Below are 57,671 nucleotides of genomic sequence, written 5' to 3'. Positions count from 1 at the left end.
CGTCGCCCGCGGCGGTGGGCAGGTCCGCGGGGAGGCGGTCGATCCCCACGCCGTCGGCCTGGACGTCGCGCACGGCGGCGAGGTCGGCGACGGCGAGGTCCAGCCGCTCCCCCGACACGCTGACGGTGCCGGCGTCGCCGATCGTCGCCACCTCGGCGACCCCCTGCACGCCGGCGATCGCGGCGGCCTGGTCCTCGTCGATGATCGGGCCGGACAGGCGCAGGTCGGCGCCCACCGACTGCCACGCCGTCGCCTGCACACCGGTGCCGATCGTCGAGCCGAGGACGGCGGAGAACATCGCGACGGAGACGCCGATGACGAGCGCGACGGCAGGGACGAGGCCGCCGGAGGGGTCACGGACCGCGCGCGCCGAGCCGAGGAAGGACGTGAGCCCGCGACGGCGGCGCAGCACCCCCGCCAGCGCCCGGACCGGCAGCGGGTACACGCGCAGGACGACGACGCAGGTGGCCGCGGACAGCAGCAGCGGCACCCCGGTGAGGAGGACGTCGGTCTCCCCGGTCCCGGGCACGACGCCGCGCTGGACGAGGAGGACGACGGCGACGGCGGTGAGGGCGAGCAGCACCACCTCGGCGACCCACCGCCAGCGTCCGGACCGGCCGCCGAGGTCCGCGCGCCCCTCCCGCAGACCGCGGGGGGAGGTGCTCGCGGCGAGCATGACGGCGGGCACGACGGCGACGGCGCCGGTGACGGCGAGGTCGGCGGGTGCCGTGCGGCCCGGCAGGACGAGGACGGCGAGCAGCGCGCCGGCCGCGGCCGCCGGCACACCGAGGACGAACCCCTCGAGCGCAAGCATCGCGCGCAGCTGCCACCCCGAGCCGCCGCGCGCGGACAGGAGAGCCAGTCCGGGCCGGCGGCGTGCGACGAGCAGCCGCGCGGCCAGGAGGAGCACGGCGAGGGTCACCCCGAGCGGGCCGGCCGCGATGACCGTGAGCACGGTGGACGTCACCGCCTGCTGCTGCTGGACCCGGTCGAGCACCTCGCCCAGCCCGCTGGCGAAGCGGACCTCCGGCGCCGGGCCGAGCTCGCCGGCCTCGCCCAGCGGCTGGGGCGTCGTGAACCGGACGAGCTGGGCCGCCGCGGCGTCGACGTCGTCGGCCGTCAGCGCCCCGACGGCGACGGGGAACCACATCTGGGTGCGGAAGCTGGCGACGTGGACGGGGAAGCCCGGCGGGAGCCGCCCGTCCCAGGCGGGGTCGAGGTAGGCGGCGGCGGTCGCCGAGGTGCCGATGTTGAGGTCGTCGACGACGTGCGGCTCGACCGAGTACAGGTTGTGGTCCCAGTAGTCCGCGCCGGGGTCGTCGACCTCGTAGGTGCCGGTGAGCAGCGCCGGGACGGTGTTGCCGGCGAAGCGCCGCTCGGTGCCGACCTCCCACTCGAGCACCTCGGCCGCGGGCGCGGACAGGACGAGCTCCAGCGGCCCGCTGGCCGCGATGGCGGCGTCGACGAGCGCGGCCTCCTCGTCCAGGGAGAGGGTCATGCGCTCGGCGTCGGTGAGCCCGGCGAAGGGGTCGACGGGGGCGGGCACCTCGGGCCAGCGACCGTCGGTGAGCGTCACCCGGTCGGCGAGCTGCGGGTCGACGCTGAGGTGGAGCCACTGCCGGCCGATGACCGGGTCGGGCGGGGGCGCGATCTCCGCGGGCTGGCTCTGCAGCGAGAAGCTCGGCTCGCCGAGCAGCGTGCGCAGCGGCTCCGGCTGGGCGGCGCGCAGCTCCTCGAGCGCGACGTGGACGCCCCCGACGTTCTCCTCGACCTCCGGCGGGTAGGGCGTGGAGCCGGGGGGCGGCGGGTCCAGCCGGGGCCACTCCGTGGGCAGGACGCCGACGACGTCGCGGGACAGCGGGCTCGTCGCGGCGATCTCGTGGGTGACCTGGCGGTCGTCGACGCCGGCGAGCAGGCGCGGCCACGCGGTGACGACCCCGGCGACGAGAAGGACGAGGAGCGCGAGCGCGACCGGCACCGCGCGGTGGGCGGTGGCCTGGCGGCGCGCGAGACCGAGGAGACCCCTCACCGCACCTCCTCCCGGTACTCGGCGTCCAGCGCCTGCGCCCGCACCCGGGCACCGAGCACGGCGGCGACGACGCCCAGGCCGCCGACGAGGACGACGAGCACCGCGAGCCCCGGCAGGACGTCGAGCCGCCCGCCGAGGGGCAGCGGGGAGGGCTGGGTCGCGGCGGCCCGGGCGAGGGTGGGCACGAGCAGCACCGAGGCCGCCCAGCCGGCAAGGACGCCGAGGACGACGCCGAGCCCGCCCACGCCGAGCAGCTCGGCCACCCGGGTGCGGGCCTGCACCGCGGGCGGCACGCCGAGCGCGCGCAGCACGACGACCTCGCTGCGACGTTCCCGGGCGAGGGCGAGGACGACGGCGGCCACCCCGGTGAGGGCGAGGAGCGCGGCGCCCGCGGCGACGATCCAGAAGGTGTGGCGCACGGAGCCGGCGGAGTCGGTGAGGTTCTCCCCGGCCACCTCGACGGTGGCCTCCCTGCCGGCGAGCGCGCCGGCCTCCGCGGCCACCTGGGTGGGGTCGGCATCCTCCTCGAGGGTGAGCCAGACCTGGCCGGGGAGCACCGGACGCTCCGCGCGGCCGAGGACGTGGGCGCCGAGCGCGGCGAGGTCGACGAGGACGGCGTCCTCCTCCAGGCCGCCGGGCACTGCGCCGACGACGGTGCGCACCTCGAGGTCGACGGCGGTCCCGCCCAGCACGACGGTGGCCGCGTCCCCCACCTCGAGGTCGGCAGCCGAGGCGAGGGGGGAGGTGACGGCCGCGGGGACCGGCCCCGCACCGCCGTCGGGCAGGAGGCGGACCTCGACGTCGCCCTCGAACGCGCCCCGCGCGCCCACCGTGCCCAGCGGCTCGAGGCCGGGGGTGGCCGGGGCCTGCGCCCAGGGCGCGGTCCCGAGGTCGACGTCGGTGCCGTCGGCGGTGAGGCCGATGACCTCCACGGACAGCTCGTAGCCGAGGGCCGGGCCGGTGGCGGCGAGGTCGAGCGCGGCGAGCCGGTACTCCCCCGCGTCGGGCAGCTCCAGCCGCAGCGTGTGCTCGGTGGGCCCGGGTCCGAGCAGCCCGTCGTCGCCGAAGGGGTCGGCCGGCAGCCGTCCGGCGTCGAGCGCGCTCAGGCCACCGTCCGCGTCGGCCACCCACAGCGTGAGCCCGAGGCCGTGGTCGCCCTCCCGCCGCCGTGCCCGATCCGCGGCGAGCAGCGCGTCGACCTCCTCCTCGGGGACCCCCAGGACCTCGAGGTAGTACTCGCGGTCCGAGGCGACGAGCTCCTCCTCCGCCTCCAGCGCCCCCGGCGGCAGCCCCAGCTGGGCCCGGACGGTGAGGTCGAGCGTCCGCGCCCCGGCCGGCAGCACCACTCCCGACGGCGCGGGCGCGAGGCCGGCGACGGCGCCCCCGGGGACGCGCGCGACCTCCTCGAGCCGCGTGGTGTCCAGGGCCGTGACGACGAGGGGCAGCTCGCCGAAGGTGCCCGTGCCCCGCAGCACGGTCCCCGCGCCCCGGACGCCGGCGATCTCCCGGTAGGGCTGCGCGGAGAGGGCCGCCTGCGGGGCCGGGCCGCCGGCCCCGGCGGGGACGGTGACGCGCACGTCGGTGCCGGTGGCGAGGGCCGCGACGTGGTCGCGCTGCACGGCGGTGGCCCCGGCGAAGGAGGCGGCGACGGTCGTCGTGCCGACGGCCAGGACGACGAGCACGAGCGGCACGGCGTAGGCGCGCACGCGGCGGGAGACCTGGCGGGCGGCGAGGACGCCGGGCAGGCCGCGTCCCCGCTCCCCCGCCCGGGCCGAGGCGCGGGTGAGCGGGCCGAGCAGGGCGAGCGCGAGCACCGCGAGGAAGGCGAGCACCGCCCCGAGGGACACGACGGCGAGGACGTCCGCGCCGCCGTCGTCGATGAGCGGGGTGCCGTGCCGCAGCAGCTGCCAGGCGGAGAGGGCGGCCGCGGCGCCGGTGAGCACGACCGTGCCGGCGGCCGCCGCGCCGCGCAGCCGGCCGGAGCGGTCGGCGACCATCCGGCGGGCGATGCCGCGCGCGTGCAGGCCCGCCACGACCGTCCCGGTGACGACGGTGAGAACGGCGACGACGGCGCCCGTCGCGACGACGACCCCGCGCTGCGCCTCCCCGCCGTCGAGCCGTTCGACGACGACGGCGGCCACGACCGTGCCGACAGCACCACCGACGAGCGCGACAACCGCGAGCTCGGCGGCCGCCCACACCGTGACCTGCCGGGCCGCCGCCCCGCGGGCGACGAGGATCTCGGTCTCCCGGGCGCGGGTCTGCCCGAGGAGCCGCACGACCTGCACGAGGGCGACGACGGAGACGACGCCCAGGAGCGCCACGGGCACGAGGCCCACGGCCGCCGCGGTGGCGGTCGCGTCCGCGAGGCCGTCGACGGTGGCGGCGAGGCCCCCGGTGACGGACAGGCCACGGACGGCGACGGCGTCGTCGTCACCGAGGGCGTACTCGAGCCCCGCGAGGCCGTCGGCGAGGGCGGGGAGGTCCGCCACGGTGAGCGCGTCGGCGCGCGGGTGGACGGTCCAGCGCACGAAGGGCGCGCCGACGGCGTCACGGATCGTCGCGGCGTCGGTGAGGAGCGGGCCGACCGCGCCCTCGGTGTGCGGGTCGGTGAACCACGCGCGCTCGTCCCCGGTGCGCCACGTGCCGGACACGGTGAGCGTCGTGCCGTCGACGACGAGCTCGGTGCCTGCCGTGAGGCCCTCCTCGGCGGCGGCCTCCTCGGGCACGAGGACCTCGCCGGGACCGGGCGCCTCGCCGGCGGTGACGACGACGCCGTCCCCCGCCGGCGGCTCGGCGAGGACGACGCGCAGCTCCTGCCCGCCGGTCCCGGCGCCGACCGGCTCCGTCCACAGAGTCCGCGAGACGTCGGTCGCGGGGCCGAGGCGGGCGGTGACCGTCTCGCGCACGGCGGCGTCCTGCGCCTCCGGGTCGTCCGCGAGCCGGGTCTGCACCTGGACGCCGGCGTCGTGGGGCGCGGCCTCGGTGAGGGTCGCGCGGATCGTGGCGACCCCCGCGGCCCGGGTGTAGCCGGTGCTGCCGGCGAGGATCGCGGCGACGGTGGCGGTGAGGACGAGCAGCGTGAGGAGGGCGCCCCGCTGTGCGCGGCCACGCCGCAGCAGGAGTCGGGGCGCCCTCACGGCCTACTCGCGGGTGGACTCGTCCAGCGGCCCGGCCCCGATCGTGCCCTCGTCGAGCTGGAGCTCGGCGACGCTCTCCCCGAAGGAGGCGAGCAGCGCGTGACGCTCCTCGCGGCGGCGACGCTGCTCCCCGGGCTCGGGCACCGGAGCGGCTGCGAGCAGGCGCTGCGTGTACTCCTGCTGCGGGTTCTGCAGGACGTCCTCGCGGCTGCCCTTCTCGACGATCTTGCCGTTCTGCAGGACGACCACCCGGTGGGCGAGCAGGTCGACGACGGCGAGGTCGTGGGAGACGAAGAGGCAGGCGAAGCGGTAGCGCTGCTGGAGCTCGGTGAACATCGCGAGCACGCTGGCCTGGACGGACACGTCCAGGGCCGAGGTCGGCTCGTCCGCGACGAGCAGCTCGGGCTCGAGGACGAGCGCACGGGCCACCGAGACGCGCTGCCGCTGGCCGCCGGAGAGCTCGTGCGGGTAGCGGTTGTACACGCTGCGGGGCAGCTCGACGGCCTCGAGGAGCTCGTGGACCTTGCGCTCCCGGGACTTCTTGTCGCCGATCTTGTGGACCACCATCGGCTCGGCGATGATGTCGCCGATCGGCAGGCGGGGGTTGAGCGAGGCTGCCGGGTCCTGGAAGATCACGCCGATCCGGCGGCGCAGGGCCTTGGCGTCCTTGCGGCGCAGCGCCCCGAAGTCCTCCCCGAAGAGGCGGATCGTGCCGGAGGCCGCGGGGATGAGCCCGAGCGCGCAGCGGCCGATCGTCGACTTGCCCGAGCCGGACTCGCCCACCAGGCCGACGACCTCGCCCTGGCGCACGGAGAAGGAGACGTCGTCGACGGCGCGGAACGGCGGCTTGCCGGCGCGCTGGTACTCGATGACGAGGTTCTCCATGCGCAGGGCGTGGACCTCGTTCTCCTCCACCGGCGGGGCCTCGACGTGGGCGATGCCCAGCTGGTCCCGGCCGCGGCCCAGGTGGGGCACGGCGTCGAGCAGGCGCTTGGTGTAGGCGTGCTGCGGGTGGTTGAGGACCTGGTCGACGCTGCCCGTCTCGACGAGGTTGCCCTTGAACATCACCGCGACGCGGTCGGCCATGTCGGCGACGACGCCCATGTTGTGGGTGATGAGGAGGATGCCGGTGTTGAGCTTGTCCTTGAGGGAGCGCAGCAGGTCGAGGATGTCGGCCTGGACCGTGACGTCCAGGGCCGTCGTCGGCTCGTCGGCGATGATGACGCGCGGGTCGCAGCTGATCGCGATGGCGATGACCACGCGCTGGCGCTGGCCGCCCGAGAGCTCGTGCGGGTACTGCTTGAGACGCCGCTCGGGCTCGGGGATGCCGACCATCCGCAGCAGCTCGGCCGCGCGCTCGTCCGCGGCCCGCCCGAAGGCGATGCCGTGCAGCTCGAGGGCCTCGGTGAGCTGGGTGCCGATGGTGAGCACCGGGTTGAGGGCCGTCATGGGCTCCTGGAAGACCATGGCGACGTCGTTGCCGCGCATCCGGCGCAGCTCGCGCTCGTCGAGCTCGCCGACGGCACGCTCGCCGACGACGATGCCGCCACCGGTGCGGGCGTTCTTCGGCAGGAGGCCGAGCGCCGTCATCGAGGTGACGGACTTGCCGGAGCCGGACTCGCCCACGAGGGCGACGACCTCACCGGGGTGGACCTCGAGGGAGATGCCCTTGACGGCGTGGACGGAGCCGAACTCGGTCTTGAAGCGGACGTCGAGGTCGGTGAAGGAGAGGACCGGCCCGCTGGACTGCTCGGAGGTGGTGGTCATCAGTCCTTGTTCCTGTTCTGCCGGGGGTCGAACGCGTCGCGCAGACCGTCACCGATGAAGTTCACGCTCAGCGCGATGCCGAGGATGAAGATGCCGGGCCACCAGAACAGCCAGGGCCGCGACGTGAAGGACGCCTGGTAGGTGTTGATGAGGACGCCCAAGGAGGTGTCCGGCGCGTCGACACCGAAGCCGAGGAAGGACAGCGAGGTCTCGAGGAGGATCGCCGCCGCGATCGACAGCGTGGCCGACACGATGATCGTGCCGAGCGTGTTCGGCAGGATGTGCTTGACGATGATGCGCAGCGGCGACGTGCCGACGGCGCGGGCCGCGGCCACGAACTCCCGCTCGCGCAGGGACAGGACCTCACCACGCACGAGGCGGGCCAGGCCCGTCCACGTGACGATGCCGAGCATGAAGGCGAGGGCCCAGATCGACCCGCCGCTGATCTGGCCGAGGACGGCCGCGAGGACGAGCAGCGGGATGACGATGAGGAGGTCGGTGAGGCGCATGAGCACGGCCTCGACCCACCCGCGGAAGTAGCCCGCCGCCGCACCGACCGCCGTGCCGATCACCGTCGAGACGATGCCGACGACGAAGGCGATGATGAGCGACCGCTGCGTGCCGCGCATGACGAGCGCGAAGTAGTCCTTGCCGACGTTGTCCTGCCCGAAGGGCTGGTCACCGATCTGGAAGGGCCACAGGCTCAGCGAGGGGCGGCCGCCGTCGGTGACGGTGCCGGCCATCGTGTAGTCGTGCTTCCACCAGCCCGGGATCGGCCCGAAGCCGATCGAGGTGTAGGCCAGCACGGTGATGAACACGAGCACGGCCAGGGAGACCATCGCACCGCGGTGGCGGAGGAAACGGCGCAGGACGAGCTGCCCCTGGGAGTAGGACTTGTCCGTCTTCCCCTCGAGGTCCTCCTCGACGGAGAGCTGGTCGATGTTCTGCAGCGTGCCGGGGTCGGCGCCCTGCATGCCCGGCTGCGGAACGATGTGCTCCGGCCGGTTGCTCTTCCTGAACCTTCTCATCGCTGCCTCCGGGTCGCGGGGCTGGTACGGGTGCCTGCGTCACTCACTGCGCTCACCGTCGGATCCGGGGGTCGAGGAAGGCGTAGGCGATGTCGGCCAGCATGTTCATCACGACGGCGGCGGTGCCGGTGACGAGGAAGAAGGCCATGACGGGTGCGGGGTCCACCTGGACGAGGCCGGTGCGGAACAGCTCGCCCATGCCCTTCCAGCCGAAGACCGTCTCCGTGAGCACCGCGCCGCCGATGAGGCCGGCGAAGTCGAAGGCGACGATCGTCGTGATCGGGATGAGGGCGTTGCGGAACGCGTGCTTGGTGATGACCACGCGCTCGGACAGACCCTTGGACCGCGCGGTGCGCACGTAGTCCTGCTCGAGGACCTCGAGCATGGACGAGCGCGTGTAGCGGCTGTAGCTGGCGACCGACACGAGGGTGAGGAGGATCGTCGGCAGGAGCAGCTGGGTGCCCTTGTCGAGGAACTCCTGCCAGAAGGTGCCGTCGTAGTTCGGGGTCTCGGCCCCGATCGTCGAGATCGGGCGGCCGTTGCGGACCGAGCCGAGGTAGCCCGCCCAGGCCGACAGCGCCTGGTCGGCGACGATGACGAGGCTCATGACGGTCGCGGTCGCGACCGACACCCAGATCGCCATGGTCCGGGAGTAGCCGCCCCACAGGGCGCCGCTGAGGACGGCGATGACGATCGCGAGGGCGAAGAGCCCGAAGAGCACGCCCCAGGTCGGGTCGGCGAGCTGGGCCGAGAAGACGAAGTAGGAGACGATCCCGGCGCCCACGGTGGTGAGGGCGGCGTACAGGACGTTCTTGTTCCCCAGCCCCGAGCTCAGCATGACGATGAGGAGGGCCGCGCCGATGGAGGCGACGGCGACGACGGCGATGCCGAGTGCCGGCTGGCGGTACCAGTTGACGGCGTCGAAGTAGAACATTGCCGCGAAGACGAAGAGGAAGGTGCCGCCGCCGGTGAGGAGCCGCCGTCGGGCGTCACCACCCAGGGCGCCGGCGATGATGACGGCGAGCACGACGGCCACGACGGCGATCTGCCACAGCGCCATGTCCGGCTCGATGATCCAGTCGTTGAAGCGGATCGCGCCGTACTCCTTGAGGAGCACCGCCGCCCAGAAGACGGGCAGGGAGTACATCATGAACGCGAAGAACGTCACGATGTAGTCGAAGCCGGAGTACTGGCGGATCGCGGTGAGGATGCCGATCGCGATACCGATGACGATGGCGAGCAGCGTCGAGAGGATGACGAGGCGCAGGGTCGCTGCGGCAGCGTTGCCGAGGAGGTCGATGACCGGGATGCCCGCGCGGTTGAGGCCGAGGTCGCAGGAACCGACGACGCACTTGCTCACGCCGGCCAGCCAGGCGCCGTAGCGCTCGTACCAGGGATCGTCCAGGCGCATGTTCGCGGTGCGCATGGCGATGAGGTTGTCGCGGTTGGGGTCGTTCGACTCCCGGAGGTCCGACAGAGGGTCGCCCGAGTTGATGGTGAGGACGAACATCAGGAGGGACCCACCGAGCAGGACGAGGGAGGATATTCCCAGCCTGCGCAGGATGAACTTGATCACGAGCTTTGCCCTTCGGGTCTTCCGGGTGAAGCCCGGACAGCCTAGTCCTTGTCCTTGTGGGACCCGGACCGCCGCCGAGAAATCACGTCAAGGCACCGTACACGCAAGCCGGTGGGGCAGAAGGAGGACCTCCCCCTGCCCCACCGGCAATTCGGCGCGTATCAGGTGATCGGAGTGAGAATCACCTCAGCCGAGGTCACTCAGCGAGCTTCCACTGCTCCGCGTTCCAGGCCACGCCGTTCTGCGTCGCGGTCTGGCGCACGTTCTCCATGCCGGCCGTGTGCGCGATGACACCCGGGTGGGCGAAGATCGGGATGCCGAAGAGCGTGTCCCACAGCTCCTTCTCGATGATCTTGGTCTGCTCGAGGTGGACCGTCTCGTCGAGCGAGGCGGACAGCTCGACCCAGGCCTGGTCGACGGTCTCGTTGGAGTAGCCGCCGTAGTTCTGCGGGTAGTTCGTCGAGTAGATGTTCTGACCCGAGGAGATCTGGCCGGAACCGGCCCACGCGAAGAGCGCGACCTCGTAGTCACCGTTCACGAGCGCGTTGGAGAAGAAGTCCTGCGAGCCGATGTCGGTGACGTTGAAGCCGGCCTGGTCGCAGCTCGACTTGATGAGCTCGATCTCGGAGGTACGGCGCGGGTTGGGCGCCGAGTAGCCGATGCGGACGTCGATCGGCGTCGCGATGCCGGACTCCTCGATGAGGCGGGTGGCCTCCTCGAGGTTGACCTCGTCGTAGCGGCCGTCGTACGAGGCCTCGACGACCTCGTCGTAGGCGGGCTGGAACGGGAAGACCTCGCGGGCGTTCATGACGACCGCCTCGGGGTCGACCGGCTTGATGAGGTTGTCGACGATCTGCTGACGCGGCACGCAGTAGGCGAAGGCCTCGCGCAGCGCCTGGCCGCCCTCGTCGTCCGAGAACACGCCGTTGTTGAAGTTGAAGTCGAGGTGCTCCCAGGTGAGGGTCGAGCCCGTCTGGACCTCGACGGCGTCGCCGAGGCCCTCGAGCTGCGGCAGCGTGTCGACGGTGGCCTGCGGCTCGATGACGTTGAGGTCACCGTTCTGCAGGGCCTGGTTGTGGCCCGAGGCGTCCAGGAAGCGGAAGGTGATCCGCTCGGTCGCCGCGGGGGTGCCCCAGTAGTTGGGGTTCGCCTCGAGGGTGATCGACTGACCAGCGGTCCAGCCACCCTCCATGAACTGGTAGCGGCTGCCGGACGGCGCGATCTCCGGGGCGGGGACCTCACCGGGGCTGGAGAGCCAGCCCTCGTTCCAGAACTGCGCGGCCTCGGTCAGCGTCTCGACGTCCTCGTCGAGGATCGCCTGGACGAGCTCCTCCTCGGTGATCCCGATCTGCTCGGCCACGACGTGGGCCGGGAGCAGGTAGGAGCCGGTGACGAGGCGCCAGTCCGGGTACTTCTCGGCGTACTCGACGGTGAAGGACTTGGCGTCCCAGCTGTCGGCCTGCGGGCCGGTGGGGACGTTCGTCTGGGTGTAGTCCGTGCCCGAGACGTGGTTGAACACCGGGTTCTCCGGGTCCGGGGAGAGCCACGCCGGGTTCTGCGAGACCCACTCGAAGAGGAAGTCCGCGAAGTCGATGGCGTTGCCGTCGGACCACACGGCGTCGTCGACGACCGTGTACTCGATGACGAGCGGGTCGTCGCCCTCGAGGCCGGAGACGGCCTCGGCGGTGCCGAACTCCTCGTTCTCGTAGATGGTGCCGTCGGTGCCGAAGTAGAAGAAGCCCTCCGGACGGATGCGGTCCATGATGACGTTGTTGTACGTGCTGTACGTGTCCGCCGTCAGGGAGTTGTAGCCGGTGAACTCGTCCTGGCCGGTCGAGTAGAAGATGTCGCCCTCGACGGTCTGGACGTCGCCCAGGTCCTCCTTGGCCGTGGAGCTGGCCTCGCCGGAGTCGGTGGTCTCCTCGGTGGCGTTGTCGCCGCCGTCGCCCGTGGTCTCGTCGTCACTGGGGCTGGTGCACGCCGCGAGGACGAGCGAGCCTGCCACCAGCACGGCGGCCGCCTGGGCCGTACGCCTGATCTTCAATGTTCCTCCTGGATGCTGGGACGTGCCCGAGGGCTGCGCCGGGGGTACCCGGTTGTGTGCCGCGGTGCACGCCGAGGTGCCGTCACGGTACACACGGGTCAGTGGTCCATACGACAGACGAAACAACCCGGCAACCGTTTCGTTATGGACTTGAGACAGCCTGTGGGGAAGATCTCACCATGTGGACTCCCTCACGGGGCCCAGGCTCGCCGACGGCGCGGGAGGGACTCGGTCAGGCGCCCGCGGGGAGGTGGCCGAAGCGGTGCCGCGTGCGCGAAACGGCCTGCTCGCGGGTCACCGCGAGCAGCTCGCGGCGGCCGGTGGCCAGGACCGGGCCGGCGAGGACCGTCACCTGCGGCAACCACAGCGCGTCGAGGAGCGCCCCGGCACCGGGGCCGACGACGCGCACCCGCTCGACGCCCTCCTCCAGCACCCGCGCGAGGAACTGCGCCTCCGTCTCGGCCCGCGTGACGTGCCGGCCCAGACGGCGGAGCCCGGCACGGGTCTGCGGACCGCGCAGCGCCCGGAGGGCCGCGCTCGTCACCGGGTCCAGGCTCACGCGCACGTCCGCCCCCACCGCCTCACCGGCGAGGAGGACGCGCAGCAGCTCGACCGGCGCGGCCCCGGGCGCCGTGCGCACCGTCAGCGGCACCGGCCGGTAGCGGAAGGCGTTCGACTCCGCGCGCAGGCCGGTGTGGTCCTGCGCGTGGCGGATCTCGGCCTCCCACGCGGCGGCGTCGGACCCGGCGGCGCTCTCCAGCCAGGTCCGCTCGGCGGCGTCGGGGACGAGGGCGGCGTAGTCGGCGAGCGCCGCGCGCACGGCCGCGGACGGCTCCGCGGTGTGGGCCGGAAGCCCGTCCATCGCCCACTCCCCCAGCTGGGCGACGTAGTTCGGACCGCCGGCCTTCGCGCCGGGGCCGACGGCGGAGGACTTCCACCCGCCGAAGGACTGCCGCTGGACGATGGCGCCGGTGATGTGCCGGTTGACGTAGGCGTTGCCCACCTCGACGCGCTCGAGCCAGTGGTCGATCTCCTCCTCGTCCAGCGAGTGCAGGCCGCCGGTGAGGCCGTAGGCGGTGGCGTTCTGCAGCTCGATGGCCTCGTCGAGGGTCTCGGCGCGCATGATGCCGAGCACCGGCCCGAAGACCTCGGTGAGGTGGAGGAAGGACCCGGGCGCGACACCGTCCTTGAGGCCCGGGGACCACAGCCGCCCGGTGCCGTCGAGCTGTCGGGGTTCCACGAGCCACCGCTCCCCCGGCTCCAGGGTGGTGAGCGCGCGGCGCAGCTTGCCGGTGGGCGGCTCGATGACCGGGCCCATCGTCGCGGCCAGGCCGGTGGGCCAGCCGACGCGCAGGGAGCGGACGGCGTCGACGAGCTGGCGCAGCAGCCGCTCCGAGCGCCCTGCCGAGCCGACGAGGATCGCGATCGACGCCGCGGAGCACTTCTGCCCGGAGTGCCCGAAGGCGCTCTTGACGAGGTCGGCGACGGCGAGGTCGTAGTCCGCGGCGGGCGTGATGACGAGGGCGTTCTTCCCGGACGTCTCACCGAGCACGCGCGGCCCGCCGGGGCGGCCGGTGCGCCAGGAGCAGAAGAGCTCGGCCGTCTCGGCGGCGCCGGTGAGGACGACGGCGTCGACGCCGTCGTGGGCGACGAGCCCCTGGCCCACCTCGTTCTCGTCGGCCCGGACCACCTGGACGACGTCGTCGGGGATCCCCGCCGCGTGGAGGGCGGCGACCGCGGTCTCCGTGCAGCCGGGGACGGCGGGAGCCGGCTTGATGACGACGGCGCTGCCCGCGGCGAGCGCCGCGAGGACGCCGCCGATCGGGATGGCGACGGGGAAGTTCCACGGCGGGGTCACGAGCGTGAGGACGTGCGGGGTGAAGCGCGCGCCGTCGGTGTGGAGGGAGGCGCCACGCTCGAGCTCGAGGGCGCGGTCGGCGTAGTAGCGGGCGAAGTCGACGGCCTCGGAGACCTCGGGGTCGGCCTGCTCGATCGTCTTGCCGCCCTCGGCGACCATGAGCGTGACGAGCTCCCCGCGGCGCGCCTCGAGCTCGTCCGCGGCCCGGCGCAGGAGCGCGGCCCGCTCGGTGGCGGGGCGCGCGGCCCACTCCGGCTGGGCGGCCCTGCCGCGGGCGACGACGGCGTCCACCTCCGCCGTCGTGCGCAGCACCGGGGAGGTGAGCGGGGCGGGACGGGCGCGGACCCGCTCCCGCGCCCAGGCGCGGACCTCGGGCAGTGCGGGGTCGGCGTCGGTCGTGTTGTCGAAGGTCGTGCCCGCCGGCTGCCGGTCGGCGGTGCGCCGACGCTCGGCGGGCACCGTGCCCATCGCCGTGACGGAGGCCCGGAAGCGGGCCTCCTGGTCCGCCATGGACGCCTCGCCGGCGCCGTCGTCGCCGTCGAAGAGGGCCCGGAGGAAGTTCTGCGGCTGCGCGTTCTCCTCCAGGCGGCGCACGAGGTAGGAGACGGCGACGTCGAAGTCCTCGGGGGCGACGACGGGCGTGTAGAGGAGGACGGAGCCGACCGCCTCCTTGACCGCGCGCGCCTGCGACGGGGCCATGCCCTGGAGCATCTCGACGTCGAGCATCCCGGTGACGCCGCGGCGCTGGGCGAGCAGGTGGGCGAGGGCGACGTCGTAGAGGTTGTGGGAGGCCACGCCCAGGCGCAGCGCACCGGTGAGCTCGGGGCGCAGGGACCGCTCGACGAGGCGCAGGTAGTTGGCGTCAACGTCGTCCTTGGTGGCGTAGGGCGCCTGCGCCCAGCCGTGCACCTCGGCCTCGACGCGCTCCATCGAGAGGTTGGCGCCCTTGACCAGACGGACCTTGATGCCGGCGTGGCCGGCCGCGGCGCGCTGCTGGGCGAAGCCGATGAGCCGCTCGAGGGCGGCGACGGAGTCGGGGAGGTAGGCCTGGAGGACGATGCCGGCCTCGAGGCCGGCGAACTCAGGCTCGGACAGGAGCCGGGTGAAGACCTCGAGGGTGAGGTCGAGGTCGCGGTACTCCTCCATGTCGAGGTTGACGAAGGCGTGCGGGCTGCGGGCCGCGGCGGTGCGGTACAGCGGGCGCAGGCGGTCGAGGACCCGCTCGACGGTGCCCGCGGTGTCCCAGGTGGAGATCTGGGAGACGAGGGAGGAGACCTTGATCGAGACGTAGTCGACGTCGTCGCGCTCGAGGAGCGTGCGGGTGCGCTCGGTGCGGGCACGGGCCTCGTCCTCCCCGAGGACCGCCTCGCCGAGGAGGTTGATGTTGAGGCGGAAGCCGTCGCGGCGGGCGCGGGCGAGGTGCTCGGCGAGCGCGGGGTCGTGGGCGTCGACGACGAGGTGGCCGACGAGCTGGCGCAGGCGCCGGCGCGCGAGCGGGACGACGAGCCGAGGGGCGAGCGGGGCGACGAGCGCGCCCGCACCGAGGAGCGTGCGGTCGATCGGCCCGAGGAAGCCGGCGGCACCGGCGGAGATGCGCGACAGCTCTCGGGCGGCGACCTCCTCGTCCTCGGGGCGGGCGACGCGGTCGACGAAGGTGATCGCGAGGTCCAGGCCCTCCGGGTCACTGACCAGGGCGGCGAGCTGGCCGGAGGCGGCCCGCTCCCGGCGCGTCTGCCCCTCCTCGGTGGCCGCGAGCCACGCCTCGGCGAGGGTGACCGCGTCCTCCACGAGGTCGGCCACGTCCGGCGGGGTGGCCGGGCGCTCGTCGGTGGGGGTCGCGGTCGTCATGACGCCTCCTCGGGGATCGCCCGGTGCAAGAGCTTGTCGGTCCTCCCAGGTTCCCACGACCCGCCCACCCGCGGCACACGGCCCACCCCCCTCGCGCCGACAGCGGGATCCCGCCCGCGCGGCTCAGCGCAGGCCGCCCACCTCACTCCCGCCGACAGCGGGATCCCGCCCGCGCGGCTCAGCGCAGGCCGCCCACCTCCCTCGCGCCGACAGCGGGATCCCGCCCACCCGGCTCAGCCGAGGCCGCCCACCTCCCTCCCGCCGACAGCGGGATCCCGCCCACCCGGCTCAGCGCAGGCCGACGAGGAAGGAGACGACGGCGGCGAGAACGACGGTGTTGAAGGTCCAGCCGACGAGCATGTGGCCGGCCAGGGTGCGGCGCATGCGCGCCGACGTCGCCTGGACGTCCGCAGGACCGAAGGCCGCCTGGACGCCGAGGGAGAGGTAGAGGTAGTCCGAGAAGTGACGCTCCTGCGCACCGGGAGTCCCGTCCTCGGGGAAGCGCAGGCCGCCACTGACGGCGTCGAGGCGGGCCGTGTGGACGGCGTAGGCGACGAGGCTGCCGCCCCACGCGAGAATGATCATGACGATGCTCCCGGCGACGAGGAAGCCGGAGTCGCGCATCGACTCCGAGACGATGAGCCAGACCGCGACGACGAGGGAGCCGAGCGCGAGGAGGACCGGCCAGGACGGGCCGTCCCCGCCCACGCCGTCGTCCCGCCACCCCAGCGCGCGGCGCACCCAGGTGGGCCGACGGAGCTGGCGACGGCGTGCCTCGCCGAGGGCGGAGGTGAGCGCGGCCCCGGACAGGCCGGCGAAGGCCAGGAGGGTGAGCGCGGGGTAGGCGAGGAGCAGGACGCCGTACAGGACGAGGACGACCGCGAGCGGCCGCTGGTCGTCGGGGACGTCGAGCACCGGCGTGAGGATGACGAGCAGCGCGGCGACGGCGAGGACCGGGGCGACGAGCCAGCCGCGGGTGAGGTCGTCCGCGAGCAGCCGGGTGCGGCGGGGCAGGTCGAGCGTGCGGTGGGGCACGGGGTCCTCTCGTCACGGTGACGACGCCGGGCGGCGCCGCGCCCGAATCTAGGGCGTCCCCGGGGGGCCGCCCAAAGCGCACGTCCCGCTCAGCCCCGCAGGTGGAGCCGGCAGCGTGCCTCGTAGGCCTCCGTGCCGCCGACGTGCTCGGTGGCGGGGACGGTCGCGTCCCCGACCTCGCCGGCGGCCGTGCGGACGTGGAAGGGGGCGTCGCGCCCGCACACGGCGCAGACGGCGGTGAGCTTCGTGACGTCGTCGGCGATCGCCATGAGCGCGGGCAGCGGCTCGAAGGGGCGACCGTCGAAGGTGACGCACAGCCCGGCGACGACGACGGTCGTCCCCGCGAGGACCAGCGCCTCGACCACGGGGACGAGTCCGTCCCCGAAGAACTGGGCCTCGTCGATCGCGAGGAGGTCCGGCGCGCGCCCCTCGAGGAGCAGCTCGAACGGGCGCACGTCGCTCGCCGCGCGGGAGGGGATGCTGAGCCCGGCGTGGGAGGCCACCCGCCCCGCGCCGTGCCGCTCGTCCCACGAGTGGTTGACGACCTCGACGGCGAGGCCGGCGAGCTGCGCGCGGCGCACCCGCCGCAGCAGCTCCTCGGACTTCCCGGCGAACATCGGCCCGCACACCACCTGGAGCCGTCCCAACTTCTCCTCGCGCATGTGCCGAACCCTAGTGACCGCCCCCGTCCGCGTCAGCGCGCCCGGGGGCGGTGAGGCTCGCGCGCCGCTCGCGGATGTGATCGCGCTCCACGCCGTCGGGGCAGGTCGCGGCGGCCTCGTCGTACGCCGCTGCGGCGAGCGCGACCTCACCGTCGCGGCGCAGCAGCTCGGCGCGCACGAGAGCGACCCGGTGGTGGCCCGGCAGCTGGTCCGCCGCGGCTCGCAGCACGGCGAGCCCGGCCATCGGACCCGACGCCTCGCCGACGGCGACCGCCCGGTTGAGCCGGACCACCGCTGAGCCGGTGAGCTCCTCCAGCCGCGCGTACGTGCGGGCGATCGCCGCCCAGTCGGTCTCGGCGTGGCTCGCCGCGGTGTCGTGGAAGGCGGCGACCAGGGCCTGGAGGCGCAGCTCCTCCGCGAGGCCGCTGGTCGGCGTGAGCGCGGTGAGCCGGCGCAGGCCGGCGTCGATCTCCTCGCGCCGCCAGCGGCTGCGGTCCTGGTCGGCGAGCCGCACCGGACGGCCGGCGGGCGAGGTGCGCGCGTCACGGCGCGCGTGCTGGAGCGTGAGCAGGGCCGCGAGCGCCTCGAGCACGGGCTGGCCGGGGAGCAGCTCGGCAGCCAGGCCGGCGAGGCGCACCGCCTCCCCCGCCTCGGCGACGCGGAGGACGTCCTCTCCCCCGGACGGGGCGTACGCCGCGGTGAAGGCGAGGTAGACCGCCCGCGCGACGTCGTCGAGCCGATCCGGCCACTCGGCCGCGTCCGGCACGGTGAACGGGATCCCCGCCGTCGTGAGCCGCCGCTTCGCGCGGGTGAGCCGGGCCGCCATGGTCGCCTGGGGGACGAGGAAGAGGCGCGCGATGTCCGCGGTCGGCACCCCGAGGACGAACCGGAGCGCGAGCGCCGGCCGGACCTCCTCGGCGAGCGCGGGGTGGGTCGCCATGAGGAGGAGGGCCAGCCGGTCGTCGGTGTCGGCGCCCGGCGGGTCTGGCGCGTCCGCCGGGGACGCGACGTCGTCGTCGACGAGGAGGTGGGCCTTGGCACGGGCGGTTCCCTCCCGGCGCAGCGCGTCGACCACCCGGCGGTGGGCGACGGTCCGCACCCACCCGACCGGGTTGTCCGGCACCCCCTCGACGGGCCAGCGGGAGGCCGCCTCGGCGAAGGCGTCGGCGAGCGCGTCCTCGACGAGGTCCGGGCGTCCGAACCGGTGGATGAGCTGCCCGAGGAGACGGCCCCAGTGGGTCCGCCAGACCTCGTCGAGGACGCCGCGCGGCACGGTCAGTACGGGTCGACGACCGGTGAGAGCTGGATGTCGTACGGGGGCAGCGCGGTGAGCAGCTCGACGAGGACGTCGTGGTCCGGCACCTCGACGAGGTAGAAGCCGCCGAGCCCCTCGAGCACCTCGGCGTAGGGCCCCTCGGTGAGCGTCATCCTCCCTGCGCGAGTCCTCATCACCGTGGCGGCCCCCGGTCCCTGGCCGAGCGCCTCCCCCGCAAGGATCTCCACGCCGTCGCACGCCTCGCACGCGGCGTCGAAGTCCGCGAAGCGCTGCATCGCCGCCGCCTGCTCCTCGGGGCTCAGCGTGCTCCACGGGGGCAGGTCGCCGTCGCCGATCAACATGACCAGGTACTTCATCGTCGTTCCTCTCGTCAGGGACGGCGGAGGCGCCGTCACCATGATGTCGCGCGAGGGGCTCCCGAATCGACACCGCGGGAGGCGGAGATATGTTCGAGGGCGTGAGCACCGACACCGAGACCGTCGTCCGTTCCCTCCTCGACCTACGCACGTGGGTGGCCTTCGACGTCGACGACGCCGGCCGCGTCCTCGCCGGGCACGACGAGCTCGGCACCGTCCAGCTCGTCGAGATCGCGCCGGACGGGACTCGCACGCCCCTCACCGCGCTGCCGAGCCGCTGCTCGGGCCGGTACGTCCCGGGCAGCCGCGCCGTCGTCGTCCAGCACGACACCGACGGGGACGAGCTCATGCAGCTCTCGCTCCTCGACCTCAGCGCTCCGCCCACCGAGCCGGTGGCGCTGGACGGACTCACGCCCCTCGTCCACGACCGCCGCTACATGCACGTGCTCCAGGACGTCACCGCCGGCTCGCTCGTCTTCCACACCAACCGCCGCAACGGCGTCGACATGGACGTCGTCGTCCGCGACCTCGCGACGGGGCAGGAGCGGGTGGTGCACGACGGCGGGGGCTACGTCGCCGCGGCCGCCGTCTCCCACGACCACGGCTCCGTCGCCGTGACCGGCCTCAGCCTGCGGCCCGCCTCGACGCTCGTGCGTGTGTCCGGGCCGCGCGCCGTCGGCGACGGCGCCGTCACCGACCCCGACGAGCACGCCCGTCACTCGCAGGTCGCGTGGACGCCCGGGGACGAGGCGCTGCTCGTCGAGTCCAACCACGAGCGCGAGTTCACCGGCGTCGCCCGCGTGTCCCTCGACGGGCGGGACTGGAGCTGGCTCGTCACCGACGAGGCGCACGACCTGCGGCTGTGGGCCTCCCCGTCCGGACGGGCGATGGTCGTCGGGACCGTGCGTGACGGCGTCGTCACCCTCGCCGTGCACGACGGCGACGGCGCCTTCCGCTGCGACGTCGACCTGCCCGGGGAGGGGGTGCCCGACGTCGTGTGGGCGGCGGACGAGCGGCGCGTCGTCGTCACGCTGTCCACGCCCACCGACCCGTCGAGCCTCCACCTCGTGGACGTGGCGACGGGCGCGTCCACCCCGCTCGCGGCGGTCGAGGTGCCCGGCGACCTGCGCGGGCAGCTCGCCGCGCCCACGGTGCACCGCGTGCCGACGCCCGACGGCGAGGAGGTGCCGCTGTTCCGCTACTCCCCCGCTAGTGCGGACGCCGCGCTCGAGGGCGCGTCGGTGCTGCTCATCCACGGCGGCCCGGAGTCCGCGTCGATGCAGAGCTTCAGCCCGGTGGTCCAGGCGCTCGTCTCGGCCGGGCTCACCGTGCTCGTCCCGAACGTCCGCGGCTCGACGACGTACGGCAAGCGCTGGTACTCCCTCGACGACGTCCGTCTGCGCCTCAGCTCGGTGGCCGACCTCGCCGCCATCCACGAGTGGCTGCCCGCGCAGGGGCTGGACCCGGCGCGCAGCGCGCTGTGGGGCGGCTCCTACGGCGGCTACATGGTGCTGGCGGGTGTGGCGATGCAGCCGGAGCGGTGGGCGGCGGGCGTCGACATCGTCGGGATCAGCTCGCTCGTCACCTTTCTCGAGAACACCTCGCCCTACCGGGTGGCCTACCGGGAGCGTGAGTACGGCAGCCTCGCCGAGGACCGCGACTTCCTCGAGTCCGCATCCCCGATCACCTACCTCGACGACATCGTCGCGCCGCTGTTCGTGATCCACGGTGCCAACGACCCGCGGGTGCCGCTCAGCGAGGCCGAGCAGATCCGCAACGCCCTCGCCGGCCGCGGCGTCGACTGCGAGCTGCGCGTCTACGAGGACGAGGGCCACGGCCTGGCCAAGCGCGAGAACCGCCAGGACGCCTACCCGGCAGCGATCGAGTTCCTCGGGCGGCACCTGGGACGGTGAGCTCGGGCTCGGCCTGCTCGCTCAGGTGTGGAGCACCGGACCCCTGGCGGCGAATACTCCACACCTAAGGCCTCGGGTCAGCCGGCCCCCTCGATCGGCATCCAGATCTCGCAGGTGGCGTGGGTGTCGGTGAGCTCGAGGTAGCGCAGGATCGAGGGGCCGGGACGCAGCCGCCACGGGTTGGAGGGGAACCAGTCGGTCGCCGTCGCCGCGTAGGTCTGCTGCAGGGTGTCCGGGAACGGCCCGCTCGAGTGGAACACCGCCCACGTGCCGGCCTCCACGGGCAGGGAGTCGAGGTCCGTTGGAACCGCCGTCCCGGCGCGCAGGGCGACGGCGTGCAGGTATGTGAGCTCGGCGCCCTCCGGAGCGTCGGGCTCGAGACCCGCCGTGACCGCGAGGATGCCGGCGGGCTCGGTGTCGCCGAGCGACTTGAGCCGTCCATGCTCCTCGGGGGCGATCGACGCGATGTGCGCCTGGATGTGCGGGTTCACCCCCTCGTGGATGAGCGGCACCCGCGCCGCGTGGCCGGCGAGGGTGAAGGCGGGGCGGTCGGTGATCGTGACGTCCATGGGGACGCTCCCTTCGACGCTCAGGCGGAACCGGAGCATGGGTTGTGTGCTGAGCGGACCACCATGGCGGCGCACCTCGGCCGGGCTCGTGCCGTGCACCGCCCGGAATGCTCGTCCGAAGGCCTCGACCGAGCCGTAGCCGTAACGCACGGCCAGCTCGAGCAGGTTCGGCTCGCCGCGCACGAGGTCCGCGGCCGCGAGCGTCATCCGCCGACGCCGCACGTACTCCGACAGCGGCATCCCGGCGAGGGCCGAGAACATCCGGCGCAGGTGGTACTCCGTGGTGCCGTGCTCGCGGGCGAACCGGGTGACGTCGAGCGTCTCGTCGTGGCTCTGCTCGACGAGGTCGACCAGGGCGTTGAGCGTGCCGATCATGGGGTCCTCCTTTCACACACCAGCGTGCGCGCCGGCGCTACGCCCGGACCCGACAATCCTGGCCCGATGCGATCGGCGACCGTCAGGCCGCCACGCTGCTCACCCGCGCGCGACGCGCAACGACCCGCTCGGTAACCCTCTCCAACGGGAGGAAGGCGAACCAGCACACCACCGTGGGCAGGAAGTGGATGCCCATGGCGATGAAGGTGGCGAGGTGGAAGGAGAGGAAGCATCCGATGGCGAGGTAGAGCCACCGCCCTCGGAGGAACAGGACCACCGGGGAGAGGATCTCCAGCGCGAGCGAGCCCCACTGCGCCGCGCGCAGGAGCATCGGGTACGCCAGCGTCCACTCCACGAAGTGGGAGCCGCGCCGCACGATCGCCCAGGTGAGCACCGAGCCGTTGGCCCAGGTGACGAGGCTTCCCGCCCGGGACCACTTGGCGAACACCGAGCCGAAATAGGTGAGGACGGTGGCGATCTGGACGGTCCGCATCGCCCAGCCGGCGGCCTGGGAGAGCCGGTGGTCGCGGTAGTGGGCCACCCCGACCGTCGGCAGCACGAGGGTGGCGATCATGAGCGCCATGTGGTCGTGCTGGACGTAGGAGAAGCCCTGCGAGTTCAGCGCCCACACCCAGAAGGTGAGCGCGGCGCCCCAGCCGGCGAGGCGCTGCGCCCGACCGGCGATGGCGAGCACACAGGAGAGCAGGAGCGCGGCGAGCAGCGCCCAGGACACCGCGGTGCTCAGCGGCGGCAGGTGGACGAGCCGCGCCAGCAGGGTGGGCTGGTAGAGCTCGGGGACGTGGGAGTGCTGGATGACGTCGTCGAAGTTGAACAGGACGTCCCAGATGACGAAGGCGTAGACGAGCGCGCGGAACGCGGCGACCCGGGCCAGCGGGACCGGGCGGGTGAGCCAGCCGACGACGGCGCGCACGTCAGCCCACCTCCGTGGTCGAGTCCCAGCGGAGCAGCTCGACCTCCTCGGGCTCGCCGACGACGTAGCCGTCCTCGAGCCGCTGGACCGAGCGCATGAGGTAGAGCGTCTGGACGGGCTCGCGGTTCGGCTTGAGCGCCGCGTAACCGTCGATGAGCGACTGCATGAGCTCGGGGTTGTCGAGGATCCGCTGCAGCTGGCCCTCGACCTCCGCGCGCGCCACCCCGATCGTCCGGTCGTTCATCGCGATCCGCCGGCCGTCCTCCGTCGCGGTGTCGGCGAGCAGGTAGGTGGACCGGACGGTGCCGTTGAGGTCCCGCGCCGTGGCGAACTGCGAGAGCGTGCCGAGCGGGAAGAGGTCGTTGGTGTCGGCGACCTGCCCGTAGGCGAGCACCCCGAGCGCCGCGACGGTCCCGGCGATCCGCACCGCCACCCCCGTGGCGGACAGCCGGCGGACGTCGGTCTGGTCAGCCTCCGGGCGACGTTGCTTCCGGGGCGACTCCATGACGGGCAGCGTAACGGCGTCGGGCAGCGGCGAGACCCACCGCCGCGGGGCGGGGCGTGTCACTCGCCGCGCCGCGGAGCGGGGACGCCGTTACGGTGACGCGATGGGACCCGCCACGCGCGCCGCAGATGCCCTGATCCGCCTGTACGAGCAGCGCCTGTCCCCGCGGAAGGGGTGGACCTGCGCCCACCTCGTCGCCCACGGAGGCCAGTCGTGCTCGGCAGCGGTGCGTGACGTCGTCGTCAGCCGGGGCGTGGCCCGGAGCGTCGTGCCGACCGTCCTCCGGTTCGTCGCCTGCTACCAGGCGGCGAACATGCTGGCGGCCACCCAGGTGCAGGGGGTGTGCTGCTGCGGCGGCATCCCCATCCCGTTCCGCTTCCGCCGCTGACGGGCCGACGACGGAACCTCAGCCGCGGGGCGCGGTGGTGAGGCCGGCGCGGAGGCGCTCGAGGCCGTAGTCGAAGGCCTCGTCGACGCTCCCGCCGAGCCGGAAGGCCCCGGCGAGCTCCATCTGCAGGAAACCCGTCGCCCAGGCGGTGAAGAGTCGCGCGGCCGGTAGCGCGTCCTCCTCCCCCACGAGCTCCGCTGCAGCACGGAGCACCGGGGCGGACGAGCGCCGCAGCGCGTCCTCCTCGGCGTAGGGCGTGAAGACGAGGCGGAAAGCCTCGGGCCGCTCGTGGGCGAAGGCCCGGTAGGCGTGCGCGAGACCGCGAAGGTCGAGGGCCGCCTCCTCGAGCCGCGCGCCCAGCTCGTCGATGGTGGCAGTGACGACGGCGCTGAGGAGCGCGTCCCGGTCGTGGAAGCGCTTGTACAGCGACGGCGCGCGGACGCCCACCCGCGCGGCGACCGCCTGCATCGTCAGGCCCCCGGGCCCCGCACCCTCCAGGACCTCCTGCGCGGCAGCGACGACCTCCTCGTTCGTCGTCCGGTTGGGCGTGGGCATCGGAATACTCCTCGGCTATTGACGTTAGCCATGACGGCTAACTACCGTAGCCATATTACCTCGGAAGGACCTGTCATGAAGATCGCGCCGCACCTCCACCGTCTCGGCAACGACGTCGTCGCCTCCTACCTCATCGACCTTCCCGAGGGGATCACGCTCGTCGACGCCGGCCTGCCCGGCCACTGGCACGACCTCCTCCGTGAGCTCGAGGCCATCGGGCGTCCGCTCGGCGACGTCCGCGGGCTCGTCCTCACCCACGGCGACAGCGACCACATCGGCTTCGCCGAGCGCCTCCGCGCCGAGACCGGGGCGCCCGTCTTCGTCCACGCCGCCGACGCGCACCGGGCGCGCACCGGAGAGAAGCCGAAGACCCCGATGGGACCGTTCAGGCTCGGGCCGATGCTCGGCTTCCTCGCGTACGGCCTGCGGAAGAACGCGGTCCGCACCCAGCACGTGCGCGAGGTCGTCGAGGTGGCCGACGGCGACGTGCTCGACCTGCCGGGCCGACCCGTCGTCGTCGGGATGCCGGGGCACTCCCCCGGAAGCATCGCCGTCCACGTCCCGGCGGTCGACGCCGTCTTCGTGGGCGACGCGCTCACCACCCGCCACGTCCTCACCGGCCGCACGGGCGCCCAGCCGGCACCCTTCACGGACGAGCCGGAGCAGGCACTGGCGTCCCTCGACCGGCTCGCAGGGCTGCCCGCCTCGTGGGTCCTGCCCGGGCACGGGGCGCCGTGGCAGGGGGCACCGGCCAGCGCTGCCGCCGCGGTCCGCACCGCCTGACGCCCCGGCGGCCGACAGCCAGCCGTGGACGATGCGTAACCGACGCGTTACGCTTCCCGGGTGACCGTGTTCGAGGGGTTGGCCGACGAGACGCGACGCCGCCTGCTCGTCGAGCTGGCCGACGGCGCGCGGTCGGCCGGCGACCTGGCCGCGACCGAGGCGGCGTCCCGTCCGGCGATCAGCCGGCACCTCAAGGTGCTCCGCCAGGCGGGTCTGCTGGAGGTCCGCCAGCACGGACGCCACCGCATCTACACGCTGCGTCCGGCCGGGCTCGCACCCGTCCGGGAGCTGCTGGACCGGCTCGAGGCGGTCGACGAGCCGACCCTCGCACCACCCGTCCCCGAGCGACGGTTGGCAGCCCTCGACCTCGAGGTTCGCAGGACCGTGCGTGAACGTCGCGCGGCGGAGTCAGACCATCCATCCCAGAGGAGCTCATCATGACGACGACACCAGAACCGCGCGGACGGCTCGGCACCGGCCCCCGCGGGCGAGAGGTCCAGATCGAGCGCCAGTTCCGCGCCAGCGCTGAGGACGTGTGGGCGGCGATGACGGAGTCCGACCGCCTCGAGCGGTGGATCGGACGGTGGGAGGGGGACCCTGCCACGGGGAAGGTCACCTTCTTCATGACGGCCGAGGGCGACGACGTCGAGCCGGAGGAGCTGACGATCACCGAGTGCAGCGCGCCCCACCGCTTCGCCGCGGACACGAGCGTCGGGGAGGGGACCTGGCACCTGCGCTTCGAGCTCAGCCAGGACGGTGAGGTCACGACTCTCGTGTTCGCCCAGGCGCTCGGCGACGACCCCCTCGGGAGCGTCGGGCCGGGATGGGAGTACTACGTCGAGCGACTCGCGCGGACCCTGGCGGGCGAGGACGCCGGGGACGTCGACTGGGACGACTACTACCCGGCCATGAGCGCCTACTACGAGGAGCTCGACGGCGCTCCGCGCTAGTCCCCGCTCGGTGCCTCCTGGAGTGCGCGCACCTCGACCCGGGACGACAGCGCCCTGGACGCCTTCGCGGCCCACTCGACGGCGGTGGCCTCGTCGGCGACCTCGATGACCCAGAACCCGCCGAGGTACTCCGGCGCCTCGACGAACGGGCCACTGACCGTCCGCAGCTCCTCGCCGGTGTTGTCCACCGTCGTCGCCGTCGACGGCGGCATGAGGCCGCCGGCGAAGACGAAGGCGCCCGAGGCCGTGAGCTCGTCGATGAACGCCCCGGCGGCCGCCATCGCGGCCTCGAGCTCGGCCGGGTCCATCGTCGCCATCGTCGGCTCCTCGGCGGAGTCGTGAGGCAGGGAGAGCAGGTACTGGGTCATCGGGTTGTCCTTTGCTGGTTCGCCGTCGGCCAGGTGCAGCGTCTCGTGCACTGTGGGTTGTGACCGGCCGACGGCCCGGAACTCATCGGACCGAGCTGCGGCCGGGGCGCCAACGCGGCGGTCAGGTGCGCTTGAGCTCCTCGGCGAGCATGACGATGATGCCGCTCGGGCCGCGCACGTAGGTGAGCCGGTAGAGGTCCTCGTACGTCGCCACCCCGCGGAGCGGGTGGCAGCCGTGCCGCGCCGCCACCTCCAGGGCCTCGTCGAGGTCGTCGACCGCGAAGGCGACCCGGTGCATGCCGATCTCGTTGGGCCGGGTGGGCTCGGTCTCGATGGCCTGCGGGTGGAGGTACTCGAAGAGCTCGAGCCGCGCCTGGCCGTCGGGCGTCTGGAGCATCGCGATCTTCGCGTGGTTGCCGTCCAGCCCGACGGCGGTCTCCGTCCACTCACCGCTGACCGTGTCTCGGCCCAGCACGGTGAGGCCGAGGTCGGTGAAGAACGCGATCGCGGCGTCGAGATCGCGCACGGCGATGCCGACGTTGTCGAGCCTGATGGCCATGCGCCGCACGCTAGCGACGGCGCAGTCCGCGGACAAGGGTCTGGCGGGACCGGGCAGCACTCCCCTACAGCTCGGTGACCTGGCCGGCCTCGACGTGCCACCGCCGGTCGGTCCGCACCGTGGCGAGCATCCGCCGGTCGTGGGTCACCAGCAGCAGAGTCCCGTCGTAGGACTCGAGCGCCTGCTCGAGCTGCTCGATGGCCGGCAGGTCGAGGTGGTTCGTCGGCTCGTCGAGCACGAGGAGGTTGACGCCACGCGCCTGGAGCAGCGCCAGCCCGGCGCGCGTGCGCTCACCCGGTGACAGCTCGTCGACGGGGCGGTTGACGTGATCCGCCTTGAGCCCGAACTTCGCCAGCAGCGTCCGCACCTCTCCTGACGCCATGTCCGGGACGAGCGCCTCGAAGGCCGTCGCGAGGAGCTGGGACCCGGCGAGGACGGCGCGCGCCTGGTCGATCTCACCGATGTGGACGCTGGCCCCCAGGCTCGCCGTCCCCTCGTCCGGCAGCCGGTGGCCGAGCAGGGCGCGGAGCAGGGTCGACTTGCCGGCGCCGTTCGGTCCGGTGATCCCGATCCGCTCCCCCGCGTTCACCTGCAACGACACCGGGCCGAGCGTGAAGGAGCCCTGGCGGAACACCGCCGAGCTGAGCGTCGAGACCACCGACCCGGAGCGCGGCGCCGACCCGATGGTGAGCTGGAGCTGCCACTCCTTGCGAGGCTCCTCGACCTCCTCGAGCCGCGCGATGCGGCTCTCCATCTGGCGGACCTTCTGCGCCTGCTTCTCGCTCGACTCGCTCGACGCCTTGCGCCTGATCTTGTCGTTGTCCGGCGCCTTCCTCATCGCGTTGCGCACGCCCTGGCTCGACCACTCCCGCTGGGTCCTGGCCCGCGAGACGAGGTCGGCCTTCTTCTCGGCGAACTCGTCGTACTTCTCGCGCTGGTGACGGCGGGCGACCTCTCGCTCCTCCAGGTACGCGTCGTAACCGCCGCCGAACACCCGGTTCGTGCCCTGGGCCAGGTCGAGCTCCAGCACCCGCGTCACGCAGCGCGCGAGGAACTCGCGGTCGTGACTGATGACCACCACTCCGCCACGAAGTCCGTGGACGAGGGCTTCGAGTCGTTCGAGACCGTCGAGGTCGAGGTCGTTCGTCGGCTCGTCCAGCAGCACGATGTCGAACCGGGACAGGAGCAGCGCCGCCAGCCCGACACGCGCCGCCTGTCCCCCGGACAGCGAGGTCATGAGCGCCTGCTCGGGCCTGGCCCCGCCGAGGTCCAGGCCGAGCTCGGCGAGCACGACGGGGAGGCGCTCCTCGAGGTCGGCGGCACCGCTGGCCAGCCAGCGGTCCAGCGCCGAGGAGTACGCGTCGGCCGGGTCGACCCCGCTGCCGTCGAGGAGTGACGGGTCGCCGAGTGCCGCCGCCGCGGCGTCCATGGCCCGCGTCGCCTCCGCGCACCCCGTGCGGCGGGCGACGTACTCGGCCACGGTCTCCCCGACGACGCGCTCGTGCTCCTGCGGCAGCCAGCCGACGAAGGCGTCCGCCGGCGACAGCGTGACGGCGCCCGCCTGCGGTTGCTCCCTGCCGGCGAGCAGCTTGAGCAGCGTGGACTTCCCGGCGCCGTTGGCACCGACCACCCCGAGGACGTCACCCGGTGCGACTGTGAGGTCGAGCGAGTCGAAGAGGGTGCGATGGCCGTACCCTCCGGCCAGGCCGTGGGTCACGAGGGTCGCGGTCATCGGCCAATCCTGTCATCGGGGAGGCACTCGGCCCTCACCGCGGCGCGGTGCCGCCGCTCACCAGGCGATTGATCAGCGCGGCGACCTCCTTGGGCCGCTCCTGCGCCCCGAGCTTCAGCTTGATGTCCTTGTCCTGCCTCAGGCGCACCCGCAGCCGACCGAGGAGGAAGAAGGGCACGACCTCCGCGCCGACGACCTCGGCCAAGGGTGCCTCGCGCTTGGCTGGCCAACGCCGCCACGGCTGGTCGATGGTGAGGATGACACGTCGATCAGTGACTAGCAGCAGCGGGAACGTGTCCGCGGACAGCCCGCCCACCGCGACGTCGAGCACCGTCTCCTCCGGATGCAGGAGCCTCTCGGGCAGGATCACGTCGCTCACCGAGAAGCGCTGGCCGCTGTTGCGCGCCATCGCGGCACGGTAGGTCCTCTCCGCGTGGGTGCGTCCGCTCGCGGCCCAGGCCTGCGCCATCGCCCCCTCGACGCTCTCGCCGTGCTGCTCCTGCATCTCGCGCTGCAGCTTGGCTGCAGCCCGCAGCCTCTCTCGCCGTGGCACCATCACTGCCTGACCTCGCGGCCCCGCAGATCGGGAACGGCAGGGAAGCCGGGGAGCTGCCGTGAGGCATCGGCGGGGTTCCCGGTCAGCTCGCGCACCGGCGCGGCGGCGGTGGCTTGGGCCAGCTGGACAGCTCCTGCCGCCGCAGCTGCCCGGGCGATCTGAGCGGTGACCTGCTCCGGCGGCGTGGACCCGGCGCCGGCGAACCAGACCCAGCGACCGTCGACGGAGCGCGCCGGCGGGTCCTGCAACGCCGCGAATCTGGCACGGTGGCGACGCGCGGTCTTCGGCGAGGGGCCGACGAGGTGGACGCCCTGCCGCGTCCAGGCGTTCCGCCGCACAGTCGACTGCGCGGAGCCGCCGGGACCGGTCTCCCTGGCATAACGGCGAGCGCCGGTCACCGGGACCACGCTGCCGGGGACGATCTGGTCGTATCGGAGCACGTAGGATCGCAAGCCGGGGGCGAAGGATCCGATGACCAGGCCGCGCTCGCACACGAGCAGCCGCTCGTTGCCGACGTACAGCAGTGCCACCGCGAGCAAGATCGCGAAGGCCACCGTCGGCGCCACGGCCAGCAGGATGGTCTCCCCGGGATTGATGAGCGTGAGTCCCGAGAACAGCAACCACACCGCCACGAAGATGCCGATCGTCATCGGCGTGGGCTTGTCCCAGTACTCGGCGACGACACCACCGAGCTCGTCACGGTGGCGGCGCGCCTCGGAACGCACGCTCATCGCTTCACCGCCCAGCGGCGGGCCGGATCAACGCGAGTCGCTCGTCGCCATCGTCCGGCCCGACCACCCGGGCGTGTGCGTCCGTCGTCATGTCCCGCCTCGTGCGTCGTCATGTTGCCGTTCAAGGTACGTACCCTGCCGCACGACGCAGCCCGCTACACGTTGAAGCGGAACTCCACGACGTCGCCGTCCTGCATGACGTAGTCCTTGCCCTCGATGCGGACCTGGCCCTTGGCCTTGGCCTCGGCCATCGACCCGGCGGCGACGAGGTCGTCGAAGGAGACGATCTCGGCCTTGATGAAGCCGCGCTGGAAGTCGGTGTGGATGACGCCTGCAGCCTCGGGGGCGGTCGCGCCCTTGGGGATCGTCCAGGCGCGGGTCTCCTTGGGGCCGGCGGTGAGGTAGGTCTGCAGGCCCAGGGTCTCGAAGCCGACGCGGGCCAGCTTGTCCAGGCCCGCCTCCTCCTGGCCGGCGTCGGCGAGCATCTCGGCCGCCTCCTCGGGCTCGAGCTCGACGAGCTCGGACTCGAACTTCGCGTCGAGGAAGATCGCCTCGGCCGGTGCGGCCAGCGCGCGCAGCTCCGCCTGCATGGCGGTGTCCGCGAGCCCCTCGTCGTCGGTGTTGAAGACATAGATGAAGGGCTTGGCGGACAGGAGCTGGAAGGAGGCGACGTGCTCCATGTCGAGCCCCGCCTTCGGCGCGCCGGTGGAGATCGCCGTGCCCTCCTCGAGGAGGGCGAGGACCGCGCGCGCGGTGTCGAGGACGGCGGCGTCGGTCTTCTTGCCACGGACCTCCTTCTCCAGCCGCGGAATCGCCTTCTCCACGGTCTGCAGGTCGGCGAGGACGAGCTCGGTGATGATGGTCTCGATGTCGTCCGCGGGGGCGACCTTGCCCTCGACGTGGACGACGTCCGGGTCGCTGAAGGCGCGGGTGACGAGGCAGATGGCGTCCGCCTCGCGGATGTTGGCGAGGAACTGGTTGCCCAGCCCCTCCCCCTCGGAGGCGCCGCGGACGATGCCGGCGATGTCGACGAAGGAGACCGTCGCGGGGAGGATCTTCTGCGAGCCGAAGATCTCGGCGAGCTGGTCCAGCCGCGGGTCGGGCAGCGGCACGACGCCGACGTTCGGCTCGATCGTCGCGAACGGGTAGTTCGCGGCGAGCACCGTCGCGCGGGTCAGGGCGTTGAAGAGGGTCGACTTGCCGACGTTGGGCAGTCCGGCGATTCCGATGGTGAGGGCCACGGGCAACGAGTCTACGTGCCAGGCAGGCACCGGGCCGGTGGCCTCCCCCACCCCGCGCCTGAAAGTGCTCCGCGCTGCGGACATGTCAGCAGCGCGGAGCAGTTTCAGCCGCGCGGACCGCGGACAGCCGGCTCAGCCGCCGCCGACGGCCACGTCCGCCTCCCGGCGCGGGTCCGCGGCGCCCGTCAGCTCCCCGGTCTCCGGGTCCACCGCGAGCGCGTTGACCGAGCCGAAGGCGTACGCGGAGCGCGGCACCATCTCGACGGCGTAGCCCCGGGCGGCGAGCCCGTCCGCCACCTCCGACGGCGTGCCCTCCTCCAGCCGCATCGTGCGCCCCTCGAGGTGGAAGCGCGGGGCCAGGACGGCCTCCTCCAGCGACTGCCCGTGCCACGCCCAGCGCGCGTACACGCCGGTGAGGATGTTGGGGATGAGCCGGCCTCCGGGCGAGCCGATGACGAGGACCGGCCGTGCGTCGTCGTCGAGCACGATGAGGGGCGCGGACCAGCTCACCGACCTCCTGCGCGGCTCGGGCCGGTTGGCCGGGGAGTCGATCGCGCCGAAGCGCGAGAGCTGGTCGTTGAGGAAGAAGCCCTCCCGGTAGGTCCCGGAGCCGAACCAGTGGGTGAGCGTGTTCGTCATCGACACCGCCGTGCCGGAGGAGTCGACGACGCTGATGTGGGTGGTGTTCTGCGCGTCGTCCGAGGACGTCCGGGAGGCGGCGTCCGGCGCGACCCGCGCCGCGAGCCGCGCGTTGCGCTCCGGGTCGACGAGCTCGGCGACGGGGACGTCGACGAAGGCCGGGTCCCCGAGCACCGTGCCGGCCGACTCGTCGGCCACGGTCCACGCGGCGGAGACGCCCTCGACGAAGGGCACCGAACCGGGCTCCGCCGCGGCCACGTCGAGCGCCTCGGCCACCTGGAGCATCTGGACCACCGGCGCCCCGGGCAGCGGCGGCAGCGCCGCGAGCACCTCGTGGTCGCCGACGGCGCCACGCACCGGCTCCCCGCTCACCACCTCGTAGCCGGCGAGGGACGCGGCGTCGATCCCGGGAACCGACGTGAGCGAGTCCGCGAGCGCCCCCGTGTAGAACGCCTGCGGCCCGTCCGCCGCCAGCGTCCGCATCGTCGCCGCCAGCTCCTCCTGGACGAGCAGGTCCCCCTCCGCGAGCGGACCACCGCCGGACCGGAGGTGCGGCAGATCGGCCGCGATCCCCGGCCCGACGTCCTCCCTCAGCCGTACGGCGAGCATCTGCGAGGCGGGGTGCCCCTCGGCGGCGAGCTCGATCGCCGGGGCGAGGACGTCTGCCCACTCCGCCTGCCCGTGCGCGTCATGAAGGGTGGCCATCCCGGCCACGAAGCCGGGGATGCCGGTGCCGGTGGCCGGCACGATGCCGTCGTCGGCCACGACCTCTCGATAGTCGTAGGTGACGGCCCGCTCCCCGTCGCCCTCCGGCACGACGATGCTCGCCCCACCGCCGCCGATACCGGACGCGTAGGGCTCGACCACGGCGACGGCGAAGGCGGCCGCGACGGCGGCGTCGACCGCGTTCCCGCCCTGCTCGAGGACGCGCATCCCCGCGGCGACGGCGGCCGGGTCGCCGGCGGCCACCCCGTACTGCGGCTCGGGCGTGGGGGTGGGGGTGGGGGTGGGAGTGGGGGTGGGTTCGGGGGCCGTCGTCGTCGGCGGCGCCGTCGTCGGAGCCGTCGTGGCGGGTGACGGCTCGGGATCCGTGCTCGTGCAGGCGACGAGGGCGACGGCGGCGAGTCCGGCGAGAGCGAGGCGTGCGGTGGGTGCTGGCACGGGTTGCCTCCTTGGTCCGGATATCTACGGTAGGAGCAGATCCAGCGGGCGCATCCCGCCGGCGAAGGAGCGGAGGCGGGCATGGCCGACACCGCCGACCCCCTCACGCGGACGGGTGCCTCCTCGGGCAGCCGTCGGCGCGTTCTCGCGGTCGACGCGGCGCGGGCGCTCGCGATCGTCGGCATGGTGTCGGTCAACGTCGGCCCGACGGAGGCCACCGGTCTCGGCGGCTACCTCTACCTGCTGCCCCACGGCCGGGCCTCGGTGCTCTTCGTGCTCCTCGCCGGCATCGGCTTCTCGCTCATGACCCGCCGGGTGCGCGAGTCCGTCACGGGCCGTGGGCAGCTGTGGGCGGTGCTGGGCTGGCGCTGCACCCTCCTCCTCGTGGGCGGGCTCGCCCTGCAGCGGCTGGGCCACGAGGTCAACGTCATCCTCGCCGTCTACGCCCTGCTCTTCGTCCTGGCCGGCGCGCTCGTCCGCGCCCGCGGAGGTGTGCTGCTCCTGGTCGCCGCGCTCGGCGCCCTGGTCGGCCCGGTGCTGTGGTTGGCGCCTCAGGTGAGCGCCGGGACGCCGTTCGACGGTCGACCGCCGCAGCTCGGTGACGGGCCTGTCGAGGTGCTCACCGCCGTCGTCCTCACCGGCCCCTACCCGCTCCTCACGTGGTTCGCCCCCTTCGCGCTGGGGATGTGGCTGGGCCGGCAGGACCTCACCTCGTGGGTCCTGCAGCGGCGGGCGGTGGTGGTCGCGGCCGTCCTCGCCCTCGGGTGCCCGCTCGTCGCCCGCGTCGCGGCGTGGTGGCGCGGCGGTCTGGTCGGGGACACCTCGTGGGAGCTGCTCCTCACCGACGCCCCGCACGGCCAGATGCCGCTGTGGATCGTCGGCGCGACGGCGGTGTCCGTCCTCGTCCTGCTCGGCTGCCTGGCGGTGGAGCGGAGGCTGGGCTCGGGGCGGCTCCGGCCGCTGGCGGTCCTGGGCCAGATGTCGCTCACCTTCTACGTGGTTCACCTGTTCGCCCTCGCGTGGCTGCGTCCCCTCCCCCAGACACTGGCCCAGGGCGTCCTCATCAGCACCGTCATGGTTGTCCTCGCCGCGGTGGGTGCGACCCTGTGGCGTCGCCACCACCGTCGCGGGCCGCTGGAGCTGGCACTCCGGGCGCCGTGGACCTGGCGCACCCGTCCTGCCTGAGCCTGGTGGGCGACCCTCTCGACGATGCGCTCGTCGGTGCGCCGGTTGGTTCCGCTGCGCTCCCCTTCTGCCGGGCGCACAGTGGTGCCAACGGTCGCACAGAGGGGGACGTGCCCCGCCTGACTCCCGTGCGGGCCCCCACCCGCTGTGCCACGGTGGGGGCACCCGTTCGCGCCTCAGGAGGACCGATGCCCGACCTCACCCCTCTCGTCACCTCCCACATGCAGGCCGCCCGCGCCGACGAGCACGGCCGCAGCGCCGAGCTCGTCCTTCGCGACGGCGTGCTGCGCCAGTCGATCCTCGCGCTGCGCGAGGGCGCCGAGCTGGCCGAGCACAACGCGCCGCACGCCGCCAGCCTCCAGGTGCTCGTCGGACGGGTCCGGGTCACCGGCGAGGACGAGCCGGTCCTCACCGCGGGTGAGCTGCACGCGCTCACCCACCACCGGCACGCCGTCGTCGCCCTCGAGGACTCCGTCTTCCTCCTCACCACCGTCACCAGCCAGCCCGGGGAGCCCCCGCAGGACCAGTGACCGGGCACCGGCGGCGCCTGGGATGATGGGCCGGTGCAGCCCGCCATCGTCTTCCGCGCCGCAGCGAGCCGCGGCTACGCCGTCGCCACCTGGGTGGTGGCGGCCGCCGTGTTCGCCGCCTTCGCCGTCAACGGCGGCGCGGGCGAGGTGCTTCGCTACGGCGCCCTGCCGCTCCTGCTGGCCGCCCTCGGCTGGGCCGCGTTCTGGCGCCCGGTGGTGCTCGTCGAGCGCGACGGCGTCCGGGTGGTCAACGTCATCAGCACCACGTGGCTGCCCTGGGCCGCGATCACCGGCGTCCGCACCCGCTGGGGCCTGGAGCTCCTCACCCACGACCAGAAGGTCGGGGCCTGGGCGCTGCCCGCCCGCAGCGCCATCGGCCGCTGGACCAGGGCCAGGCGCGACGTACCTGTCGTGTCCTCCCTGAACCGCCTCGACAGCGTGGAGCAGGGCGGCGCGGACCCCGACGTCGTCGCGGAGATCGTCGAGGAGCACCGCACCGGGCACCTCGCGGGCTCGGCCGCACGACCGGAGCGGCACCTGGAGATCGTCCCGGCCGGGCTCCTCATGGCGACGGCCGGCCTGGCGCTCGTCACGCTCCTGCTCTGACCTCCCCGCCGATGTCAGTGGCCCCTGCCACCCTGGGGGCATGGACACGACGACGGCGATCCTCCTGGCCGTAGCCACCCTCGCCACCGGCCTCGTGCTCGGTCTGCTCCTGGGCCGGGTGCGTGCCGAGGCCGCCACCTCCCGCGCCCGGCAGGAGGCTGCCGCCGCACGGGCACGAGCGGAGGCGCTCGCCGAGGAGTGCGCGGACCTGCGTGAGCGGGCCAGCCGCGACCACGACGTCCTGCGCGCCCTCGCCCCGGTGCGGGCGACCCTCGCGCAGGTCGGGGAGCACGTGGCCGAGCTCGAGCGGGAGCGCACCGAGCAGTACACGGTGCTCGCGGAGCGTCTCCACGCCGCCCAGCGCAGCGACGCCGAGCTGCGCGCCACCACCGCCAGCCTCGCCGGCGCGCTGCGCTCGGGCACGGCCCGCGGCCAGTGGGGCGAGGTCCAGCTGCGCCGCGTCCTCGAGGCCTCCGGCATGCTGCGGCACGTCGACTTCCTCGAGCAGTCCACCGTCGCCTCGCTGCCGGGGGCACGCGCGGGCGCCGGCGCGGGCCGTCCGGACGTCGTCGTGCGGCTGCCCGAGGAGAAGTACCTCGTCATCGACGCCAAGGTGCCCTTCGACGCCTACCTCGAGGCCAGCGCCATCACCGCGGTCGACGACCCCGAGGCGTCCGACCGTCGCGAGCGCCTCCTTGCCGCCCACGCCCGGGCGCTGCGCGGGCACGTCGACGCGCTCGCCTCGCGCCGCTACCACGAGCAGCTCGCGGGAAGCCCGGAGCTCGTCGTCATGTTCGTCCCCTCCGAGGGCCTGCTCGCCGCCGCCCTCGAGGCGGACCCCACGCTGCTCGAGCACGCCCTGCGCCAGGGCGTGGCCCCGACGGCGCCCTCCTCCCTCCTGGCGCTGCTCCGCACGACGGCGACGATCTGGTCCTCCGCCTCGGTCACCGAGGACGCCAAGCGCCTCCTCGAGCTCGGCCGCACGCTGTACGAGCGGCTGGGCACCGTCGCCGGACACGTGGGCCAGCTGGGCCGGACGCTGGAGAGCGCCGTGCAGCACTACAACAAGCTCGTCGGCTCGGTGGAGTCGCGCCTGCTCGTCACCGCCCGCGGCTTCGAGGGTCTGGACGCCGGCGGCCTGGAGGTGCGGGAGGTGGACGCCGACCGTGCCCAGGTGCGCCGCTTCACCGCGAGCGAGCTGACCGACCCGCTCGCCGGCGAGCTCCCCGAGCAACTCCCCCTGGGCCGCTGAGGGCGCGCGGCGCCGCCGCGTGCGGCCGCGGCGGGGCCGCCTGGCGCCTGCGGCTCGCTCCTGCCGCGCCCGGCGCTCACGCCCCGGCTCCGCCGCGCCAGGCCCCCCGGCCCCGGCCCGGCCCGGCCCGGGCCAGCACACTGCGCTGCTGAAACTGCGTGGCGCTGCTGATATATCAGCCGCGCGGATCGGTTTCAGCAGCGGGGTGCGGCGGGGCAGCGCTCAGTCCGGGGCCGCGCCGCCCCGCGCCCCGCCCCCGTTCCCCGCGCCCGGCGCTCGCACCGCGGCCCCGCCGCGCCCGGTCCCGCCGCGCCGGCCTCCGCCCCGCGCAGGCCCGGGCCCCAGCCTCGGCGCCGGCCTGGGCCAGCGCACCGCGCTGCTGAAGCTGCGTGGCGCTGCTGATATATCAGCCGCGCGGATCGGTTTCAGCAGCGGGGTGCGGCGGAGCGGCGCCGAGGTCGAGGTGGGCGCCGGGGATCGCCCCGAGCAGCTCGCGGGTGTAGGGCTGCTGCGGCCGCTCGAAGACCTCGTCCGTCGTCGCCATCTCGACGATGCGTCCCTTCTCCATGACCGCGACCGTGTCGGCGATCTGCCGGACCACCGCGAGGTCGTGGGTGATGAAGAGGTAGGTGAGGCCCAGCTCGGTCTGCAGGTCGCCGAGCAGGGTGAGGATCTGCGCCTGGACGAGCACGTCCAGCGCCGAGACCGCCTCGTCGCAGACGACGAGCGAGGGCTCCAGCGCCAGCGCCCGAGCGATCGCGATGCGCTGCCGCTGTCCTCCGGAGAGCTCCCCCGGGTAGCGGCGCATCGTCGAGCGCGGCAGCGCGACGAGGTCGAGCATCTCCGCGACCCGGGCGGCACGCTCCTTCCGGCTGCCCACGCCGTGCAGCCGCAGCGGTTCCTCGATCGTCCGGAAGATCGAGTACATCGGGTCGAGGGAGCCGTAGGGGTTCTGGAAGATCGGCTGGACCTTGCGGCGGAAGTCGAAGAGCTCGCGCCTGGTCAGCGTCGAGAGGTCGGTCCCCTCGAAGGTCACCCGCCCGGACGTCGGCTCGAGGAGGTTGAGGAGGATGTTGGCGACCGTCGACTTCCCCGAGCCCGACTCCCCCACCAGCGCCATGGTCGCGCCGCGCGGGACGGTGAAGGAGACGTCGTCGACCGCCCGGAAGGTGCTCCCGCCCCCGGGCAGGGCGCCCCGCAGCGAGAACTCCTGGACGAGGTTCTCCGCGACGAGGATGTCCGGCCGCCGGCTGACGTCCCCGTGCGTGAGCTCCTCTCCGCTCTCCTCGCCGCGCTCGTGCGCGCTCTGGATCCGGCGGGAGGTCAGCGACGGCGCGGAGTCCACGAGCCGGCGCGTGTACGGGTGGCGCGGCTCGGCGAGGATCTGCGCCGCCGGCCCCGACTCGACGACGAGGCCGCGGCGCATGACGACGAGGTGCTCGGCCCGCTCGGCCGCGAGCCCGAGGTCGTGGGTGATGAAGAGGACCGCGACGTTCCGCTCCCGGGTGAGACGGCCGAGGTGGTCGAGGATCCGCCGCTGGACGGTGACGTCGAGGGCGGAGGTGAGCTCGTCGGCGATGAGCAGCCGCGGGTTGCCCGCGAGCGCCACCCCGATGAGCGCGCGCTGACGCATGCCCCCGGAGAACTCGTGGGGGTACTGCCGCGAGCGCCGCTCGGCGTCGTCCAGCCCCGCCTCGGCGAGCACCTCGTTGGCCCGCGCCTTGGCGGCCTTCCCCGTGGCGACGCCGTTCGCGGCGAGCGCCTCCCGGACCTGGAAGCCGATCTTCCACACCGGGTTGAGGTTGGTCATCGGGTCCTGCGGGACCATGCCGATCTCCCGGCCGCGCAGCCGCTCCATGTCCTTGCGGCTGGCGCGGGTGATGTCACGGCCCCCGAACAGGATGGACCCGCCGGTCACCTTGCCCGTGCCGGGCAGGAGGTCGATGACGGCGTTCGCGAGCGTCGACTTGCCCGAGCCGGACTCCCCGACGATGGCCACGCTCTGGCCGGGGTAGACGGTGAGGTTCGCGCCGCGCACGGCGGACACGGTGCCCGTGGTGGACCGGAAGCTCACCTCGAGGTCACGGACCTCGAGCAGCGGCTCGTCGGGTCGCTGGTTCTCGCTCACCGGCCACGCACCCTCGGGTCGAGGGCGTCGCGCACGGCGTCGCCCATCATGATGAAGCCGAGCACCGTGAGCGCGAGCGCGCCGGACGGGTAGAACAGCACCCCTGGCCGGCTGCGCAGGGACGCCTGAGCCTGGGAGATGTCCCCGCCCCACGACACGACCGAGGGCGGCAGGCCGACGCCGAGGAAGCTCAGCGTCGCCTCCGCGACGATGAACGTGCCCAGCGCGACCGTCACGTAGACGATGATCGGCGCCGCCGCGTTCGGCAGGATGTGGCGCAGCAGGACGGTGAACCGCCCCGCTCCCAGGGCCCGGGAGGCGGTGACGTAGTCGTTGTTCTTGACGTTCATCACCGCCCCGCGCGCGATGCGGGCGACCGGTGGCCAGCCGAAGACGGCGAGGACGAGCGCCACGGTCCAGATCGTCCGGCTCGCGGTGACCTGCATGAAGACGATCGCGGCCAGGACGAGCGGGATGGCGAAGAAGATGTCGGTGACGCGGGAGAGCAGCGTGTCGAGCCGGCCGCCGAGGAAGCCCGCGAGCGCCCCGACGGTGGTGCCGACGACGAAGACGATCGCCGTCGTCACCACGCCCACCGTCACCGAGGACCGCGCCCCGTAGATGACGCGGGAGTACAGGTCGCAGCCCTGGCGGTCGAAGCCGAAGGGGTGGCCGGCCGACGGGCCCTCGAGGGAGCGGGCGAGCTCGCAGTACCGCGGGTCCTGGGAGGTGAACAGCGAGGGGAACAGCGCCACCGTGCACACGAGGAGGATGAGGGACGCGGAGACCCAGAACAGCGGGCGACGGCGCAGCTTGGACCACGCCTCGCCCCACATCGTCGACGGCGCACCGGAGTCGGCGACGGCGTCGACGGCACCGAGCCCGGCCTCGTCGAGCTCGGCGAAGAAGTGCTCCTGCCCGCGCCGGCCGGCGCGCGCGGAGGGACCGCCCGTGGGAGGGAGCTCAGCCATAGCGGATCCTCGGGTCCAGGGCGGCGTACAGGAGGTCGACGAGCAGGTTGGCGAGGATGTAGACGACGACGAGGACGGTCGTGAGGGAGACGACGGTGACGTTCTCGCCCTGGATGATCGCCCGGAACAGGGTGCCGCCCACCCCGTTGATGTTGAAGATGCCCTCGGTGACGATGGCCCCTCCCATGAGCGAGCCGAGGTCGGCACCGAGGAAGGTGACGACCGGGATGAGCGAGTTGCGCAGGACGTGGACCGAGATCACGCGGTTGCGGCCCAGGCCCTTGGCGCGGGCGGTGCGGACGTAGTCGGCGCTGAGGTTCTCCGCGACCGAGGTCCGCGTCAGCCGCAGCACGTAGGCGAGGGACACCGCACCGAGCACCGCGGCGGGCATGAGCAGGGACCGGAAGTCCGGGTCGCTGCCGGCCGTCACCGGCAGCCACCCGAGCTTGACCCCGACGACGAACTGCAGCACGAAGCCGATGACGAAGGTCGGCACCGCGATGACGAGCAGGCTGAGGACGAGGACCGTCGAGTCGAAGATCCCTCCCCGGCGCAGACCCGCGACCAGGCCGAGCGCCACGCCGAACAGCGCCTCGAAGGCCAGTGCCATGAGCGCCAGCCGGAAGGTCACCGGCAGGGCGTCACGGATGACGTCGAGCACCTCCCGCCCGGAGAAGGTGACGCCGAGGTCGAGGGTGAGGATGCCGCGCAGGAACAGCAGGTACTGGACGATGAAGGGCTCGTCGAGGTTGTACTGCTCCCGGATCTGCTGCTGCACGGCCTCCGGCAGCCCCCGCTCCCCGCCCAGCGCCGCCACCGGGTCCCCCGGCAGCGCGAAGACCATCGCGTAGATGAGCAGCGTGGCGCCGAGGAACACGGGGACGAGCTGGAGCAGCCGCCGCCCGACGTACCTGACCATCCCGTCGTCGCTTCCGGGCGTCAGCCCTTGGTGACCTGGGGCAGCTCGACCTGCCGGTTCCAGGCGAACTCGACGTTGTCCACGGCCTCGGAGTGGCCACCGACCGCGTTCTCCACCCACAGCGGGATGCCGGGCAGGTCCTCGAAGAGGATCGCCTGCGCCTGGGTGACGAGCTCGTTGGCCTGCTCGACGGACTCAGCGGCGTTGATCTGCCGCATGAGGTCGTCGAACTCGGGGTTGGAGTAGAAGGCGTCGTTCGAGCCGGCGCCGGTCGAGTAGATCGGCGCGAGGAAGTTGACGAGCGAGGGGTAGTCGGCCTGCCAGCCCGCGCGGAACACCCCCGAGATCTCCTGGTTGTCACGGGCGTCGAGGAACTCGGAGAACTGCGGGTACGCCTCGAACTCGGCCTCGATGCCCAGGGTGTTGCGGATGGAGTTGGCCACCGCGTCGATCCAGGCCTGGTGGTCGCCGTCGGCGTTGGAGCTGATGGTGAGGGTCCCGTCCCACGGCTCGATCGCCTCGGCCTCGGCCCACAGCTCGGCCGCGCGGTCGGGGTCGTACTGGGCGAGCTCGTTGCCCGGCACGTCCGGGGTGAAGCCCTCGATCGAGGGGACCGTGAAGTCGACCGCCGGCGTCACCGCGCCGGAGAAGATCGTCTCGGCGATCTGCTCCCGGTCGATAGCCAGCGAGATGGCCTGCCGGCGCAGGATGCCGGCCTCGCCCTCGAACTGCGGCAGGTAGGACGGGACGGACAGGGTCTGGTTGAGCGCGGCGGGCTGGTTGACGGCGCGGTCACCCAGCTCCTCCTCGAAGCTCCCCAGGGCCGAGGACGGCATCTCGTCCATGATGTCGAGGTTGCCGGCGATGAGGTCGTTGTAGGCGGTGTCGAGGTTGTCGTAGAAGACGACCCGCACGCCGTCGTTCTGCGCGGGGGTGCCGCCGGTGTAGGACTCGTTGGGGACGACGTCGATCTGGACGTTGTGCTCCCAGGCCCCCTCCTCGGGCAGCTTGTAGGGGCCGTTGCCGACCGGGTTCTCCCCGAAGGCCTCCATGTCCTCGAAGGCCGACTCGGGCAGCGGGTAGAAGGCGGAGTAGCCCAGGCGCTGCGGGAAGTCGAACTCCGGCTGGGACAGGCGCACGGTGAACGTGCGCTCGTCGACGACCTCCAGGCCGGTGAGCTCGGAGTCCTCCTCCGCGGAGTAGCCCTCGATGCTCTCGAAGAAGTAGCTGCTGTTCTGGGCGTTGCTCAGCAGGGCGCCGTAGTTCCACGCGTCGACGAAGCTGTTCGACGTGACGGGGGTGCCGTCGGAGAAGGTCCAGCCCTCGGCGAGGGTGATCGTGAAGGTCTGGTTGTCCTCGGTCTCGATCGACTCGGCGACCTCGTTGACGACGGTGCCGTCGGTCTCGTAGCGGACCAGCCCCGCGAAGAGCAGGTCGAGGATGTCGCCGCCGCCCACCTCGTTGGTGGCCGTGGGGATCAGCGGGTTCTGCGGCTCGGTGCCGTTGATCGACACGACCCCGGCGCCGGCGGCCGGGTCTGCGGAGGTGCCGTCGCCGTCGCCGTCACCGCCGTCGCCCGATCCGGAGCAGGCGGCGAGGAGGAGTGAGGCGGCGAGTGCCGCCGCGGCGGTACGGCTGGCGCGGATCCTGGTCATGAAGAGCCCCCGGGGTCGTGGTCGCTGACACGTGACGCGGGTCACGTTCGTCGCACGATATGCCGGGGAGCCTTCCGATGTGAAGGCTTTGGGCCTCAGGAGGCCTGGCGGGAGCCGAGCAGCTGCTCGCGCACCACCCGGCGCAGCACCTTGCCGAGCTGCGAGCGCGGCAGGTCCTCGAGCACGGTGACGGCGCGCGGCATCGCGTAGGCCGAGATGCGGTCCTCGGCCCAGCGGCGCACCGCCGCGAGGTCGACGCTCGCCCCCGGCTCGAGCACGAGAGCGGCGACGACGCGCTCACCGCGCGGACCGTCGGGGACGCCGACGACGGCGACGTCCCGCACCCCCGGCATCGACCGGACCGCGTCCTCCACCTGGGAGGGGTAGACGTTGAAGCCACCGGTGATGATGAGCTCCTTGCGGCGGTCGGCGAGCGTGACGAAACCGTCCTCGCCGAGCCGGACGAGGTCACCGGTGCGCAGCCACCCGCCGTCGAGCATGACCTCGGCGGTGGCCTCCGGGTTGTCCCAGTAGCCCGCGAAGACCTGCGGCCCGCGGATGAGGAGCTCACCCACCTCCCCGGTGGGGACCTCGACGGTCGGCTCCTCCGGGTCCACGACCCGGATCTCCGTGCCGGGGAAGGGCAGGCCGAGCGCGCCGGGGCGCCGCTGCGGGCTGAGCGGGTTGCCCAGCGCCACGGGCGAGGTCTCGGTCATGCCGTAGCCCTCGATGATGAGGCCGCCGGTGACGCGCTCCCAGTGGGCGGCCACCTCGGGGGCGAGGGACATCGCACCGGAGATCGAGAAGCGCACCGCGCCGAGGTCCACGCCCTTCTCCTCGGCGGCCTCGGCGAGCCGGGCGAACATCGGCGGGACCCCGCCGAAGAAGGTGACCGGCCGGCGGCGCACCGCGGCGAGGACCATGTCCGGGTCGAAGCGCGGGAAGACGAGCTGCGTCGCCCCCAGCCGGACAGCGGTGGTGAGCGAGAGCGTCATCCCGAAGGCGTGGAAGAAGGGCAGGACGGCGGAGAACACCTCGCTGCCGTAGCGCAGCTCGGAGATCCACGTCGCGTTCTGGGTGACGTTGGCGATGAGGTTGCGGTGGGTGAGGACGACGGCCTTGGGCGTGCCGGTCGTGCCGCCCGTGTGGAGGAGGACGGCGGTGTCGAGCGGCTCGGGCCCGGGGGCGCCGGCGGGCAGCGGGGTGGCGCGGCGCAGCTCGCGCTCCCAGCCGAGCACCCCGGCCGGGACGGGCCCCCGCATCTCCGCCCGCTGCGCCCGGGCGGCGGGCACGGGCAGACGGAGGAGGAGGCGCGAGCGGCGCGGCAGCGCGGCGGTGAGGTCGACGGCGAGCACGGTGCGGCCCTGCAGGTCTCCGCCCGGGCACACCTTGGCCAGGGACTTCTCCCACGCGACGACGACGCGCGCCCCGTGCGCGTCGAGCTGGGCCCGGATCTCGGCCGGGGACGCGAGCGGGTTGTGCTCGGCGACGACCGCGCCCAGCCGCAGCGCGGCGTAGAAGGCGACGACGTGCTGCGGGCAGTTGGGCAGCACGAGGGCCACGCGGTCCCCGGCGCGCACGCCTGCCGCGGCGAGCACCGCGGCGGCGCGGTCGACCTGCGCCGCGAGCTCGCCGTACGTCGTCGTCGCGCCGAGGAAGTCCAGGGCGACGTTCCCGGGCACGCGTCCGGCGGCGTCGGCGAGGAGGTCCGGGACGGTCATCTCGGGGACGGTGAAGTCGTCAGTGGCCATGAGTCCTGCTTCGTTCGCGCGGTGCTACGGGTTCAGCCCCTACGCCAACGTAACCTACGGCAGCGTAACCTCGCGCCCCCAGGACCTGCTCAGGACTGGACGGGCAGCGCGCGGCGGCCGCCCCGGCGGGGGCGGTCCGGCTGCTCGCCCGAGGCCTTGAGGTCCGCGCGCAGGTTCTTCGGCAGGGAGAAGATGATGTCCTCCGTCGCCGTGCGCACCTCCTCGACCTCGCCGTAGCCGAGCTGCCCGAGGTAGGTGATGACGTCGCGCACGAGGATCTCCGGCACCGAGGCGCCGGAGGTGATGCCGACCGTCGTCGCCCCCTCGAACCACGAGTCGTCGATCTCCTGGGCCCGGTCCACCCGGTAGGAGGCGCGGGCACCGGCCTCGAGGGCCACCTCGACGAGCCGCACCGAGTTCGAGGAGTTCGCCGAGCCGACGACGATGACGACGTCGCAGTCCGGCGCCATCTTCTTCACGGCGACCTGGCGGTTCTGGGTGGCGTAGCAGATGTCGTCGCTCGGCGGGTCCTGGAGGGCCGGGAAGCGCTCACGGAGCCGGCGGACCGTCTCCATCGTCTCGTCGACCGACAGCGTGGTCTGGGAGAGCCACACGACGTTCTCGGGGTCGCGCACGACGACCTGGTCGACCTCGTCCGGGGAGTTGACGACCTGGATGTGGTCCGGCGCCTCGCCCTGGGTGCCCTCGACCTCCTCGTGGCCGTCGTGGCCGATGAGGAGGATGTCCATGTCGTCGCGCGCGAAGCGCACGGCCTCCTTGTGCACCTTCGTCACGAGCGGGCACGTGGCGTCGATGGTTGCGAGGTTGCGGGCGGCGGCGGCGGCGTGGACGGCCGGCGAGACGCCGTGGGCGGAGAAGACGACGCGGGCGCCCTCGGGCACCTCGTCGGTCTCGTCGACGAAGATCGCGCCGCGCTCGGTGAGCGTCTCGACGACGTACTTGTTGTGGACGATCTCCTTGCGCACGTAGATCGGTGCGCCGTAGTGCTCGAGCGCCTTCTCGACGGCGTCGACGGCGCGGTCCACGCCCGCGCAGTAGCCGCGTGGCGCCGCGAGGAGGATGCGCCGGCCGGGGACGGCGGCGGCTCCAGGCGTGCGCGCAGGCACGGCGTCGGGGAAGGCGGACGCACCGGCGAGGGACTGGACCTCGCGGCGGTCCGGCGCCTGGGCGCCCAGGGAAGCGTCAGAAGGCACGGTAGTCACATCGACAGGCTACGTTGCGGGGACGGGAACGTCTGCCCCCGGTGTCATGCTGTGAGCGATGCGACCCGACCTGGACATCGACGAGTACCGCCCGGCCGACCGCGCCGCGCTCTACGACGTGTGCCTGCGCACCGGGAACCTCGGCGCGGACGCCGGCCCGGACCACGAGGACCCCGAGCTCCTCGGGCACGTCTACCTGGGCCCCTACCTCGAGCTCGAGCCCGCGCTCGCCCTCGTCGTGCGGGGCACAGCGGACCCTGCGCCGCTGGGCTACGTCGTCGCGACGGCGGACACCGTCGCCTTCGAGGCCGCCTGCGAGGAGCGCTGGTGGCCGCCGCTGCGCGCGCACTACCGCGCCCACCCGCCCCGGCCGGGCAGCGCCGACGCACGGCTCGTGCGGATGATCCACGACGGCGTCCGCACCGAGGGCGCGTGGCTCGCCGCGCACCCCGCCCACCTCCACGTCGACCTCCTCGAGCCGGCCCGCGGGGGCGGCGTCGGCCGCGCCCTGCTCACCCGGCTGTTCGCGGCCCTGGAGGAGCGGGGCGTGCCCGGGGTCCACCTGGAGGTCGCGAGCGCCAACGACGGCGCGGTCGCGTTCTACCGGCGGCTCGGCCTCACCGTGGTCGAGGAGCGCCCCGACAGCCTCGTCATGGCACGCCGGCTGGCGCCCGCCGCGGAGGTGGCCTCGTGAGCGCCGCGCCGCTGCCCGAGCGGGCTGCCGCCACCACGCCGGACCAGCCGTGGCCGCTGCGGCTGCTCTCGGCGAAGATCGCCGAGTACGTCGCGCGGATGTCCCCGGTGTGGGTCGAGGGCCAGATCGTCCAGCTCAACCGCCGGCCAGGGGCGGGGATGGCCTTCCTCACCCTGCGTGACGCGGACGTCGACATGTCGATGACGGTGAAGATCTTCGCCCGTGACCTGCCGGAGGTGGCCGAGGGCTCGCGCGTCGTCGTCCACGCCAAGCCGGACTTCTACCAGAAGAACGGCTCGCTCTCGCTGCACGCCCGGGAGGTGCGCGCCGTCGGGCTCGGTGAGCTGCTCGCGCGGATCGAGCACCTCAAGGGGGTGCTCGCGGCGGAGGGCCTGTTCGCCGCCGAGCGCAAGGTCCCGCTGCCCTTCCTGCCCGGGGTCGTGGGCCTCGTGTGCGGCCGCGAGTCCAAGGCCGAGCACGACGTCGTCGTCAACGCCCGCGCCCGCTGGCCCGGGGTGCGCTTCGAGATCCGCGAGGTGGCGGTCCAGGGGCCGGGCACCGTCGCGCAGGTGAGCCGCGCGATCGCCGAGCTCGACGCCGACCCGTCCGTCGACGTCATCGTCGTGGCCCGCGGCGGCGGCTCGGTCGAGGACCTCCTGCCCTTCTCCAACGAGCAGCTCGTGCGGGCCGCCGCGGCGTGCCGCACCCCGCTCGTGTCCGCCATCGGCCATGAGACCGACACCCCGCTGCTCGACCTCGTCGCCGACTACCGCGCCTCCACGCCCACGGCTGCCGCCAAGCGGATCGTGCCCGACGTCGCCGAGGAGCGGCGCGGGCTGCTCGCCGCCTGCCAGCGCCTGCGCGCCTCGGTCGCGGGGCGGCTGCACAGCGAGCAGGTGCGGCTGGACGCGCTGCGCTCCCGCCCGGTCCTCGCCGACCCGACGACGATGGTCACCGTGCGCGCGGAGGAGGTCACCCGCCTCACCGCGTCCGTGCGGCAGGCGACGACGGCGCGCCTCGAGCGGGACGCGGCCGCGGTCGAGTCGCTGCGGGGCCACCTGCGGGCACTGTCGCCGCTCGCCACGCTCGAGCGCGGCTACGCCGTCCTGCGCACGGCCGACGGCGCGGTGGTCCACGACCCCGCGGGGGTGGCGGAGGGCGACCTGCTCGACGCGCGGGTGGCCGGTGGCCGCCTCGAGCTCGAGGTCCGGGCGGGCCACCCGCACCCGTGAGTGTGGGCGGCCCGCGGGCCGTCAGGCGAGCGCCTGGGCCTCCGCCGCGAGGCGTGCCTCCCGCACCTGCGTGAAGGAGGTGCCGTGGTAGGCGGCCGCCATGAGGTCCTTCATGTCCTCGAGCATCGGCATGCGCGGGTTCGCGGGGGCGCACTGGTCCTCGTAGGACCGCATCGCGAGGTCGTCCAGCCCCTCGAGGAAGGCGCGTTCGTCGACGCCCTGCGCCGCGAAGGACGCGGGGATCCCGACCGCGGCCCGCAGCTCCTCCACCGCCCGGGCGTAGGACTCCACCCCCTCCTCTGCGGTCCTGGCCGGCAGCCCCAGGGCCTCGGCGATCTCCCGGAAGCGCTCGGGCGCCACGTAGGACTCGTACTTGGGCCAGCTCGTCAGCTTCGTGGGGACCGTCCCGTTGTAGCGGACGACGTGCGGGAGCAGGGTCGCGTTGGTCCGCCCGTGCACGAGGCCGAAGGTCGAGCCGACCGTGTGCGCCATGGCGTGGACGATGCCGAGGAAGGCGTTGCCGAAGGCCATCCCGGCGATCGTGCCGGCGTTGTGCATCTTCTCCCGTGCCTCGGCGGCCCGTGGGCCGCCGTTCACCGACTCGGCGAGGTTGGCGAAGATGAGACGGATCGCGTGCAGCGCCATCCCGTCGGTGAAGTCGTTGGCGTAGACGGACACGTAGGCCTCGGTCGCGTGGGTGAGGGCGTCGAAGCCGGAGTCCGCGGCGAGCGAGGCGGGCATCTCCCCGGTGAGGGCCGGGTCGATGATCGCGACGGTCGGGGTGAGCGCGTAGTCGGCCAGCGGGTACTTCACCCCCGTCGCCGGGTCGGTGATGACGGCGAAGGGCGTCACCTCCGCGCCGGTGCCCGACGTCGTCGGGATGCACACGAGCTTGGCCTTCTCCCCGAGGGCGGGGAACCTGAAGGCCCGCTTGCGGACGTCGAAGAACTTCTCCCGGATGTCGGTGAAGACGACGTCGGGGTGCTCGTACTGCAGCCACATGACCTTGGCCGCGTCCATCGGTGAGCCGCCGCCGAGCGCGATGATCGTGTCGGGCCGGAACTCGCGCATCGCGCTCGCCCCCCGCTCGACCGTCGTGATGGACGGCTCGGGCTCGACGTCGTCGATGATCTGGAGGGCGACCTTCCCGGGCCGGCGGCCGAGGACGTCCAGGACCCTGTCGACGAAGCCGAGCCGGGTCATCGTCGCGTCGGTGACGACCGTGACGCGCTGGACGTCGGGCATGTCCTCGAGGTACCGGATCGCGTTGGCCTCGAAGTACGTCTTGGCGGGCACCTTGAACCACTGGAGGTTGTTGTTGCGCCGGCCGATCCGCTTGATGTTGAGCAGGTTGGCCGCCGAGACGTTGCCCGAGACGGAGTTCGCGCCGTAGCTGCCGCAGCCGAGGGTGAGGGAGGGCAGGAAGGAGTTGTAGATGTTGCCGATGCCGCCGAGGGACGCCGGGGAGTTCCAGATGACCCGCACGGCCTTGACCCGCGAGCCGAACTCCTCGACGGTGGCACGGTCCTCGGTGTGCACGGCGGCGCTGTGGCCGAGCCCGTCGAGCTCGACCATCTGCTCGGCGAGCGTCATGCCGTGCTCCCGGTCCGCCGCGCGGAGCACGGCGAGCACGGGGCACAGCTTCTCGCGGGTGAGGGGCTCGCGCGGCCCCACCTCGCTGACCTCGGCGAGGATGACCGAGGTGTCGGCGGGCACGGCGAAGCCCGCCTGCTCCGCGATCCACTGCGGGCTGCGACCGACGACGGCCGCGTTGAGCCGCGCCCCGGAGCAGGCCGCCTCCCCCGCCTCCTCGCCGAAGATGAAGCGCTCGAGCATCGCCTTCTCGGCCGGGGTGGCCCGGTAGGCGTGGAGCCGGGCGAACTCGGCGAGCGCGGCGTCGTACACGGTGTCGTCGATGATGACGGCCTGCTCCGAGGCGCACACCATGCCGTTGTCGAAGGCCTTGGACAGGACGATGTCGTTGACCGCCCGGGGCAGCTTGGCGCTCGCCTCGATCCACGCCGGGACGTTGCCCGCGCCCACGCCGAGAGCGGGCTTCCCGCAGGAGTAGGCCGCCTTGACCATCGCGTTGCCCCCGGTCGCGAGGATCATCGCCACGCCCGGGTGGTGCATGAGCTCGCGGGTGGCCTCGACCGAGGGCGCGCTCACCCACTGGATGCAGTGCTCGGGCGCCCCGGCGGCCACCGCGGCGTCACGCACCACCCGTGCGGCGGCCACCGAGGACTCCTGGGCGGAGGGGTGGAAGGCGAAGATGATGGGGTTGCGGGTCTTGAGCGTGATGAGCGCCTTGAAGATCGCCGTCGAGGTCGGGTTCGTCACGGGGGTGATCCCGGCGACGACGCCCACCGGCTCGGCGATCTCGACGATGCCGTTGAGCTCGTCGCGGGCCACGACGCCGACCGTCCGCATGCCCGCCATCGAGTTCGTCACGTGCTCGCACGCGAAGATGTTCTTCACCGCCTTGTCCTCGAAGACGCCGCGGCCGGTCTCGGTCACCGCGAGGCGGGCGAGGACCCCGTGCTGGTTGAGGGCCGCCACCGAGGCCTTCTTGACGATGCGGTCGACGTCCTCCTGGGTGAGGGACTCGTAGGCGGAGGCGGCCCGCGCCGCGCGGGCGACGAGCCGGTCGATCTGCGGGCGTGGGCTGCTGCCCGTGTCGGGCTGTGCTGCGGGGGTCGTGTCGATGCTCACCGTGGGCTCCGTAGTCTCGGACTCGCGTGCTGACCGGGTCCCCGTCGACCCACGTCCCACGCTAGGGACGGGGGCGCGCCGGTCCCAGAGGCGAAGGTCCCGACGGCCGCTCGGGACGCCGTCCGTGCTCTGCCAGAATTGGCCCCATGAGCACCCCTGACGTCGAGTCACTCAGCTACGAGCAGGCCCGGGAGGAGCTGCAGGACGTCGTCCGGCGCCTCGAGACGGGCGCGGCCACGCTCGAGGAGTCGATGCGCCTGTGGGAGCGCGGGGAGGCGCTCGCCGCCCGCTGCCAGCAGTGGCTCGACGGCGCCCGCGAGCGCCTCGCCAAGGCGCAGCAGGCGACGGAGGAGGAGAAGTGAGCGCGCCCCTCCTCGTCCTCGGCGAGAGCCTCATCGACATCGTCGACCGCACCGGTGAGGAGCCGGTCGAGCACGTGGGCGGCAGCCCGGCCAACGTCGCGGTCGGCCTGGCCCGGCTCGGCCACGAGGTCGAGCTGGCCACGTGGTTCGGGCGCGACGAGCGCGGGGACCGGGTGCGTGCCCACCTGGAGCGCGACGGCGTGTCCCTCGCCCCGGGGTCCGACGGCGCCGAGCGCACCTCGACGGCTCTCGCCCGCCTCGACGAGACCGGGGCCGCCGACTACGAGTTCGACATCACCTGCGACCTGCCGGACCTCGCCGGGCGCGCCCCGCGCCTGGTCCACACCGGCTCGATCAGCGCCGTCCTCGAGCCGGCCGCCGCGCGCACCGCCCGCCTGCTCGACGCCGTCGCGGGCACGGCCACCGTCACCTACGACCCCAACGCGCGCCCCGCGATCATGGGCTCCGCCGCCGAGGCTCGGGAGCGGGTCGAGGCGCTCGTCGCGCGCTCCGACGTCGTCAAGGTCTCCGACGAGGACGTCGCGTGGCTCGCGCCCGGTGAGCCCGTCGCCGACGTCGCCCGCGCGTGGCTGGCCCTGGGGCCCGCCGTCGTCGTCGTGACGAGGGGCGGCGAGGGCTCCGAGGCCTACGCGGCCGACGGCCTTGCCGTGAGCGTCCCCGCGCCGCGCACGACCGTCGTCGACACGGTGGGGGCCGGCGACTCCTTCATGGGCGGCATCATCGACGCCCTCGTCCGCGCGGACCTCGTCGGCGCGGACCGTCGCGAGCGCCTGCGCGCCGTCGACGCCGGGACGCTGCGGGGCGTCCTCGAGCGGGCCGCCGCGATCGCCGCGATCACCGTCTCCCGCGCCGGCGCCAACCCGCCCACCGCCGCCGAGCTCGAGTAGCCCCCTCCCCTTTCGCGCCGAGAGCTGAGTTGTTCATCGGAACAACTCAGCTCTCGGCGACCGGGAGGGTGGGGCGACGGTCAGATGACCGGCGGGCCGTCCTCGAGGACCTCGGTGACGAGTGCGGCGATGGCCGAGCGCTCCGAGCGGGTCAGCGTGACGTGTGCGAAGAGCGGGTTGCCCTTGAGCATCTCGACGACCGCCGCGACGCCGTCGTGGCGCCCCACGCGGAGGTTGTCGCGCTGGGCGACGTCGTGGGTGAGGACCACCTTGGAGTTCTGCCCGATGCGGGAGAGCACCGTGAGGAGGACGTTGCGCTCGAGGGACTGCGCCTCGTCGACGACGACGAACGCGTCGTGCAGCGACCGCCCCCGGATGTGGGTGAGGGGCAGCACCTCGAGCATGCCCTGGGCGAGCACCTCGTCCAGGACGTTGCGGTCCACGAGCGCCCCGAGGGTGTCGAAGACGGCCTCCGCCCACGGCCCCATCTTCTCGGCCTCGGTGCCGGGCAGGTAGCCGAGGTCCTGGCCGCCGACGGCGTAGAGCGGGCGGAAGACGACGACCCTGCGGTGCTCGCGCCGTTCGAGGACGGCCTCCAGGCCTGCGCACAGCGCGAGGGCGGACTTGCCGGTGCCGGCGCGGCCGCCGAGGGAGACGATCCCGATGTCCGGGTCGGTGAGGAGGTCGATCGCGACGCGTTGCTCGGCGCTGCGGCCGTGGACCCCGAAGACCTCCCGGTCCCCCCGCACGAGACGCAGGCGGCCGTCCGGCGTCACCCGGCCCAGGGCCGAGCCGCGCCCGGAGTGGAGGACGACGCCCGTGTGGCACAGCTCCTCGGTGAGGTGGTCCGCCAGGGCGAGGCCCGCCGTCTCGAGCTGCTCCTCGCCCCACAGGGTGGCCATCTCCTCGTCGGTGAGGTCCGCCGTCGTCATCCCCGTCCAGCCGGAGGCGACGACCTGCTGGGCGCGGTACTCCTGGGCGGGGATGCCGAGCGCGGAGGCCTTGACCCGCATCGGCAGGTCCTTGGAGACGACGGCCACCTCGTGCCCCTCCGCGGCGAGGTTGGCCGCGACGGACAGGATGCGGGTGTCGTTGTCGCCCAGGCGCAGGCCCGAGGGCAGCACGTCCGGGTCGGAGTGGTTGAGCTCGACGCGCAGCGTGCCGCCGGCGGTGCCGACGGGGACGGGGACGTCGAGGCGGCCGTGGCGTACGCGCAGGTCGTCGAGGAGCCGCAGCGCGGTGCGGGCGAAGTAGCCGAGCTCGGGGTGGTGGCGCTTACCCTCGAGCTCGGTGACGACGACGACCGGCAGCACGACGTCGTGCTCGGCGAAGCGCCCGATGGCGTGGGGGTCGGAGAGCAGGACCGAGGTGTCCAGCACGTAGGTGAGGCGCACGGCGGTCTCGGACAGCTGCGCCTGGGCGAGGTCGGCGAGCGGGTCCGGGTGGGTCAGGGTCATGACGGTTCCCTCCGGCGCACCGGCAGTGGCCGTGCCGGGCGCGGTGAGTAGGGCGAGCGGCCTGCCGGCGGGGCCGGCGGCCCCTGCGAACGTCGCGTCCATCGGTGGGCCTCCCGGAGGGCGGCGGGTGTGCTGCCCGTCACACCTGACGCTAGGCCCGCACGCGCGGCGCGGGCCCGCGACACTCCCGGGGGTGGCCGAAGTTCAGAAAGAGTTCACCCACCCCCACCCCCGCATATGCGGGATTGATGCAGTGGGAATCGGCGACAGACTGCACATATCCCGCATATGCGGGTGTGTGTGTGGGGGGTGTGGGGGGTCAGCGGCCGAGGCGGCGCTCGCGCTGGGTGTAGTCCCGCAGGCCGCGCAGGAAGTCGACGCGGCGGAAGTCGGGCCAGTAGGCCTCGCAGAAGTAGTACTCGCTGTGGACGCTCTGCCACAGGAGGAAGCCGCCCAGCCGCTGCTCGCCGGAGGTGCGGATGACGAGGTCCGGGTCGGGCTGGCCCTTGGTGTAGAGGTGCTCGGCGATGCTCTCGACGCTCAGCGCCTCGGCCGCCTCCTCCAGGCTGAGTCCCTGCCCGGCGTAGGAGTGGAGCAGGGAGCGCACGGCCGCGGTGATCTCGTAGCGCCCGCCGTAGCCGACGGCGACGTTGACGTGCATGCCGCTCACGTGGGCCGTGCGCTCGACGGCGCGGGCCAGCCGCTCGGCGACGGCCTCCGGGAGCAGCTCCAGGGCCCCGACGACGCGCAGCCGCCACCGGCCGGAGTCGGCGAGCGTGTCGACGGCGGTGGCGATGATCTCGAGCAGCTCGGCGACCTCGTCGGCGTCGCGCTGGAGGTTGTCGGTGGACAGCATCCACAGGGTGACGATCTGCACCCCGGCGTCCTCCGACCAGCCGAGCACCTCGGTGATCTTGTCCGCGCCCCTGCGGTGACCGTGGGAGGCGGGGTTGCCCAGCGCCCTGGCCCAGCGGCGGTTGCCGTCGAGGATGACCCCGACGTGCCGCGGGGTGGCGGACCGGTCGAGCCGGCGGGCGAGACGGCGCTCGTACAGTCCGTACAGCAGGCGGTGGGGCCGCATGTCCTGGGGCACTCCTGACGACGGGGCGGGACGACGGGGTCAGGCTACTCCGACGGCGGGCACGCCATGGTGGTCCCGTCCATTACGCTGGCGTAAGTTACGGCAGCGTAGGTTGTCGCTCCCGTCCCAGCAGAAGGAGGTGCCGGTCTTGGCACCCGACACTCCCCCGGCCCGTCGCGCGGCCTCCGAGGTCGCCGGCGCGGCCGAGTCCGTCGCGGAGGCCGTCAAGCCGCGGCTGCGCGGCTGGGTCCACGCCGGCACGGCGCCGCTGGCCCTCGTCGCGAGCGTCGTCCTCGTCGCCCTCGCGCCGCCCGGCGCGGCCACGGTCTCGACGGCGGTGTTCGGCGTCTCCGCCGTCCTCCTCTTCGGCACGAGCGCGGTCTACCACCGCGGCACCTGGTCCCCGCGCGCGGCCGCGCTGCTGCGGCGCCTGGACCACTCGAACATCTTCCTGCTGATCTCCGGCACCTACACCCCGCTGGCGGTGCTCCTGCTGCCGGCCTCCACCGCGCGGGTGCTGCTCACGGTCGTGTGGGTCGGCGCCGTCGCGGGCATCCTCATGCGGGTGCTGTGGCTGGGCGCCCCCCGCTGGATCTACGTGCCGGTCTACGTCGCCCTCGGGTGGGTGGCCGTGTGGTTCCTGCCGGACTTCTCCCGCGCCGGCAGCCCGACGATCATGTGGCTCGTCATCGCCGGCGGCGCCTGCTACACCCTGGGCGCCGTCGTCTACGGCACGAAGCGGCCCAACCCCAGCCCGCGCTGGTTCGGCTTCCACGAGATCTTCCACGTCGGCACGGTGGGCGGCTACTGGTGCCACTACGCCGCCGTCGCGCTCGCCGTCGCCGCCGTCGCCTGACTCAGCGGCCGGGGCCGGCCTCCGGCTCCTCGGTCTCGCTCTCCGTCCGGCGGCGCCCCTCGTGCTCGACCTTGCGCACGTGCTTGGTGAGCGAACGGAAGAGCAGCCACCCGACGAAGGCGAGCACGAAGAAGGCGATGAAGCCGGCGATGCCGGGCGTCACGGTGTAGATCGTCATGTCCGGGTCCGGCGCGGGCGGCGTCGGGGTCTGCGCGCTCAGCACGAGGAGGACCGGCGCGAGGAGGGTGGGGGTCACGCGCTCAGCCTACGCAGCCCCGCGAAGAGGTCGTCCTCGGGGATCTCCACCGGCACGCGGGACTCGGCGAGCTCGAACTGCTCCACCGGCCACACCTCCCGCTCGACGTCCCGGGGCACCTCGAAGAAGAATCCGTCGGGGTCGATCTGCGTGGCGTGGGCCCGCAGCGCCTCGTCGCGGCGGTCGAAGTAGTCCTCGCAGCGCACGCGCGTGGTGACGGTGCGCTGGGGGCGGGTCGCCGCCCGCTCGAGCCAGTCCTCGAAGGGCGAGACGAGCCCGCGCGCGTGCATGGCCTCGGAGATCGCCTGGATCCGGTCGAGGGAGAAGCCGACGTCGTAGTAGAGCTTGGACACCTCCCACGCCGGTCCCGCGTCGGGGAACTGCTCCGGGTCTGCGGCCGCGTGGAAGGCCGCCACGGAGATCTCGTGGGTGCGGATGTGGTCGGGGTGGGGGTAGCCCCCCTCCTCGTTGTACGTCGTCATCACGTGCGGGCGGAAGGTGCGGATCTCCCGCACGAGCGCCTCGACCGGCACCTCGAGCGGCTCCACGGCGAAGCAGCCCTCGGGCAGCGGCGGGAGCGGGTCGCCCTCGGGCAGCCCGGAGTCGACGAAGCCGAGCCACGTGTGCTCGATCCCCAGCGCCTCGGCTGCCGCCGCCATCTCCCGACGGCGGTAGGCCGGCATGTCGGCGAGGATCGACTCGTCGTGGGCCAGCTTGGGGTTGAGGATGTCGCCCCGCTCGCCGCCGGTGCACGTCACCACCCGGACGCGGTGGCCCTCGGCCACGTACCGCGCCATCGTTGCGGCACCCTTGCTCGACTCGTCGTCGGGGTGTGCGTGCACCGCCATGAGGCGCAACTGCTCGCTCACTGTGTTCCTCCTGATCTGGACCGGCACCGATTCTCGCCCGTCGCGGCACCTGGGGGCAACGCACGTGACGTGCGCCATGGACGACAATGGGCGCGTGAGCACCCCTGACGACGAGCAGCGCGCCGCCCTCGAGGAGCGTTACGGAGCAGCGCCCGACGCCGCGACCCGGCGCCGTCGTCGTCTCGTCCTGGCCGTCCTCGCCGTCCTCGCCGTCGTGGCGTTCGTCGTCCTCGCCGTCGTCTCGACCGACGAGGCGGTGCGCACCGAGGACGCCGCCTTCACCGTCGTCGACGACTCCGCCGTCGAGGTCACCTTCGTGGCCCACATGGATCCCGGCACGACGGCGGAGTGCACGGTGCTGGCGCTCAACGGGTCCTTCGCGCAGGTGGGGGTGGCCCGCGTGCCGGTGGGCCCGGCGCAGGAGCGGACCACCCTCGTCACCGCGCGCGTCGCCACGACCGAGCCGGCGACGGGCGCCCGGGTGTCCGGGTGCCGCGAGACGGGCTCCTGAGGCGCGAGAACCGGCGCGTCCGGTGTCCGCCTGACGGGATTTGCTATCCTGGCGCCATCGCCCCGCGCGGTGAGCAGCGCTGCGTCGCCCGTCGCGGCGAGCGTGTGCACCCAAAGCCTCGGCCCGACCAGTGGCCGGGGCTCCTGATTTTTTGTGTTGGATGGAGGAGGAGACGTGGCCGAGACAGCGACCACCTGGCTGACCGCCGAGGCGTACAACCGCCTCAAGGCAGAGCTCGAGCACCTGACGGGGCCCGGCCGCGCCGAGATCACCGAGCGTATCGAGGCGGCTCGCGCCGAGGGTGACCTCAAGGAGAACGGCGGGTACCACGCCGCCCGCGAGGAGCAGGGCAAGATGGAGGGCCGGATCGTCCAGCTCACCGAGCTGCTGCGCAACGCGCAGGTCGGGGAGGCCCCGGCCGACGACGGCGTCGTCGAGTCCGGCATGGTCGTCACGGCCAAGGTCGCCGGTGAGCAGGAGGTCTTCCTCCTCGGCTCCCGTGAGGCCGCCCAGGACGTCGACGTCGAGGTGCTCTCCGAGCGGTCGCCGCTCGGCGCCGCGATCGTCGGCAAGAAGGCCGGCGACTCGGTGACGTACACGGCGCCGAACGGCAAGGAGATCGCCGTCGAGATCGTCAAGGTCAAGCCCTTCACGGGCTGACCGAGCGACACCCGGGAGGGGGGGGGGGGGGGGGGGGGGGGCCCCCCCCCCCCCCCCCCCCCGCTCCTGCGCTCTACTCGACGGACTGGAAGCGGACGCCGTAGCCGGCGTCGCGCAGGGCCGTGACGACCTCGTGGCAGTGTTCGGTGCCCTTCGTCTCCACCTCGACGCCGATCCGCACCTCGGCCACGCCGAGGTCGGCGGCCGTGCGGTCGTGCCGGATGCTCACGACGTTGCTGCCCGTGGCGGCGAGGACACCGAGCAGCCCCGCGAGGGACCCCGGCTGGTCGGGGACGCGGACCTCCATCTGGAGGTAGCGGCCCGCGGCGACGAGGCCGTGCCGCAGGATGCGGTGGAGCACGAGGGTGTCGACGTTGCCCCCGGACAGGACGACGACGACGGGCCCCTCGAGGCCCGCGGCCCCGTCGAGGAGTGCGGCCGCCCCCACCGCGCCGGACGGCTCGACGACGAGCTTGGCCCGCTCGCTGAGGACGAGCAGCGCCCGCGAGATCGCCTCCTCGCTCACCGTGCGGACCTCCGCGACGTGGCGGCGCACGATCCCGAGCGTCAGCTCGCTGGGGAGCGGGACGGCGATGCCGTCGGCGATCGTGCTCATCCGCTCGAGGGGCACCGGTCGCCCGGCGGCGAGCGAGGCCGGGAAGGCCGCCGCCCCGGCCGCCTGGACGCCCACGACCCTCACGTCCGCGCCGCGCGCGTGGACGGCCGCGGCGATCCCGGCGAGGAGTCCCCCTCCGCCGGTGGGCACGAGGATCGTGCGGACGTCCGGCACCTGGTCGAGGATCTCCAGGCCGATCGTCGCCTGGCCCACGACGACGTCGCGGTGGTCGAAGGGCGGGATGAAGACCCGTCCGCTCGCCGCCGCCTCCCGTTGCGCGGCCACCAGCGCACCGGTGATGTCCGCGCCCTCCTGGCGCACCTCGGCGCCGTAGCCGCGGGTGGCCGCGAGCTTGGGCAGGGCGGCGCCGACGGGCATGTAGACGACGGCCGAGATCCCGAGCTCCCGCGCGGCGAGGGCGACGCCCTGCGCGTGGTTCCCGGCGCTGGCGGCGACGACGCCGCGCGCCCGCTCCTCGGCGCTGAGCCGGGACAGGCGCAGGTAGGCGCCGCGCAGCTTGAAGGACCCGGTGCGCTGGAGGTTCTCGCACTTGAGGAGCACCGGCGTGCCGGCGACACCGCTGAGCGCCCCGCTCCTCTCCACCGGGGTGCGGCTGGTGACGCCGCTGAGCAGCGCGGCGGCCTCCTCGACGTCGGCGAGGC

The 57,671-nt window shown here is 73.5% G+C and carries 50 protein-coding genes (2 of these 50 only partly in view); 16 read left to right on the top strand and 34 right to left on the bottom strand.

The window, feature by feature from the left end; translation table 11 throughout:
• The 11 genes from H9624_RS09820 to H9624_RS09770 all read right to left on the bottom strand — a co-directional run.
• Positions 1–2,029: the 5' portion of an ABC transporter permease gene (locus tag H9624_RS09820; RefSeq protein WP_251839712.1), read on the bottom strand. The gene continues 764 nt to the left of window position 1, outside the view; 2,029 of the gene's 2,793 nt are visible here — the first part of the coding sequence; it begins with the start codon at positions 2,027–2,029; the stop codon falls past the left edge of the window.
• Positions 2,026–5,169, bottom strand: coding sequence for an FtsX-like permease family protein (locus H9624_RS09815; RefSeq protein WP_251839711.1), 3,144 nt, complete (start codon positions 5,167–5,169; stop codon positions 2,026–2,028). Before H9624_RS09815 ends, H9624_RS09820 begins: the two co-directional genes overlap by 4 nt.
• A 3-nt stretch (positions 5,170–5,172) precedes the next feature.
• A complete protein-coding gene (locus H9624_RS09810) occupies positions 5,173–6,936 on the bottom strand; it encodes an ABC transporter ATP-binding protein (RefSeq protein ID WP_251839710.1) in 1,764 nt (587 codons plus the stop codon).
• Entirely contained in the window at positions 6,936–7,964 is a 1,029-nt protein-coding gene (locus H9624_RS09805; RefSeq protein ID WP_251839709.1) for an ABC transporter permease, read from the bottom strand. Before H9624_RS09805 ends, H9624_RS09810 begins: the two co-directional genes overlap by 1 nt.
• A 52-nt stretch (positions 7,965–8,016) precedes the next feature.
• Positions 8,017–9,540 (bottom strand): ABC transporter permease, encoded by a 1,524-nt coding sequence (locus tag H9624_RS09800; protein ID WP_251839708.1) that lies wholly within the window; start codon positions 9,538–9,540, stop codon positions 8,017–8,019.
• Positions 9,541–9,736: 196 nt separating this feature from the next.
• Positions 9,737–11,584, bottom strand: coding sequence for an ABC transporter substrate-binding protein (locus tag H9624_RS09795; protein ID WP_251839707.1), 1,848 nt, complete (start codon positions 11,582–11,584; stop codon positions 9,737–9,739).
• Positions 11,585–11,816: 232 nt separating this feature from the next.
• Positions 11,817–15,290, bottom strand: a complete 3,474-nt coding sequence (locus tag H9624_RS09790; RefSeq protein WP_251839706.1) for a bifunctional proline dehydrogenase/L-glutamate gamma-semialdehyde dehydrogenase — start codon at positions 15,288–15,290, stop codon at positions 11,817–11,819.
• Positions 15,291–15,578: 288 nt separating this feature from the next.
• Positions 15,579–16,325: a DUF1345 domain-containing protein gene (locus H9624_RS09785; protein ID WP_251839705.1), complete on the bottom strand. Its 747-nt coding sequence runs from the start codon at positions 16,323–16,325 to the stop codon at positions 15,579–15,581.
• Positions 16,326–16,414: 89 nt separating this feature from the next.
• On the bottom strand, positions 16,415–16,987 hold the full coding sequence (locus H9624_RS09780) for a thymidine kinase (protein ID WP_251839704.1): 573 nt from the start codon (positions 16,985–16,987) through the stop codon (positions 16,415–16,417).
• 10 nt (positions 16,988–16,997) lie between these two features.
• Positions 16,998–18,260, bottom strand: a complete 1,263-nt coding sequence (locus H9624_RS09775) for an RNA polymerase sigma factor (protein ID WP_251839703.1) — start codon at positions 18,258–18,260, stop codon at positions 16,998–17,000.
• Positions 18,261–18,262: 2 nt separating this feature from the next.
• On the bottom strand, positions 18,263–18,619 hold the full coding sequence (locus tag H9624_RS09770) for a YciI family protein (protein ID WP_251839702.1): 357 nt from the start codon (positions 18,617–18,619) through the stop codon (positions 18,263–18,265).
• A gap of 101 nt (positions 18,620–18,720) precedes the next feature.
• Here H9624_RS09770 and H9624_RS16900 point away from each other — a divergent pair, with 101 nt between their 5' ends.
• Positions 18,721–20,532 carry a S9 family peptidase gene (locus H9624_RS16900; RefSeq protein ID WP_251839701.1) on the top strand — a complete coding sequence of 604 codons (1,812 nt, stop codon included), beginning with the start codon at positions 18,721–18,723 and terminating at the stop codon, positions 20,530–20,532.
• Positions 20,533–20,609: 77 nt separating this feature from the next.
• On the opposite strand, the gene H9624_RS09760 is transcribed toward H9624_RS16900, so the two are convergent.
• The 3 genes from H9624_RS09760 to H9624_RS09750 all read right to left on the bottom strand — a co-directional run bounded on the left by H9624_RS09760 (position 20,610) and on the right by H9624_RS09750 (position 22,912).
• Positions 20,610–21,476, bottom strand: coding sequence for an AraC family transcriptional regulator (locus tag H9624_RS09760; protein ID WP_251839700.1), 867 nt, complete (start codon positions 21,474–21,476; stop codon positions 20,610–20,612).
• A gap of 82 nt (positions 21,477–21,558) precedes the next feature.
• Positions 21,559–22,407 (bottom strand): HTTM domain-containing protein, encoded by an 849-nt coding sequence (locus tag H9624_RS09755; RefSeq protein WP_251839699.1) that lies wholly within the window; start codon positions 22,405–22,407, stop codon positions 21,559–21,561.
• Position 22,408: 1 nt separating this feature from the next.
• A complete protein-coding gene (locus H9624_RS09750) occupies positions 22,409–22,912 on the bottom strand; it encodes a hypothetical protein (RefSeq protein WP_251839698.1) in 504 nt (167 codons plus the stop codon).
• A 103-nt stretch (positions 22,913–23,015) separates the two neighbouring features.
• Between H9624_RS09750 and yidD the strand changes: the two genes are divergently transcribed.
• The gene (gene yidD / locus H9624_RS09745) at positions 23,016–23,300 is read left to right on the top strand and encodes a membrane protein insertion efficiency factor YidD (RefSeq protein ID WP_251839697.1); all 285 of its coding nucleotides are present in this window, start codon (positions 23,016–23,018) and stop codon (positions 23,298–23,300) included.
• Positions 23,301–23,318: 18 nt separating this feature from the next.
• Here yidD and H9624_RS09740 read toward each other — a convergent pair whose 3' ends face one another.
• Positions 23,319–23,855 (bottom strand): TetR/AcrR family transcriptional regulator, encoded by a 537-nt coding sequence (locus H9624_RS09740; protein WP_251839696.1) that lies wholly within the window; start codon positions 23,853–23,855, stop codon positions 23,319–23,321.
• Positions 23,856–23,930: 75 nt separating this feature from the next.
• Here H9624_RS09740 and H9624_RS09735 point away from each other — a divergent pair, with 75 nt between their 5' ends.
• The 3 genes from H9624_RS09735 to H9624_RS09725 are packed head-to-tail and all read left to right on the top strand — an operon-like array spanning position 23,931 to position 25,588.
• Positions 23,931–24,638 (top strand): MBL fold metallo-hydrolase, encoded by a 708-nt coding sequence (locus H9624_RS09735; RefSeq protein WP_251839695.1) that lies wholly within the window; start codon positions 23,931–23,933, stop codon positions 24,636–24,638.
• A gap of 60 nt (positions 24,639–24,698) precedes the next feature.
• Positions 24,699–25,079 carry an ArsR/SmtB family transcription factor gene (locus H9624_RS09730; protein WP_251839694.1) on the top strand — a complete coding sequence of 127 codons (381 nt, stop codon included), beginning with the start codon at positions 24,699–24,701 and terminating at the stop codon, positions 25,077–25,079.
• Positions 25,076–25,588, top strand: coding sequence for an SRPBCC family protein (locus H9624_RS09725; protein ID WP_251839693.1), 513 nt, complete (start codon positions 25,076–25,078; stop codon positions 25,586–25,588). The genes H9624_RS09730 and H9624_RS09725 overlap by 4 nt, the downstream gene beginning before the upstream one ends.
• On the opposite strand, the gene H9624_RS09720 is transcribed toward H9624_RS09725, so the two are convergent.
• The 7 genes from H9624_RS09720 to H9624_RS09690 form a co-directional block, all read right to left on the bottom strand.
• On the bottom strand, positions 25,585–25,956 hold the full coding sequence (locus H9624_RS09720; RefSeq protein WP_251839692.1) for a YciI family protein: 372 nt from the start codon (positions 25,954–25,956) through the stop codon (positions 25,585–25,587). The genes H9624_RS09725 and H9624_RS09720 overlap by 4 nt on opposite strands.
• 121 nt (positions 25,957–26,077) lie before the next feature.
• Complete coding sequence (locus H9624_RS09715) at positions 26,078–26,515, bottom strand: VOC family protein (RefSeq protein WP_251839691.1); 438 nt, start codon at positions 26,513–26,515, stop codon at positions 26,078–26,080.
• Positions 26,516–26,579: 64 nt separating this feature from the next.
• Positions 26,580–28,247, bottom strand: a complete 1,668-nt coding sequence (locus tag H9624_RS09710; protein ID WP_251839690.1) for an ABC-F family ATP-binding cassette domain-containing protein — start codon at positions 28,245–28,247, stop codon at positions 26,580–26,582.
• A gap of 34 nt (positions 28,248–28,281) precedes the next feature.
• A complete protein-coding gene (locus H9624_RS09705) occupies positions 28,282–28,752 on the bottom strand; it encodes a PH domain-containing protein (protein ID WP_251839689.1) in 471 nt (156 codons plus the stop codon).
• 50 nt (positions 28,753–28,802) lie between these two features.
• Complete coding sequence (locus H9624_RS09700) at positions 28,803–29,534, bottom strand: hypothetical protein (RefSeq protein WP_251839688.1); 732 nt, start codon at positions 29,532–29,534, stop codon at positions 28,803–28,805.
• Positions 29,535–29,689: 155 nt separating this feature from the next.
• Entirely contained in the window at positions 29,690–30,775 is a 1,086-nt protein-coding gene (ychF, locus tag H9624_RS09695; RefSeq protein ID WP_251839687.1) for a redox-regulated ATPase YchF, read from the bottom strand.
• Between the two features lie 132 nt (positions 30,776–30,907).
• Positions 30,908–32,575 carry a gamma-glutamyltransferase gene (locus tag H9624_RS09690; RefSeq protein ID WP_251839686.1) on the bottom strand — a complete coding sequence of 556 codons (1,668 nt, stop codon included), beginning with the start codon at positions 32,573–32,575 and terminating at the stop codon, positions 30,908–30,910.
• Between the two features lie 81 nt (positions 32,576–32,656).
• Here H9624_RS09690 and H9624_RS09685 point away from each other — a divergent pair, with 81 nt between their 5' ends.
• The 4 genes from H9624_RS09685 to H9624_RS09670 all read left to right on the top strand — a co-directional run bounded on the left by H9624_RS09685 (position 32,657) and on the right by H9624_RS09670 (position 36,148).
• Positions 32,657–33,760 (top strand): acyltransferase family protein, encoded by a 1,104-nt coding sequence (locus H9624_RS09685; RefSeq protein WP_251839685.1) that lies wholly within the window; start codon positions 32,657–32,659, stop codon positions 33,758–33,760.
• Between the two features lie 188 nt (positions 33,761–33,948).
• Entirely contained in the window at positions 33,949–34,290 is a 342-nt protein-coding gene (locus H9624_RS09680) for a cupin domain-containing protein (RefSeq protein WP_251839684.1), read from the top strand.
• A gap of 33 nt (positions 34,291–34,323) precedes the next feature.
• Positions 34,324–34,896 carry a PH domain-containing protein gene (locus H9624_RS09675; RefSeq protein WP_251839683.1) on the top strand — a complete coding sequence of 191 codons (573 nt, stop codon included), beginning with the start codon at positions 34,324–34,326 and terminating at the stop codon, positions 34,894–34,896.
• Between the two features lie 40 nt (positions 34,897–34,936).
• Positions 34,937–36,148 (top strand): DNA recombination protein RmuC, encoded by a 1,212-nt coding sequence (locus H9624_RS09670; protein ID WP_251839682.1) that lies wholly within the window; start codon positions 34,937–34,939, stop codon positions 36,146–36,148.
• A 406-nt stretch (positions 36,149–36,554) separates the two neighbouring features.
• Here H9624_RS09670 and H9624_RS09665 read toward each other — a convergent pair whose 3' ends face one another.
• From H9624_RS09665 to H9624_RS09640, 6 genes are all read right to left on the bottom strand, one after another.
• A complete protein-coding gene (locus H9624_RS09665; protein ID WP_251839681.1) occupies positions 36,555–38,276 on the bottom strand; it encodes a dipeptide ABC transporter ATP-binding protein in 1,722 nt (573 codons plus the stop codon).
• Positions 38,273–39,247: an ABC transporter permease gene (locus tag H9624_RS09660; protein WP_251839680.1), complete on the bottom strand. Its 975-nt coding sequence runs from the start codon at positions 39,245–39,247 to the stop codon at positions 38,273–38,275. The genes H9624_RS09665 and H9624_RS09660 overlap by 4 nt, the downstream gene beginning before the upstream one ends.
• Positions 39,240–40,166, bottom strand: a complete 927-nt coding sequence (locus H9624_RS09655; RefSeq protein WP_251839679.1) for an ABC transporter permease — start codon at positions 40,164–40,166, stop codon at positions 39,240–39,242. The genes H9624_RS09660 and H9624_RS09655 overlap by 8 nt, the downstream gene beginning before the upstream one ends.
• Positions 40,167–40,186: 20 nt before the next feature.
• The gene (locus H9624_RS09650) at positions 40,187–41,821 is read right to left on the bottom strand and encodes a peptide ABC transporter substrate-binding protein (protein WP_251839678.1); all 1,635 of its coding nucleotides are present in this window, start codon (positions 41,819–41,821) and stop codon (positions 40,187–40,189) included.
• A gap of 95 nt (positions 41,822–41,916) precedes the next feature.
• Complete coding sequence (locus H9624_RS09645; RefSeq protein WP_251839677.1) at positions 41,917–43,572, bottom strand: AMP-binding protein; 1,656 nt, start codon at positions 43,570–43,572, stop codon at positions 41,917–41,919.
• A gap of 89 nt (positions 43,573–43,661) precedes the next feature.
• A complete protein-coding gene (locus tag H9624_RS09640) occupies positions 43,662–44,699 on the bottom strand; it encodes a 4-hydroxy-3-methylbut-2-enyl diphosphate reductase (protein ID WP_251839757.1) in 1,038 nt (345 codons plus the stop codon).
• A 154-nt stretch (positions 44,700–44,853) separates the two neighbouring features.
• On the opposite strand from H9624_RS09640, the gene H9624_RS09635 reads away from it, so the two are divergent.
• Positions 44,854–45,489, top strand: coding sequence for a GNAT family N-acetyltransferase (locus tag H9624_RS09635; protein WP_251839676.1), 636 nt, complete (start codon positions 44,854–44,856; stop codon positions 45,487–45,489).
• Entirely contained in the window at positions 45,486–46,721 is a 1,236-nt protein-coding gene (xseA, locus tag H9624_RS09630; RefSeq protein ID WP_251839675.1) for an exodeoxyribonuclease VII large subunit, read from the top strand. The genes H9624_RS09635 and xseA overlap by 4 nt, the downstream gene beginning before the upstream one ends.
• Positions 46,722–46,742: 21 nt before the next feature.
• Here xseA and adhE read toward each other — a convergent pair whose 3' ends face one another.
• On the bottom strand, positions 46,743–49,427 hold the full coding sequence (adhE, locus tag H9624_RS09625) for a bifunctional acetaldehyde-CoA/alcohol dehydrogenase (RefSeq protein WP_372435129.1): 2,685 nt from the start codon (positions 49,425–49,427) through the stop codon (positions 46,743–46,745).
• A 152-nt stretch (positions 49,428–49,579) separates the two neighbouring features.
• Between adhE and H9624_RS09620 the strand changes: the two genes are divergently transcribed.
• On the top strand, positions 49,580–49,795 hold the full coding sequence (locus H9624_RS09620; protein ID WP_152191391.1) for an exodeoxyribonuclease VII small subunit: 216 nt from the start codon (positions 49,580–49,582) through the stop codon (positions 49,793–49,795).
• On the top strand, positions 49,792–50,703 hold the full coding sequence (locus H9624_RS09615; RefSeq protein WP_251839673.1) for a carbohydrate kinase family protein: 912 nt from the start codon (positions 49,792–49,794) through the stop codon (positions 50,701–50,703). The genes H9624_RS09620 and H9624_RS09615 overlap by 4 nt, the downstream gene beginning before the upstream one ends.
• A gap of 80 nt (positions 50,704–50,783) precedes the next feature.
• Here the strand turns inward: H9624_RS09615 and phoH2 are convergent, their stop codons facing one another.
• Both phoH2 and H9624_RS09605 read right to left on the bottom strand, forming a co-directional pair.
• A complete protein-coding gene (gene phoH2 / locus H9624_RS09610) occupies positions 50,784–52,160 on the bottom strand; it encodes an RNA 5'-3' helicase PhoH2 (protein ID WP_251839672.1) in 1,377 nt (458 codons plus the stop codon).
• Positions 52,161–52,479: 319 nt separating this feature from the next.
• Positions 52,480–53,241, bottom strand: a complete 762-nt coding sequence (locus H9624_RS09605; protein WP_251839671.1) for an isoprenyl transferase — start codon at positions 53,239–53,241, stop codon at positions 52,480–52,482.
• A 148-nt stretch (positions 53,242–53,389) separates the two neighbouring features.
• Here H9624_RS09605 and trhA point away from each other — a divergent pair, with 148 nt between their 5' ends.
• Complete coding sequence (gene trhA / locus H9624_RS09600; RefSeq protein ID WP_251839670.1) at positions 53,390–54,097, top strand: PAQR family membrane homeostasis protein TrhA; 708 nt, start codon at positions 53,390–53,392, stop codon at positions 54,095–54,097.
• 1 nt (position 54,098) lies between these two features.
• Here the strand turns inward: trhA and H9624_RS09595 are convergent, their stop codons facing one another.
• Both H9624_RS09595 and mca read right to left on the bottom strand, forming a co-directional pair.
• The gene (locus H9624_RS09595; RefSeq protein ID WP_251839669.1) at positions 54,099–54,353 is read right to left on the bottom strand and encodes a hypothetical protein; all 255 of its coding nucleotides are present in this window, start codon (positions 54,351–54,353) and stop codon (positions 54,099–54,101) included.
• On the bottom strand, positions 54,350–55,222 hold the full coding sequence (gene mca / locus H9624_RS09590; protein WP_251839668.1) for a mycothiol conjugate amidase Mca: 873 nt from the start codon (positions 55,220–55,222) through the stop codon (positions 54,350–54,352). Before mca ends, H9624_RS09595 begins: the two co-directional genes overlap by 4 nt.
• Before the next feature lie 94 nt (positions 55,223–55,316).
• On the opposite strand from mca, the gene H9624_RS09585 reads away from it, so the two are divergent.
• Together H9624_RS09585 and greA are read left to right on the top strand one after the other, a co-directional pair.
• A complete protein-coding gene (locus H9624_RS09585) occupies positions 55,317–55,733 on the top strand; it encodes a DUF4307 domain-containing protein (protein WP_251839667.1) in 417 nt (138 codons plus the stop codon).
• Between the two features lie 174 nt (positions 55,734–55,907).
• Positions 55,908–56,393: a transcription elongation factor GreA gene (gene greA, locus H9624_RS09580; protein WP_251839666.1), complete on the top strand. Its 486-nt coding sequence runs from the start codon at positions 55,908–55,910 to the stop codon at positions 56,391–56,393.
• Between the two features lie 73 nt (positions 56,394–56,466).
• Here the strand turns inward: greA and ilvA are convergent, their stop codons facing one another.
• Positions 56,467–57,671, bottom strand: the 3' portion of a protein-coding gene (ilvA, locus tag H9624_RS09575; RefSeq protein WP_251839665.1) for a threonine ammonia-lyase. Its footprint extends 13 nt past the window's final position; only the last 1,205 of its 1,218 coding nucleotides appear in the window; the start codon falls outside the window, past its right edge; it ends in the stop codon at positions 56,467–56,469.

The sequence above is a fragment of the Oceanitalea stevensii genome (assembly GCF_014837105.1).
GTDB lineage: Bacteria > Actinomycetota > Actinomycetes > Actinomycetales > Actinomycetaceae > Oceanitalea > Oceanitalea stevensii.
Note: the sequence above shows the minus strand (reverse complement) of the source record. Positions and strands in the feature narration are given on the sequence as shown.

Bases quoted from the DNA above. Each gene is read 5' to 3' on its own strand.
- H9624_RS09810 (WP_251839710.1), bottom strand. From the start codon at position 6,936: ATGACCACCACCTCCGAGCAGTCCAGCGGGCCGGTCCTCTCCTTCACC.
- H9624_RS09805 (WP_251839709.1), bottom strand. From the start codon at position 7,964: ATGAGAAGGTTCAGGAAGAGCAACCGGCCGGAGCACATCGTTCCGCAG.
- H9624_RS09790 (WP_251839706.1), bottom strand. From the start codon at position 15,290: ATGACGACCGCGACCCCCACCGACGAGCGCCCGGCCACCCCGCCGGAC.
- H9624_RS09780 (WP_251839704.1), bottom strand. From the start codon at position 16,987: ATGCGCGAGGAGAAGTTGGGACGGCTCCAGGTGGTGTGCGGGCCGATG.
- H9624_RS09770 (WP_251839702.1), bottom strand. From the start codon at position 18,619: ATGAAGTACCTGGTCATGTTGATCGGCGACGGCGACCTGCCCCCGTGG.
- H9624_RS09760 (WP_251839700.1), bottom strand. From the start codon at position 21,476: ATGATCGGCACGCTCAACGCCCTGGTCGACCTCGTCGAGCAGAGCCAC.
- H9624_RS09750 (WP_251839698.1), bottom strand. From the start codon at position 22,912: ATGGAGTCGCCCCGGAAGCAACGTCGCCCGGAGGCTGACCAGACCGAC.
- yidD (WP_251839697.1), top strand. From the start codon at position 23,016: ATGGGACCCGCCACGCGCGCCGCAGATGCCCTGATCCGCCTGTACGAG.
- H9624_RS09740 (WP_251839696.1), bottom strand. From the start codon at position 23,855: ATGCCCACGCCCAACCGGACGACGAACGAGGAGGTCGTCGCTGCCGCG.
- H9624_RS09735 (WP_251839695.1), top strand. From the start codon at position 23,931: ATGAAGATCGCGCCGCACCTCCACCGTCTCGGCAACGACGTCGTCGCC.
- H9624_RS09725 (WP_251839693.1), top strand. From the start codon at position 25,076: ATGACGACGACACCAGAACCGCGCGGACGGCTCGGCACCGGCCCCCGC.
- H9624_RS09720 (WP_251839692.1), bottom strand. From the start codon at position 25,956: ATGACCCAGTACCTGCTCTCCCTGCCTCACGACTCCGCCGAGGAGCCG.
- H9624_RS09715 (WP_251839691.1), bottom strand. From the start codon at position 26,515: ATGGCCATCAGGCTCGACAACGTCGGCATCGCCGTGCGCGATCTCGAC.
- H9624_RS09710 (WP_251839690.1), bottom strand. From the start codon at position 28,247: ATGACCGCGACCCTCGTGACCCACGGCCTGGCCGGAGGGTACGGCCAT.
- H9624_RS09705 (WP_251839689.1), bottom strand. From the start codon at position 28,752: ATGCAGGAGCAGCACGGCGAGAGCGTCGAGGGGGCGATGGCGCAGGCC.
- H9624_RS09700 (WP_251839688.1), bottom strand. From the start codon at position 29,534: ATGAGCGTGCGTTCCGAGGCGCGCCGCCACCGTGACGAGCTCGGTGGT.
- H9624_RS09685 (WP_251839685.1), top strand. From the start codon at position 32,657: ATGGCCGACACCGCCGACCCCCTCACGCGGACGGGTGCCTCCTCGGGC.
- H9624_RS09680 (WP_251839684.1), top strand. From the start codon at position 33,949: ATGCCCGACCTCACCCCTCTCGTCACCTCCCACATGCAGGCCGCCCGC.
- H9624_RS09670 (WP_251839682.1), top strand. From the start codon at position 34,937: ATGGACACGACGACGGCGATCCTCCTGGCCGTAGCCACCCTCGCCACC.
- H9624_RS09660 (WP_251839680.1), bottom strand. From the start codon at position 39,247: ATGGCTGAGCTCCCTCCCACGGGCGGTCCCTCCGCGCGCGCCGGCCGG.
- H9624_RS09655 (WP_251839679.1), bottom strand. From the start codon at position 40,166: ATGGTCAGGTACGTCGGGCGGCGGCTGCTCCAGCTCGTCCCCGTGTTC.
- H9624_RS09650 (WP_251839678.1), bottom strand. From the start codon at position 41,821: ATGACCAGGATCCGCGCCAGCCGTACCGCCGCGGCGGCACTCGCCGCC.
- H9624_RS09645 (WP_251839677.1), bottom strand. From the start codon at position 43,572: ATGGCCACTGACGACTTCACCGTCCCCGAGATGACCGTCCCGGACCTC.
- H9624_RS09635 (WP_251839676.1), top strand. From the start codon at position 44,854: ATGCGACCCGACCTGGACATCGACGAGTACCGCCCGGCCGACCGCGCC.
- H9624_RS09620 (WP_152191391.1), top strand. From the start codon at position 49,580: ATGAGCACCCCTGACGTCGAGTCACTCAGCTACGAGCAGGCCCGGGAG.
- phoH2 (WP_251839672.1), bottom strand. From the start codon at position 52,160: ATGACCCTGACCCACCCGGACCCGCTCGCCGACCTCGCCCAGGCGCAG.
- H9624_RS09605 (WP_251839671.1), bottom strand. From the start codon at position 53,241: ATGCGGCCCCACCGCCTGCTGTACGGACTGTACGAGCGCCGTCTCGCC.